Genomic DNA, 50,177 nt, shown 5'->3' on the forward strand with positions numbered 1-50,177 from the left:
AGAAGCTATGGAGGGTATCGAGAGCTTGACTGAGAAGCATAAAAAATCCGAGTTCCTGAATGAGAACTCGGATTCTGACATCATCAAAAGATCGGTCAAACGATCCTTAAATGATCGGCATTACGCCTTCGGGCGGTGGTTTTTTTTGTGAAAAATTCCGCTGCCAATGCGCGCGGATAGCAAATGTTTGGGTGATGAGGGTCACGTCTGCTCAGTGGCGGTGGTGAGTTGGCTGGTTAAAGTGCGGCGGCTTGGGACGTGGATCACCAAATTGGGGCTATTAAATGCGATAGTGAGGATAACTGGGATCTGCATCACTCGGAAAAAAGAAACCCTCTGGTAGAGTGCTTGTCATCGAAACGCTGGTGGATGGAATGGCCAGTCAGGCGCAAGGAGGTGCGTTGCTTATATCGAATTAAAGGTGTATTTCGAGATGAAAAAGACTCTGCTTGCTGCTGCCATTCCCGCTCTGTTGATCGCCAATGCGTCTGCTGTTGAACTTTATGATGATGGCAAAAATAGCTTTGCTATCGGTGGTCACATGACACTGCAAACCGAGATCGGCGGTGGCGATACTGAGGTAACCGGCAACTCCCCACGGATCAACTTCTCCTGGAACAGCGATCTGGGCAATGGCTTTAAGCTGGACTCACGGGTTGAGTGGGGCATGACCGACGTGACCGGAGATGACTCCGACGTATTGTTCAACCGCTTGGGCTACATCGGTGTTGGTCATGACACGTTTGGTCGCTTGTCCATCGGTAAGCAGTGGTCCGCCTATAACAATGCCTCCGGTGCAACAGACACCAGCATTGTGATCAGCTCAGATGCACTGCATACCTATGATGATCACGGCAATCTGGGTTTAGGCCGTGCCAACGAAGCGATCCAATACAGCAACGCCTTCGGGCTTGCTGGCGGTAAACTGGACTTTGTTGCGCAATACCAGGGCACAAACTCCGGTGATCGCGATGACGATGGGAACGTTGTTGAAGGGGGCAAGGACTATGATGATCGTTACTCCTTTGCGACCGGCTACGCGTTTGGCGACACGCGTATCGCATATGCGTTGAGCACCGGTGATGTGGACTATGGTGCAGGCTTTGTGAAAACTCAGGCCCAGGTTGTATCGGCCAAGTGGGGTAACTACGGCGATGGCTTGCACATTGCGGGCGCCTATTCTTGGGCTGAAAATGTCCGGGGTGCAGATATTGATTCTCAAGGCTACGAAGCCGTCGTCGCTTATGGCACCGGCAACCTGACTTATGCCGTTAAGCACCAATACCTGAAGCAGGACGATCAACGTGATGGTCGTACCGGTATGGATGGCACCGCCTTTAATCAAAGCTTTGCGACTGTCGAGTGGAATGTTGCGGCTAACTTTGTTCCGTATGCAGCCTATGTCGTCGAACACGATCTCGATATTTTGGATAGCGATCAGAACCCAATCGACAACGACAACCGCTTTATCTTAGGTGCTCGCATCTACTTCTAAGCGCCAAGTCGTCTGACAAAGCCACCGCTCTTGCGGTGGCTTTGTTGTTTCTGGCGCTTGTGGGGGACTGAACTAGACTCTGCAACAGGTTCATCACCAGCCCAGAGGAAGGTTTAATGCGCACTGCTGCACTTTGTTTATCCATCACTATTGTCGCGTTCCCTGCGCTTTCGCTGGGACTGTATGACGATGAGATCAACGCATTGTCGGTTGGCGGCCATGCTGGGATCTCCTTGGTCAACAGCGACGGCGATACCCGTGTCGCCGACAGCTCCTCTCGAATTCGCTTTACCTTTAATCGCCAGCTGCCCAATGACTGGCAGGCCGAAGCTAGGATGGAGTGGGGATTTAACCTGGTCGATTCCGGCAACAACTTGCAGCTAAGTGGCGATGCGTTGCAATCACAGCGGGAAGGACAATTTCTCTTTAACCGATTGGGCTATCTCGCGTTCAACCATGATAAGTTTGGCAGTCTGTCCATCGGTAAACAGTGGTCGGTGTACTACGATGTCGCGGCCAATACCGATAACTTTATTCTCACCGGGGGATTGGCGTCCGGTGTGTACAACTTCGGTACCGATGGCGGCCTATCGGGCACCGGCCGGGCGGATAGCGCGATCCAGTATCGCAACGAACTCTATGGATTGCAGTACGCACTGCAATATCAGGCCAAGACCGAAGGGACGGTTGGGGTACTCCCTCCGCCGGAATGTAACGTAACGGAGCCGCCGGCTTTCTGTGACGAGCTCAATGATTTCTCGGTTGATTATGACGACAGCTGGGGGGGCTCGGTTCGTTACCGATTTCACGCGTTGACGTTTGGAGTGGGCTACAACCGAGGCAATTTTGAATCGGTAGCTCGGGGACAGGCGAAGGATGAGGCGGTGATCCTTGGGATCACTTACGGTGATCTTTATCAGCCAGGCCTCTATGCTGGCGCCAACTACGCCAAGACGGAAAATCACGAGTTGGATCATCGCAATCGGGTGTTTGACGGCGATGGTTACGAACTGATGGTTAACTATACCTTTGACAATGCCTTGACTCTGGTTTCGGGCGTCAACTGGTTAGAATCCTCAGACAGTACCTATGAAGACGAAAATGGCAAATTCAAGCGTTTACTGTATGTCCTTGGTGCACATTATCAATGGGGGGATATGATCAGGTTGTATGTAGAAGGCAAGATAGATGATAGCGAGTTTGGTTCAGACAATGGCTCGGATGAAAATCTGATTGGTGTGGGCGCGCGCTTCTACTTCTAGCATATTCGACTTACATTCTGCCTCTAGGCCCGGAGCACTCGCTGCTCCGGGCCTTTTTTATCTTGGCAAAGCGCTAACGAACGATGAGTGAAAGGTCGAGAGTACGTACATTTTTGTGTACAACTTGTTAATGCTTTGTGCTCGCAGGGTTGATTGTGTGTTTGCATTCTGATTACATCGGTGTCGACAGATTGGGTTTCAGACTCATGACAACCTCTCGATAGGTGACCCATTAGAGGCTCGCCACGGGGGGAAGGGAACAACAAAACACACATTGATGTGTCCAGGGAGATAACACATGTACAACAACAGCGTTGTAACAAAAGCTGTTCGCTTTGCCTTGCTGGCAGGCGCAACCACCGCTGCCTATACCGCGCCTGTCGCTTTTGCTGCCGAAGGCGATGAAATCGAGCGAATTGAAGTCACAGGATCGGCAATTAAACGGACAGACGTTGAAGGGGCGCTGCCGGTTACTTCTTTAACCGAGGTTGAAATCGAACGTAGCGGTGTAGAAAGTGTTGCTGAGTTGATGCAGCAGTTACCGGCAATGCAAGGCTTTACGACAAGCTCTGCTTCTGTTGGTGGTTCAGGAGGTGGTACCGCAACGGCTTCGATTCATGACCTTGGTTCCTCATATACTTTAGTGCTTCTTAATGGGCGTCGGCTTGCGCCTAGAGGATCGGGAAGTACGATTGACTTGAACTCAATTCCGTTGAGTGCAATTAAGCGCGTTGATGTGTTGACCGACGGGGCGTCTGCGCTCTATGGGTCAGATGCAATCGCAGGTGTCGTTAACTTTATTCTTAAAGACGATGTGCAAGATACGACCATTACAGGTCGATATAGCCAACCACAAGAAGATGGTGGCGAAGGGTGGAATGGAAGCATTACAACAGGCTTTGGTGATCTTGATGCCGACGGCTTCAATGTCATGCTGTCATATAGTCATGATAATAAGGAGCGGTTAAAAGCAACGGATCGCGACTTTGCAAAGACCGGCATGATTGAATTTGAACAGAATGGCCAGCAGTTGTTCTTTTTCAATGGTTCTCCAAATGCGATCCCCGGGAATGGTCGCTTCTACTTTAATGATGGGACAATTTACGACTTTAACCCATACCGAGAGTCAACGGGGGAGTGTGCTGAAAATACTTCAGGCATAGGTGGTTGGTGTTGGTTTGACTATACAACGACAATTGAAATTCAGCCTGAATCTGAACGGGATAGCTTCTTACTGCGCTCTGAGATTTCATTGACAGATGATATTACGGCCTTCGTTGAAGGCACTTACTCTGATTTTTCAATGACAACTCGTATCGCCCCCTATCCGTCGGGAGGGGTGCTGATTTCGACAGAGAGCCCTCTGTTTGACACTTATTTTGTCCCTAACTTACCGGAAGGCTACGACGCTGAAGATGTTAATTTCGGACTCGGTGTGTGGCGTGCGCTTCCTGCAGGAAACCGGACAACCGAATGGAACACTAAGTCTACTCATGTGGTTGCAGGCTTAGAGGGGATCATTGGAGATGATATTGATTTTGATTTTGCGTTTGTTCATTCTAAAAATGATACTGATCAAAATTACCCAACAGGGTGGTTGATTGAAGAGAAATTCGTTGAAGCTGTGGAGTCTGGTGCGATAGACATTTTTGCCCCCGCTGGTACGGTTACTCAAGAAGATGTAGATGCAGCAGGCATTGTGTATAGTGGTGACTGGTCAAATAGTGAAACCGTTATGAATGGGGTTGATTTTAAAATCTCCATGCCGGTCTTTGAGTTTAATGGCAATGACATCTATATGGCCGCTGGCGGTGATTACCGTCAATATGATTACGACTATACCTTGTCTCAAGCTAATCAAGACTCTATCTTGCTATTCTTAAGCGCTGACCAGCCATATTCTTTGTCTCGCGAAGTGTTTGGGGCCTTCACTGAGTTTTACTTCCCAATCATTGATAATCTTGATTTGACAGCCTCGCTTCGCTACGACAATGTTGGTGCCGTAAAGGATAACTTACTAGGCAGCGATGTTAATGATAGCGATGATGCGCTGACATACAAGTTGAGCTCTCGTTGGCAAGCAACAGAGAATCTTCTTTTGAGGGCATCGTATGGTACGGGGTTTAAGGCGCCTTCGATGTTGTCGATTGCACAGCCTCGTGCTGAGGCCGGGGTCACCGGTGGTAATTATAACTGCCCATTTCTCGAAGGAGACCCAAAAGCAGCATGGTGTAAGCCAGGTTCTCAGCAGTACAATGTCTTTACTCAGGGTAACCCTGATCTTGAATCAGAAACCTCTGAACAATACACGTTCGGATTTGTTTATGCGCCCAGCAATGAGTTTAGTTTTGGGTTAGATTATTGGGCTGTTGAGATGGAAGATTTGGTTACTTCTCTGACAGAGGCTCAAATTTTTGGCAATCCGGATAGATATTACGATCTGTTTACTTTCAAGACGAATACCGCGACCGGCATCGATGAGTTAGCTATTTTACAAGCAGATGTCAACGTTGGTAAGTCCAAGAACGCTGGTATTGATTTGCACTTTAACTCAATGGCTGAGGTGGAATATGGCACATTCCACTTGGGCGTCACTGGCACGTACATGATCGATAGTGAATACACTCGTCCGGGTACTGATAATGAGTGGATCACTAGCATGGGGCAGTTTGGTGATAATAATGCGGTGACGTTCCGACTCATCACCCAAATTCAGGCTGGTTTCGAGCATGGTGATTTCTATCATAACTTCACTGTTAACTACCGCTCTGGCTATCGTGATCAAATGCAAACTAAGGAAGCTTGTAGTGTCACCGAGGACGATGCTTTTGGAGATTGCGTAGATGTACAGCTCTATGTACCTTCTTACACCAAGGTTGACTTCCAATCTAAGTATCAGATTAATAATGCCTGGAATGTTGCGTTGGGTATCAATAACCTCTTTGATAAACAACCAGCATTAAGCTTGCGCTCCGGAGGAGCCGGACACCAAGTTGGTTACGATCCTCGTTACACCGACTCTTATGGTCGAACCTTCTATGTTCAGAGCTCTTATACTTTTTAAATAAGTAGAGCAAGACAAGCCGCTTCATTTGAAGCGGCTTTTTTGCACGTCACTTTTGACTATTGTTTTATGTCATTGAGCGAGCGTCAACTGCTTGTGTTGTCGTAAGGCTGCTGGTGTTTTTGAGTGTGCTTGTTAATTGCATGAGTCAGAGGTTGAACTTTTTTGAAGAATCTTTTGGTTTCATCTTTTGTTATTTTATTTGGAGGGGCTTTGTGGGTGTAATATAAATGGATGTTGTGTGGTACTTATTTTAATGAGTTTTGTCTGACGTCAGTGTGGTTGATTGTGATTATTGAAACAGGGCTTTGACGCAGTGTCATGATACTTTTCAAGTGTGGTGTGCGTATTGCTAATAATGTAATTTAATCTATTTGATGAAGTTGGTGTGAGCCATATTGTGTTTGTTAACACCAGTGTCATCTCTTCATGAAGTTAAATATTAAAATGTTCAAGATAAAAACTTGAGCGCCATTTCTTTCTTGATTTCGATAACCGTTTGGTGTTGATAGGTTGTCAACTGAGGGTGGGGTGAATTTTGTGCTTGAGTTGCACTTGTTTCTTGCTCCATTAGATCATTTACAAGGTTGACACAAGTCACACCCATGTGGAAAGATTCACGTGCATGCATCCGGCCGCAAACGGTCGTGCAGCAAAGGAATAACAATAGTACAAGACGGGACTGGCTCCAGTGCAACGCTGGAAAAACACAGTGGAACGTGTTTGGAGCCGTGGACTCACAACAAGACTGGTTGGGAACTATGTCCGTGATGAAAAAGACCAAGCTCGCCTCAGCAGTGATCGGTGCCGTCGCACTGACTGTTAGTGGCATGGCTTCAGCTGCAGATGCGCTGGCCACAATCCAAAACGCTGACAAGCAGATCCAAACGGAAGCTGTGAAGTCTCAGCAAAAGATCAACAAGCTATACGACCAGGCTCAAGACATGCGTTTTGAGTATGGACAAGTCGTCGCCGAAACCGAAACCTTAGAGCACTACAACGACTACGTCGCCACTCTGGTGGCGGATCAAGAAGCCCGCATGGCTTCGTTGCAAGAACAGATCAATGGCATTGAGCGTACCAAGCAAGGCGTAGTGCCGCTGATGTCCCGCATGATTGACTCTCTCGAACAGTTTGTCGCTATGGATGTGCCCTTCCTGCAGGAAGAGCGTGAGAAGCGTGTCGCTCGGTTACACGAGGTGATGGGCGATTCTAACGTCTCGACCTCAGAGAAGTATCGTTTGGTGCTGGATGCGTACCAGATCGAAAACGAGTACGGCAACAAGATGGGCGCTTACGAAGGTAAGTTGACCATCGATGGTACCGAGATCGTGGTCGACTTCTTCCGGCTAGGCCGCGTTGTGTTCCTGGCACAGTCGCTGGACCAGGAGAACGCTTGGTTGTGGGATAACGATGCCCGCCAATGGAATGCGTTGTCGCATGAATCCATGCGTGCTGTGACCAATGCGATCAAGATGGGTCGTAATCAGGCCGCTCCGGATCTGTTGAAATTGCCTGTTAAAACTGCGGAGGGGGCAGAATAATGAAAAAGCTCATCACTACCGCTGTTATTGCTGCGGCAATGACCTTTTCGGTTGCGCCGATGGCTGCTGAGCAGTCGGCTGCACAAACTCTGGATCAACTGCTGAAACAGATCCAATCCGATCGTCAGTCCGAAGGGCGATTGAACAGCCAGCGCGAAGCGGAGTTTGTCGCCGAGCGTGCCGATAAGCAGGCTTTGCTGAAGAACGCGAAAGCGAAGCTTGCCTCAGAGAAACAGCGTGGCGAAGATCTGGCAACCCGCTTCACTGAGAATGATCAATCCATCAACCAGCTGAGTCTTGACCTGGCTACCGCAACCGGTGATCTGGGTGAGATGTTTGGTGTGGTTCGTCAGGTTTCCGGTGATATGTCTGGGCAGTTGCATGCGTCGCTGGTTAGCGCGCAGCTCCCTGGGCGTGCTGAATTTATGGCTGAGTTGGGCGCCGCGAAGGAACTACCAACTATTAAGGAGTTGGAAGAGCTTTGGTTTGCGTTGCAAACTGAGATGACGCAAACCGGCAAGATCGTCAGCTTTAGTGCATCAGTCACTTCGCCGAAGGGCTCTGTTGAAGATAAGACGGTAACCCGTGTTGGTAACTTTACTTTGTTGGCTGACGGCGAATACCTCAACTTCAACCCGGAAACTGGCACTATCCTCTCTTTGCCGAAGCAACCGGAAGGCTACAAGGTCAAGACTGTTGCCGCGTATAACAATGCTGCTTCAGGCCAAGTGACGGAAGTTTTCGTTGATCCATCACGGGGCGCGTTACTCCAAGTCTATACCCAGAAGGCAAGTTTGGAGGAGCAGTTCGAGCAGGGTGGTGTGGTCGGTAAGATCATTGCTGGCTTGTTGGTATTTGGTTTGCTCATCTCACTTTGGAAGATTTTTAGCTTGACCATCGTGTCCGCCAAGATCCGCAGCCAGGTTAAGAGCTTTGATAACCCAGGTAAGAACCCTCTGGGCCGGATCCTGCAGGTGTACCACGACAGTAAAGGGGTGGATGTAGAGACCCTGGAGTTGAAGTTGGACGAAGCGATCCTGCGTGAAACGCCGAAGATTGAAAGCGGTGTCAACATCATCAAGGTATTGGCGGCTATTGCGCCAATGCTGGGTCTTTTGGGCACGGTAACAGGTATGATCGCGACCTTCCAAGACATCACATTGTTTGGTACCAGTGATCCGAAGATCATGGCCGGCGGTATTTCCATGGCGTTGGTGACCACGGTACTGGGTCTGGTCGCGGCTCTGCCGTTATTGTTGATGCATGCACTGGTGGCCGGTCGTGCCAAGTCTGTTGTCGATATTATCGAAGAACAGAGCGCCGGGATCATCGCGCAGCATGCTGAGAAGCGAGGCAACTGATTATGATTTACCTGGTAGAACTCTGGGAGTCTGTCAGGGACTTCATGGCCACCGGGGGCGATGTCCTCTGGTTGGTGGCAGGGGCGTTGTTTCTGATGTGGGTGTTGATGCTTGAGCGGTATTTCTATGTCAGCTTCGTTTTTCCGAAGGTGCGCAAAGATATCATCGCTAAGTGGGATGCCCGCGCGGACACTACGTCCTGGTATGCCCATCGCATTCGTGAAGCATGGATCTCCCAGGCAAAAGAACAATTGAACGCACGTGTGGGGTTGATCAATACCCTTGTTGCTATCTGCCCTATGTTGGGTCTGCTCGGTACGGTAACCGGCATGATCGCAGTATTTGAGGTGATGGCCGTGCAGGGGACAGGTAACCCTCGGCTGATGGCCGGCGGGATCTCTATGGCCACCATTCCGACCATGTCGGGTATGGTTGCGGCCTTGTCCGGGGTGTTTTTCAGTACACGACTGAAAGCCCGGCTGCAGATCTCCGCTGAGCAATTGACCGATAACTTGCCCCATCATTAAAGAGAGTTTTTTATGGCACGTAAGAAGCATTCCAGTGGCGCAGAAGAAGCCCAGGTCGATATGACCCCGATGCTGGACATCGTTTTCATCATGCTGATCTTTTTCATTGTGACGACGTCCTTTGTCAAAGAGTCCGGACTTGATGTGAATCGTCCAAAAGCGCAACAAGCGTCCAAAAAACCGGCGGCAAATATCTTTATTGGTATCAATGAAGCTGGTCTTGTCTATATGGAAAATCGGGAAGTCGATATCCAACGGGTTCGGGCAAACGTTGAGCGCATGTTGGCTGAGGCGCCAGAAGCACAAGTGATGATCCAAGCCGACCAAGCGGCCAAACATGGCATCGTGGTTAAGGTCATGGATCAGGTGAAAGCGGCCGGCATCGACAAGATCTCGGTCTCAGCGGAGAGCGATTGATATGTTGAGAGCACTGTTAGCCCTAATCGTGGGTGCTGCGGTGACCTTCGCTTTGTTCTCTTTCATGGCATTTTTGATCAGTGGTGGCGCGACGCGACACGATGATGGATTCAAGATGCCACCGATTGAGTTGACGATGCAGCGGCAGGATGCGAAAGCACAAAACCGCGAACGTCCCAAACCGAAGCCGCCAAAGCCGCCGCAAGAGCCGCCAAAGCCGGTCGAAATGGAACCCGATACCAGTGATATGTCGGATTCTGTCTCGGTACAGGTACCGAGTGTTGACCTAGGCGGGATGAGTAATGGCCTAGGGGATCCCGCAGGCGCGATGGCGCGTGATGGCGATGCCACGCCAATCGTTCGGATCGAGCCGCGCTACCCGATCAAGGCAGCTCGAGACGGTAAAGAGGGGTATGTGATCCTTAGCTTTACCATCAACGAACTGGGTGGGGTCGAGGATGTCCAGGTTATCGAAGCGGAACCACGTCGCTTGTTTGATCAGGAAGCCCGCCGCGCGCTACGTAAATGGAAGTACAAGCCGAAGATCGTTGATGGCAAGCCGGTAAAACAGCTGTCTCAAACCGTTCGTCTTGATTTCACCTTGGACAATGCTAACGGCTAAGGCAGGAGGGGATTATGAACACCAAGACCACTGTACTGTCTGCGCTGTTGCTATCGGTTTTAGGTGGCACACTCGCGGCGCCTCAGGCGCTGGCCGCAGAGCAATGCGAGATCGACACGCGTAAGACACGGGTTGTGTCAGAGCGCGTCGGTCGCAAGGTGCAAAAGGCCTATGAGTTGTACGCTGAAGATCAGGTGGATGCCGCGTTGGCTGAGCTGATCGAGATCGATCCGAGCGGTGATTTTGATAAAGCCTATGTTGCGCGCATGATTGGTTCGCTGTATGCGGGCAAAGAGGGTCATGCTAAAACGGCTTTGAAGCATCTGAAGATCGCGGTTGATATCGATCAATTGGGCGGTTCAGATCACGCCAATACCTTACGGTTGTTGGGCGATTTGAATATCTCTGAGCGTCATTTCGACGACGCACTGAAATACTATGACCAGTGGATGGCGTTTTCTTGTAAAGAGGACACCAATGTTTATCTGCGAATGGCCAGTGCGAAGTACGAGTTGAAGCAATACGCGGATACATTGACCTATGCGGATAAGGCGATCGCGTCGCAGAAAGAGCCGAATAAGGGGCCGTATAGTCTGAAAATGGCGGCATTTTATGAGAGCAAGAAGTACGACGACGCAGCGAAGATCGCTGAAGAGATCGTGCGTTTGTTCCCACAGGATCGCCGCCATTGGATCCAGTTAGCGCAGATGTATATGTTGGGCGAGGATTACAAAAAGTCCTTGTACACCATGGATATTGCCTACCGACGGGGTTACTTGGAGACGGCCAGCGAGTACAAGATGTTGGCTCAGCTTTACGCTCAGAACGAGATCCCACATCAGTCGGCCAAAATTCAGGAAAAATATCTGAAGGACGGTTTGGTTGAGAAGGATGAGTCGTCTTTGTCTATGCTGGCCAACACTTATCACCAAGCCAAGTCTATCGATAAGGCCATCAGTTACTATGGTGAAGCAGCGACAATGTCCAACAACAGTCGTTACTTTATGCGTCAAGCCAGCTTATTGATGGAGCGCGAACGTTTTAAGGAAGCGAAGGTGGCCGCTCGTAAGGCTTTGGAGGGTGAAGGCCTGAAGAGTGCTGGTGAGGTACAGATGTTGTTGGCGCAAGCCCACTTCTATCTGGGCGAGTACAAATCCGCGCATAGCGCGGTTGTCTCAGCCTCGAAAGATCCTAAGAGTAAGAATGCCGCGAGAGGTTGGCTCTCTTACATTAAGGAAACGGCGGATCGGAAAGGCGTTCAGCTATAGCGTATCGACGTGATTAAGGGCCCCGCATAGCGGGGCTTTTTTGTATAAGGAACCGATAAGATGAAATGGAATTGCGGGGTGGTTGCTGGTTTGTTTGCTGCAATACTTGCTGGCTGCAGTCCGAGTGCGCAAACTGACATCGAGTTCAAAAGTTTTGCTCAGCTGTCTGAGCGGTATTTTGATGATCTGCTTGAGTTGAATCCGGTCCAGGGCACCTTCGTTGGCCGAGCTGAGTTTAATGGGCGTTTCGAGAATAATCTTTCTGATCAGTACCTAAAGGCCCGTCACCAACTGAACCAGGGCTATCTGGACGCGTTGCTTAGGTTGGATCGACAAGGTTTGACCGCTGAGGAGCGTTTAAGCCGGGACACCTTACAGTACGAACTCGAATTGGCTTTAGTGGATGAAACCTATCCACAACGTTTTCTGCCTATGAATCAATTTTATAATCGAGTGATCACCTTTGTGCAGCTTGGCAGTGGCGAAAGCGCACAGCCGTTTAATCGCGTTGAAGACTACGATAATTTCATTCAGCGTATGGGCGAGTTTTCGCTGTGGATCGACAGCGCGATCGTACGGATGGAGGAGGGCAGTCGCTCTGACGTCGTTTTACCTCGGGTTTTGGTGCAACGAATGATCCCTCAGCTTCAGGCGCAGTTGGATCTTGTTGATCAGGACAGCCCCTTCTTTGCGCCGTTACAGCAGCTGCCCGACGCCTTGTCGCAAGAAGAACGGCAGGCGTTGGAGCAACGCTATCGTCAAGCATTGGCTCAGACGGTGTTCCCCGCCTTAACGCAACTAAAAGACTACCTAGCCGATGTCTACCTGGCAAAGTCGAGAGGAAGTGATGGGTGGGGAGGGCTGCCCAATGGCCAGGCGTGGTATCAGCATTTGGCCAATAAGCACACCACAACGCGCCTGTCGGTGGATGAGATCCATCACTTGGGGCTGGAGGAGGTGGCGCGGATCTTAACGGAGATGGATAGGGTCCGTCAGCAAGTCGGTTTTGCTGGTGATCTCTCTGACTTCTTTGCGCATTTGGGCTCGGCCCCTCAGTTCTTTTTTACCGAAAAATCGGCATTGATCTCGGCTTATTCCGATCTGCGAAACCAGATCAATCGGGTCTTACCGGCTTATTTTGATGTGATGCCGATAGCGGATTATGAGGTTCGAGCGGTTGAGGCGTTTCGAGAGCGCTCTGCGGCAGGCGCCAGCTACCAGGCGCCGGCTCCGGACGGATCGCGGCCCGGGTTCTTCTATGTCAATACGTTTAACCTGAAGGCGCAGCCCAAGTGGGGCATGACCACTTTATCTCTTCATGAGGCGGCACCGGGCCACCATTTTCAGATCGCGATCAAGCAGGAACTTGAAGGGGTGCCGAGTTTTCAGCGATTTGGTGGTTATACCGCGTTCGAAGAGGGCTGGGCGTTGTATGCCGAGCATCTTGGTATCGAGATGGGGCTATTTCACGACCCTTATCAGTATTTCGGTAAGTTGTCGGATGAGATGCTCAGGGCGATGCGGCTGGTCGTCGATACCGGTTTGCATGCCAAGGGATGGTCACGGCAGCAGGCGATCCAATATATGCTGGATAACAGCCCGTTAGCTGAGTCGGATGTCACCGCGGAGGTCGAGCGCTATATGGCCATTCCCGGCCAGGCTCTGTCTTATAAGATCGGCCAGCTTACTATTATGCGTTTACGCCAAGAGGCAGAAACGGCACTGGGAGACCGGTTTGAGCTGAAAGCGTTCCACAATCAAGTGTTGATGTCGGGCTCACTGCCGATGGCGGTGTTGGAAGATAAGATCCGTCTTTGGGTTGCTCAATACTGAGTCTGATGCGTTATCGGTGATAGTGACAAACGGGGTCCTGACAGGACCCCGTTTTTGGCTGGGATCGCCATCCCCTAGCCGCTCTTCTTTGAGCTTTCATTTTAAGTCACGGCTTGGATCGTTATGCGCCACCCCACTGTTAGCCGGAATGTATCCTTGCGAGAGCATGGGGATGAACGCCGGGGTTCCTTCTTTCGCAGCGCATCGCTGCTCTCCTGTTTATGATCCCTCTGGATCTTGCTTCGGCGCGGGTTGGTGAGAAGCAAGAAATGGCGTGAGGCCATCAATTGGCGCTTTGTCGAACACTCAGCCGTTGCTCGGACCGGCTGCTTATGTTGGCGTCGGAGCGGCGACAATCATGCGGCGGAGATGCGGACTTGATGATAGTACTGCAAGGCGCAACGAGGGGGCTGTGTTGGGGTAAAGGTGAGCGGTGCTTTAGGGCCGTATCGGTGATCAGTGAATGTGCTGATCTGCGGCTGTCTCAAATTGATAAATAGCTGCAACTCGTTCAAAATTAACGCCTTTATGTGGAGTGCTCGCCTATTAACATGATGTTTATGTTGCGATGCTCGAACAACAACAAGAATGCGAGAATTGTGTGAGCGGTGTGGTGAATAGGGTTTATGGGTTCGCAGTGGCGATCAGCGTGACGTTTTTATCCGGTGTGGATAGTGAGCTTCAGGCGAGCGATGATCTGGAGCGGATCATCGTTACGGGTTCGCGACTCGGGCAAGAGCAGCACGACAGGCTCAGCCCGGTTGCAGTGATCTGCGCTGAGCAGATCCGTCTCGGTAACTATCAGTCTTTGGAGCAACTCCTGCAGCAGACGGTCTATTCGGCCGGTGCTGCAAGTGGTCAAAGCACGACAAACGCCAGCCGCGGGGCGGCGCGGATCGATCTGCGCGGTATGGGCGCGGCCCGTACGCTGGTTTTGGTTAATGGTCGGCGGATGGTGCTGTCGGGCTCTGGGGCCGATCAGGCGGTGGATCTGAATACCATCCCAATGGCGTTTGTCGAGCGGGTTGAGATCTATAACAGCGGCGCATCGGCTATTTACGGCTCAGACGCGGTGGCCGGTGTGGTTAACGTTATTACCCGCTCACCCGAAGAGGGCCTGCAGGTGGATCTGCATTCGGGCATCACGTCCGAGGGCGATGGTACAACGCTGGCGCTCAGCGGTTTGTGGGGACGGACGTTTGACCGTGGTCAGATCACGCTCGGGATGAGCTATCTGGATCGAGGAGGGAGCCGTCAGACGGATCGAACCTGGGCGCATTGTGATCCTTTGGGCAATTGCGGCGACTTTAGCAGTACCGATACCGGAGGTGCAGGGTACTGGGATGGCCAGTGGTGGTCTCCAGGCGAAGACGGTGATTGGCAAGCGCAGACTGGTGGTTACGATGTCTCGCCTCATAGCTACCTGTCAACGCCCCAGGAGCGGGTTTCGTTGTTCAGTGAGTTGCGATGGGATATCAGTGAGCAGACAGAGGTGTTTGCTGAGCTGCTGTATTCCCATCGTCACTCTCAACAGCAGATGGCGCCTGCGCCGGTCTCCGGTGTCGTATTAGATACGGCGCAATTAGGTGAAGGCCCTTGGGGGACGGCATCGAGTATTGAATATCGTCGCCGTATGACGGAGGCGGGAACGCGAGATTATCAACAGAAGGTCGATACGGTTCGTACTGTCGTAGGGTTGGAAGGGCGTTTGCCTAACTTTCGCGGGGCTCAGTGGGATATCGCTTATACCTTTGGCCATAATCGGGCGCAGAACTGGGTGGACAACCTGGCGCTGCGTGAGCGACTGATCGACGCTATCTACCAACAGCCGGATCTCTGGTTTTCGGGCCAGCCATTGCCGGCTCATATCCTCGATGAGGTGATGTACGATGATTTCTCGACCGGCGGCAATGAAATGCACCTGCTATCCGCCAATATCCGGGCCGATCTCTGGAGTCTGCCTGCCGGTGAGTTAGCCGTTGCGGCAGGCGCTGAATATCGTCGTGAGTCGGGTTGGAGTACCCCGGATCCTCATACCGTCGCGGGAAGCTCCTCGCAGCAGCAGCAAGATCCGACCCAAGGCCACTACAATACGAGCTCCCTATATACCGAGCTTTCGCTTCCTTTACTGAAGGATCGGCCATTGATGCAGGCTCTGACCGCCAATGCGGCGCTGCGCTGGTTTGACTACAGCTCTTTTGGATCCGACATCACCTGGCAGCTGGGGTTGGACTGGCGTGTCAACCCGGGGCTGCTTGTACGAGGCAACACGGCCACGGCCTATCGCGCACCGAACGTGAGTGAACTGTTTGCTGGCAATATGGGGTCATATGACCGGCTCAGTGATCCATGTTGGGGGGTTGAAGCGGATCCGGAACGGGCTCATTTCCTCGCCGCCTGTCGGGCCGATGAGCGGGTTGATCCCAATTATGGGCTGGGCTCTGATGGCGCGATCTTGCCAGAGGACCCTCAGACATTGGTTACCCGGACGCCCGGTGACGATCTGCAGCCAGAGAATGCCAGAACCTGGGATATGGGCTTTGTCTTTACCCCAGAACGTCTGTCAGGTCTAAACCTCTCGCTCGATTATTGGCGTTTTGATATTGAGAATGCGATTTCCCGGATCAACAGTCAGTCTTATCTGGATGACTGCTATCGGGGAGAAAGCGCCCAATGTGAGCGGCTCGGCATAGAGCGCAGCGACGTTACCGGGCGGATAAGCCATCTGGAGGCCCCGCTGGTCAACGCGGGTGAGTTGAGTGCGAAAGGTCTGGATGGCTTGGTGACCTACCAGTGGCAATATGGTGGGCATGATTGGTCGCTGGATTGGAAGATCTCACACCTGATAAGCCATGAGCTTAATGGTGTTGAGTACGCAGGAACCCTGGGCCGCAGTCGGGGCGGATACGCAAAGTGGCGAGAAGAGTTACTGCTACGCGTCGTCGCCGATCACTGGCGAGGACAATATCAACTTCGGACCGTCGGAGCGATGAGCGATTGGAGTCAACCGGACTTTGAGGTTGCCCCTGCGGTCTACCATAACGTCAGCTTTGCCAGCGATGTGACGAAGCAATTGACGTTAACTTTTGGCATAAACAACCTGTTTAACGAGGAGCCGAAGTATCATCCGAATCATGGTGATTTTGGCACCAATGCCGAAGTGTACGATGTATTAGGGCGCTATCTGTATAGCAAGCTTCGCTATCATTTCTAATTGACGGTTTCTTTTGGCGCCTTTGTTTAGTGCGCGGGTGTGTCGCTATCGCGCTGCATTTAGGGTTAAGGGCTCAGCCTAGGCTCGCAGATACCCCCAGTTTCAGAGTTCTGGGCCACGCCGTCCGTAGCCATAATTGAACTCCTCAGTTTCCTGAAAAGGCACCGTTTTCGGTGCCTTTTTTGTATCGATTGGCAGAGGGTTATAACGAATACACTACCTCAGTATTCCCGTTTTATGGGAGCGGCGATAACTGTTAGTTATGGTTATCAAGGCATCAATGATGAACAAATTGTTATCACAGCGACGGGCGCGAATGCTGCGTCATGAATTTCTGTGAGCCACGTCTCAATTTGTCTTATTGGGCGGCGTTTTATGTTAAAGAAAGGCTGTGGAGGGTTCTGCTGCCATGGGTGGGGCATTGCAGAGATAAATCTGCTTTTTAGTGACCCAAAAGTGCCTATTTGCGCTGCGATCAGTGGTGCTAATCCACTCCCTTCCGGTTGGTTGCACCAATATGCAACAAAGCTATAAAGATATAGCGATTGACCATAATGCGGTGTTAACCCAGTATCAATCAGGCATCGCCACTACAACAAGACAGAAGCAATCTGCATTCAAAAAGGCGAATAAAATAAAAATAACTTTAGGGAGTTAGGATGAAGTACCCATCAAGGATCGCCCAAGCGGTAAAAATAGGATTGGCAGCAAGCTCGGTTGCGGCCATCGGGATCAGTGCCCCTGCGATGGCTCAAACTGCCGTTGCAGAGAATGTTGAACGGATCAGCGTGACCGGTTCACGGATCTCCCGCCAAGATATGGAGAACGCTTCTCCAGTGACCATCATTGATAGCGCTGCCATCAAAGCAGAAGGTTTTGTCAGTGTTGATCAGATCCTGCAGTCTCAGCCATCAATGGGCGGGATGGCATCAGGCTCGACCACCAATAATGGCTCTGATGGCGCCGCACGCGTTGATCTGCGTGGTATGGGCGCAAGCCGTACTCTGGTATTGGTTGATGGCCGCCGTATGATCAACTCAGGCTCTGGCGGTGACAGCACCGTTGACCTTAATTCCATCCCAGTGGCTATGATCCAACGTGTTGAGATCTTGAAGGATGGAGCGTCTGCGGTATACGGCTCTGATGCGATCGCAGGTGTGGTGAACATCATCACCAAAAAATACGTTGAAGGCTTCCAGTTCGATATTAATGGTGGGATCAGCGATAAAGGGGATGGGGAAAACTATGACCTGTCGGCCTTATACGGGATCCAAACCGGCTTAGGCAGCATCAACGTCGGCTTGGCGTACTCTGAGCGTAAAGGCGTGATCCAAAGCGATCGAGATTGGGTGCCTGCAGGCGAGAGCTCCTTGGTTCCGGGTGGCTCGTTAAGTGGCTACAAGCGTGATGCGGATGGTGAGTACATCCTTAATGAGAAAGGCGATCGCATCGCAACCAGCTATGTGCCGGGTGAGAATGGTTGGGCAGAGCGGGACTTCGGTTATGACTTTACCAAAGACAGCTACTTCCAAACGCCGAGCAAGCGTTACAGCTTGTTTGCCAATACCAGTTTGGAGCTGACCGATAACATCCAGTTTAACGGCGATGTGATCTATACCAATCGAGATTCAAAACAGCAGATGGCGTCACAGCCTGCCAACGAAGATCTCAAAGTGTGCCCGGCGGGCACCACGGGTTTAGACTGCGTGTCGTTGACCAATGACATGCTGGCAGCCGGTATTGAAGCGAATGAAGACGGTATCGTTAATTATCGTCGCCGTATGGTCGAAGTGGGACCGCGGATCTACGAGCAGGACGTTGAGACGCTCCGTGCCTCTGCCGGTTTCAGCGGTTATCTGGAGTTCGGTAATGGGCTCGACTGGGACGTTTCTTATACCTACGGCCGCAACCGCGCAGACACTTGGGTACACAACTCCGTCAACGCGACCAACTTGACCAACAATATCTACGCCAACCAAGATGCGTGGTTCTCCGGCAAGTTTGACGATATCAGTGCCGAGATGATCGATGACATCTCTTACCTGCAGACACAAACTGGCGGGAACGATCTGCACGTGCTGTCTGGAGTTGTGAGCGGGGATCTGTTTGAGCTTCCGGCCGGTGCCGTCGCATTCGCTTTGGGTGCTGATTATCGTCGTGAAAGTGGCTTCTACAACCCGGATCCGGTGATCGTCGCTGGTGATGGGACTGCGGCCCAGCAAGACCCAACGGATGGCAGCTACAATGTCACGTCGGCCTTCACCGAGTTTGCGATCCCAGTGGCCGATGGCCTGTTAGCCGAAGCGGCGCTGCGCTATGACTATTACAGCACGTTTGGCAGTTCGACCACTTGGAAATTGGGTGTTACCTACGAAGTGAGTGATGAACTGATGTTACGCGGTGTTGCCGCAACCGGGTTCCGTGCGCCCAACATCACCGAACTGTTTGGTGGTAACTCAGGCTCCTTTGACTATTTGACTGACCCGTGGGGCCGAGAGCAAGATTCTCAGATCTTGGTGAACTACAGCCCAGATCCGAACTTGGAAGCGGAAGAGTCAGAGTCGTTAACCTTGGGTGCAGTATTGACACTGGATTCCATTGAAGGTCTGTCATTTGCTATTGATTACTGGGCGTTTGATGTTACCAACGCGATTTCGCGACTCAATGTTCAGGAGCGCATGAATGCGTGTTATGAGGGCGATCTCACCGCCTGTAATGACATCAGCATCACTGTTGATGGTGATCTGAGTGACATGACGAATCCACTGACCAACGTGGGGACCCAAACCACTCGTGGGATCGACTTCAATACGCAATACAGCTTCAGCGGCTTAGGGTTAGATTGGACCTTGATCAATGATCTGACCTACCTGTTGGAGTTCAAAGAAGACGGAGTTGATTACCGCGGGACGATTGACGGCATGAATGGCGCTTACGCTGAGGTGAAGAACAACTTCAGTCTTGCCGGTCGTCACGATAAGTATTCGTTTATGTACTCAGCCCGTTATATTGGCGAAATGGAATCTCCGCACGCTGATGTCACTGTTAGCGCGCGTACCTATCACAACATTTCCGGTACGTATGACGTCTCGCAAAACGTTACAGCAACCCTGGGGATCCGTAACCTTGCCGACAAGTTACCACCATCGGTACCCAATGGTAATGAAGTGGGCACGGTGCCAGAAGTGTACGACGTGATCGGGCGTACTTACTTCGGTGGCGTCACCATTCGCTTCTAACTGGCCTGTTTAGACAGAACCTCAAGCACCGCGCAAGCGGTGCTTTTTTTTGTCTGAATGTCATTGAGCCATAACTGATTTTGAGTCTGCTATAAACAAAGGCGTTCCCTCCGACTGTAAGAAAGTGAAGTTCGTGATGATGGGTTGGGGTTTGTTGTATTTTTGTTGCGGCGCAATGGCGCGCCCCTGCCTCGCCCGTAAGTACGATTGTAGCGACGTTTGAGTCATGGGCCCTGTCTGCTATCAGAGGCGGGGGGGGTTGAGATCAAGAAGCTGCAGTAACATGTCATTAACAAAATTAACACAGCAAAAACAATAACTTAGTTGACACTGAGTATGTTCGGTAGGAGTATAAAGTTGTGAATGGCTTGTGCCGTGTCGCAACACAGAATGAATAAAAACATCACAGCAGCGCTGCACTTGAAACATATGTAAGGTGTTGCTCAAAGGGAGTAGTGATAATGGCTATGGAATCCTCAGTATCCAAAGCAGTGCGCCAAGGCTTGCTCGCCACCACCGTCGGTGCCGTGGCATTGGCCGGAACCAGTGTAGTTGCCGTGGCCCAGGCGAACGACGACGTAGAACGTATTGAAGTGACCGGCTCACGGATCTCGCGAACTGATATGGAAACGGCTTCTCCGGTTGAAGTATTAGATCGTGACTTTATTGAAAAGTCAGGCGTGTCTAATATCGCGGAACTGTTACGGCAGGTGCCCGCGAACCAGTCAACCCAAGATGTGCGTCAAACCAATGGTTTTGCGGGAGCGGCGACCGGCGTAGATCTAAACGGGTTGGGTGTAGGTAGTACTTTAACATTGTTAAATGGCCGCAGGATGGCCCTGCATGGCCGTCCTGATGGGTCGACCCAGATGTTTGTCAACATTGATTCCATTCCATTGGCAGCAGTTGAACGGGTTGAGGTTCTGCGAGATGGCGCTTCTGCTATTTATGGTTCAGATGCGATTGCTGGGGTTGTGAATATCATTCTGCGCAAGGACTATGAAGGCGTTGAATTAAGCTCTCGCTACGGCCACACGACCGACGGCTCTGATATGGGAGAGTGGGAAAACAGCTTGTTTATCGGGACGGCAAACGATAAGACATCCATGAACATGATGGTGTCCCATTATAAAAGGCAAGAGGTATGGGGCTCTGATCTTGGACTTAATGCTGATAATGGATTTATCGACTTTTCGAGCTCCGCGCCACCGAGCGGCGTTGCTTGGGTACCGGGTGATGGAGGTTTCTCGGCGACCGGTGATTCCTGTGAAGTCGATTATGGCAATGGTAAGTGCTATTACGATTATGTCCCAACATCGACGAAATTACCTGAGATATCACGCTGGGGGTTAATGGCCAATATGACGCATGAGTTGACAGCTGACCATTCGTTAAAGCTGGAAACGATGTTGTCTAATACAACGACCTCTTATAATATGGCTGCAGCGCCTTGGTTTGCAGACAATGATGCTATCTATATTACCAATCGAGACAATCCTATCTACGCACAAATAGCGGACGGGAATGGTTTCTTTGATAATGGGTATGCTTATGATGGCAGTGATCTGACCTTCCGAAAGCGCTTTACCGAGGTTGGCGAGCGGGAGGCGAATGAAGAGGCCACTACCTATCGTGTTCTTGTTGGCTTAGATGGTGTACTTGCTGATGAGTGGTATTACTCAACCGGGGTCATGTTCAATAAGTCCTATACCGTTAATCGCGGTGACAATTATGTTTCTACTAGTCGAGCTTTGGAAGCGTTGAACAGCGGTGTTGACCTGAATGGTGATGGCGTTATTTCCGATGATGAATGGTTAAACCCAATTGCACCGGTTTCTGATGCTTTGGCTGATTATTTGAGGGCGACCACCTTTCAGGAGTCTAGTTTCCGAACTGTGACTGCGGATTTCACACTGTCAAACAGCGAACTAGTCGAAATTTGGGCAGGTTCCGTTGGTATGGCCGTTGGTCTAGAGTGGCGTCAGGAGACATTGGAAGATATCTCCAGTGATAACTTGAAGAATGGCGACTTGGTCGGCAGTGGTGGTAGTGATGCGATAGGCGAGAGAGAGCTATTTTCCTCTTATATCGAGTTTGCTATTCCACTGATGGATAATGACTTTGGCTATATTGAAACCCAACTAGCCGCTCGTTATGAGGATTACAGCGACTTTGGTAATAAGACAACCCCGAAAGCTGCACTGAGTTATCGGCCAATCGAAGGCCTGATGCTGCGAGCTTCTTATGCTGAAGGTTTCCGCGCTCCGAACCTGTATGAATTGGATGGGCAACGTGTTGCCTATACACGGGTAACAGATCCGCTGCGATGCGACCCAGGTAATCCCGACGCGCCCAATACTGGCAAAGATTGTGGCCAGGTGCAAATTCGCTTAATTTCAGGTGGCAACTCAGACTTGAAACCTGAGACCTCGACCTCAATTAATGCTGGGGTGGTTGTGGATTTTGGCCAGCTAGGCTTGATTGACAATCTAAGCATGACCGTCGATTATTTCAAACTTGAGCATGAAGATCGTATCCAAACGTTGAGCACGACCGAGATCTTGAGGCTCGAGTCCGAAGGTACCTTACCTGAAGGTACTGCCGTGATCCGGGGGCCTGCGGAAGGTGATTATCCAGGCGAGATCCTCGATATTATTACATATAGCGCAAACTTAAGTAGCCGAGAGGTCAAAGGCTACAATATGGGTATTAATTATCTCCTTGGTTTAGGCTCAATAGGCGAATTTGATTTTACTAACAGCACCTATTACCTCGAGAGCTATAACGTCATGGGTAGCGAGTGGGCCGGTACCTATCTTCAGCCGCGCCTTAAAAACACCACCCAGTTAGGTTGGAAACTTGGGGATTGGAGCAGTTCACTTACCGCCGTATATCGTGGGCGATTTGATGATTATTACGGAGAGTATTATTATCCGGGCGTGAAAGATCATGTTGCTTCAATGACCACATTGAATCTGGGTGTGAATTATCATGGGTTTGAAAATACTACTTTGACAGTGGGTATTGATAACCTGACAAATAAAAGCCGGCCGGTCGACGCCACGAACGATTCTGGTGGTATCTCTGATGTTGATAACCTTTATGGACAATTTGTCTATGCACAGGTGAAGTTTAACTTCTAACTTTACTGAAAAGTTAGAATAAGTTGAAAGGGGCCAGATTTGGCCCCTTTTTATGCTTTTGGTTTTGGACGTTTTGAACAAAAGCAGATCGCAACAAAGAGGAGCTGCGCAGTTGTATGCTGCGCAATGCGGATCAACTGGCGGCGGCGATGTCTGTTGAGCAGGTTGAGGCGTTAACGGCGCGCCTAGCTGAGCAGGTTGAGTCCATTGGAGCCGAGGTTGTTGTGCTCAAAAGTGGCGATTGCTTTGCTTGGAAAGTGGCGGGTGTGGCTTAGTTTGTTCAAATTACCTTGTGAAAATACCTTGTAAAAATAGTCGGTTAATCACAACTCTTTGATAGCTTGGTTTTCATTCTGGGTTGAGATGCTAACTTATGCCCTTACGCATATTATGGTTGAGATCCGTATGAGACTGATGATCAGCGCCGCGATGGCGGCGAGCATGTTAACCGGCTGTGTGTTGACCGGGGAAGGGGAGCCAGAGGGGCCATCGCCTTTTGATGGTCAGTGGACGATCGGAGAGATCAACGGCGAGGCACTCTTGCCCTTGCCTCGGCAAGCGGCGCCGAGCTTGACGGTGCAGGGCGAGCAATTGAACGCGAACCTTGGCTGCAATCGACTCAACGGCAATTGGCCACAGCAGGGCAAGCCATTTGGGCCTTTGATATCGACGCGAATGGGGTGCCCTGCGCCGATCGATCAGTGGGAGGCGTCGTTGTCTCAGGCGTTGACTGAGGCGGACGGTTACCGGATCGCCCATAGCCGTTTGCAGATCTTCGCCGGTGAAGCGGTGGTATTGGAGGGCTACCGGCCTGGGGATGTACACCAGTGGCTGAGCTGGGACGGTGAGTGGTCATTAACGGTCTTAGCGGGAGCCAGTGAGATCCACGGTTTGTTCGGCGGCCGTGCGCCCTACCTGGTGCTGGATCTGGACCGGGTTCAGGCCCACGGAAACAGCGGTTGCAATCAGTTCTTCGCCACCCCGACGGCCGCGGGTGAGGCACTACAACTGGCCCAAGCGGGGGCAACCATGGTGATGTGTCCGGAACATCTGATGCAGCAAGAGCAGTTGATGATGCAGCATTTTGCCAATGCCAACCGGACGGTGGAAGTGGACGGCAAGCTGCAGTGGTGGCAGGACGAGACTTTGTTGCTGGAGTTTGTGCGCAGCCAATAAGCGGCCATGGAGTGGATATCAAAAAGGCGATCGAATGATCGCCTTTTGTGTTTCTTACCGAACGTTCATGGTTCAGTCCGCGTGCGCGGCATACAGTGCGGTGATCTCTGCGCTGGTTTTGAGTGTGCGCAGGGCCTCGAACTGGTCGATCGCTTCGGGGTAACGTTTCTTTAGGTAACCAAACCACTGCTTGATTCGGTTGGGCAGGTAGATCTCCTTGTCGCCTTTGACCTCCATCTGGGTATAGCGATAAAGGATGGGCTGCATTTCGTCCCAGGTCAGTGGCGCGGCGTCATTCTTGACGACGTCGGCCAGGTTTGGGATCTGCAGCGAGCCGCGTCCCAGCATCAGATCCTGACAGCCGGAGGCGTGCTGACAGCGCTGGCCATCTTCGAAGCTGAAGATCTCGCCATTGGCGATCACCGGAATGCTGATCTTATCGACCACGGGCTTAATCGCGGACCACTTGATCGCATCGGCTTTATAGCCGTCACGCTTGGTGCGCGCGTGGATGGTCAATTCATCGGCACCGCCTTGAACCACGGCATCGGCGATCTCCATCACGTGGCTGGGATCATCCCAGCCCAAACGGATCTTGGCTGAGAGGATCTGCTCATCGGGGATCGCTTCGCGCATCTGTTTGATGATCTGATAGATAAGCTCAGGCTCTTGCAGCAACACCGCGCCGCCTTTGGAGCGGTTAACGGTTTTGGCGGGGCAACCAAAGTTCATATCGACACCGGGCGATCCCAACTCGATGGCGCGCGCCGCATTGGCCGCCAGTACCGGGGGATTCTGTCCGAGTAACTGCACGCGTACCGGGGTGCCACTGAGGGTTTTGCCGTCATTTTTCAGTTCAGGACAGAGACGATAGAACACTTTTTCGGGCAGCAGCAGATCCACCACGCGAACGAACTCGGTCACGCAGAGATCGTAAGGGTTCAGCTCAGTGAGCAGTTGCCGCATCAGGGGATCCATCACCCCTTCCATCGGCGCTAGGACTACGCGCATCGTGTTGCCGTTCTCTACAGAAATTGGGGGCGCAAGTGTACCAGTTGGGACAGATTTGACCAGTTTTGCTGTTTGGATCTTGTTCGAAAAACTGGCGAGGTTAAAAAAAGTTGATAAATTGTGAAAGGGAAGTCCATTCCCTGAGGTCTTCTTGTTTGTGCCAGCGCCAACGGCTGCTGGAAAGAACATAGGTTTTAACCACTGAAGGATTATGACAATGAATACAGCTAAGAAAACCTCTGTTGCGGCCGCTTTGGGTGCGCTGGTTGTGGGCGGGACGATGGTGACCGCGCAAGCCAACCCATTTGCCATGAGTGAGATGGCAGTGGGTTATCAGGTGTCGACCTTCATGGGCGATAAAGCCAGTGAAGGCAAGTGTGGCGAAGGCAAATGCGGCGGCGAAGCCAAAGGGAAAGAGGGTAAGTGCGGCGAAGGCAAATGCGGCGGCGAAGCCAAAGGGAAAGAGGGTAAGTGCGGCGAAGGCAAATGCGGCGGTAAAGCCAAAGGGAAAGAGGGCAAATGCGGTGAAGGCAAATGCGGCGGCGAAGCCAAAGGCATGAAGGAAGGCAAGTGCGGTGAAGGCAAATGCGGCGGCGAAGCCAAAGGCCGGGAAGGCAAGTGCGGCGAGGGCAAATGCGGCGGCGAAGCCAAAGGCCGGGAAGGCAAATGCGGCGAGGGCAAATGCGGTGGCGCAGCCTAACGGCTCAAGGTAAGTTTATCCATAAGCTACGCGGGGCCAGCTTGATGCTGGCCCCGCTTGTAGAGAGGGAGTGGCTGTGATGGTACAAGGGGCGGGCGTCGGATTACGCCGTGAAATGGTGGCGGAGCTGGCTGAGGGGAGCATTCCTGAGTCGATCGGCTTTATGGAGGTGGCGCCGGAAAACTGGCTTAGGGTCAATCCTAAGCTGCGGCGCCAGTTTGCCGCGATCAATGAACGTTGTCCGGTGATCTGCCATGGCTTGTCCCTGTCGATCGGCGCCCCTGCGCCCCTTGATGAAGCCTTCGTTCTGCAGGTAAAAGACTTTTTGGATACCTATCGTATTCCCATTTACTCTGAGCATTTGTCCTATTGCTCCGGCAATGCCCATCTGTACGATCTAATGCCGATCCCCTTTACGGAGGCGGCGGTGGCGCACGTGGTGGCGCGGGTGAAGCGGGTACAGGAGATCCTAGAGCGGCCTTTGGTGCTTGAGAACGTCTCCTATTACGCCGCGCCGGGCGCAAAGATGAGCGAGCTTGATTTCCTCAATGCCGTTTTGTCGGAGGCGGACTGCGAGTTGCTGCTGGATGTGAATAACATCTACGTCAACAGCGTTAACCACGGATACGATCCGCTGCGCTTTTTAGCGGGACTGCCCACCGCGCGGATCCGTTATCTGCACATCGCCGGCCATTACAACGAGGCGGAGGATCTGATCGTCGATACCCATGGGGCGGATGTGATCGATCCGGTTTGGCAGTTGCTGCGGGAGGCGTATCAGCTCCATGGCGTGCACCCGACTTTGCTGGAGCGCGATTTTAACCTGCCGCCGCTGGCGCAGTTGCTGACAGAGGTGGAACAGATCAGTCAGATCCAGCAGGCGTCGATCGCTGCGGGTGAGGCGAGGAGGGCGTAGCCATGACGACCGATCTTAGCCAAATGCAGCAGGAGTTTATGGCCTACATTCGCGCCCCTGAGGTGGGTGAGCCGCCTAGTGGTGTGGAGGCTCGACGGATGGCGGTGTATCGGGAGCTGATGTTCAATAACGTCAGTGGTTTCGTGAACAGCGGCTTTCCTGTGTTGCGGGCACTGACGGCGACGCCGCTGTGGCAGCAGCGTTTACGTCACTTTTTCGCCCAGCACGATTGCCATTCTCCGCTGTTTGTCGATATCGCCAAGGAGTTCTTGGCCTATTTGCGTGATTGCGAAGGGCTGCGATCTTGGGAAGCGGCTTTGGCTGATTATGAATATTTAGAGCTGCAGATCGATACCTTGCCCGAGGTGCTTGATCAGCCGCTGCTGCTTGAGCCCGAGGCGGTATTAACTCAGCCGCTGTGCTGTTACCGCGCGGCGAAGCTGGCGCAGTACGACTACCCGGTCCAGCGATTGGGCGAGGCGTGTCCCGAGGTTGACGCGAGTCCGACCTTCCTGTTGGTGTATCGGGATCGGGATGATGAGATCGCCTTTATCGAGCTTAACGCCTTGACGGCGCGCTTGCTTGAGGCATTAATCAGCGAGCCTGGGCAGACGGCGCAGGGGCTGATCCTGACCATGGCCGAGGCGCTGCCGGATCTTGCACCGGAGATCGTGGCGCAGGGCGCAGGGCAGATCCTGTTGCAGATGGCGCAGCTTGGCGTCGTGCGGGCAGCGACAGCAGCCTAATAACACGGTGGCCGCTGTGCTTGGGTTGGAGTGGCGGCATTGCGAACCGTATCAATCCGTTATGCAGCGATAGCCAAATCACTATAAACCTTACTGTTTGCAGGTTTTTGCGTGATGTCGATCACGTTATGCTGTGCGCTCAATTCATGGGAGTGTGCAGTCATGGCCGACAATCAATTCAAAGAGCCTTATAATCTTTTCCATTTTCTGGGTTTATTAGCGGTGCTGTTGATCCCAACGTTACCCGCCTCTCTGACCTGGTTCAAACTTTTGCTGGGCTGAGTTTTTGTTAAGTCCAGTCGATAGTGAGTCCGAGTTTGCATCTGATGTTATAGGTGCTTAAGCTTAGCCAGCAATACGGTTGATCGGCCCAGTTGTGCGCATTGCAGACTGGGCTTTTTGTTGTGGCCTACACACCTGGACTTAAGACGAACCATGAATCAAGCTTCCCTGACGCTGATCAAAGACAGCATCAAGACCATTCCGAATTACCCAAAAGAGGGGATCATGTTCCGTGACGTGACCTCGCTGATGGAAAATGGCGAAGCCTTTCGCTTGAGCATTGAGCTGCTGGTTGAGCAGTTTAAAGATGGCGGTTTTACCAAGATCGTCGGAACCGAAGCCCGTGGTTTCTTATTTGGCGCGCCGCTGGCGGTGGCCTTGGGTCTGGGCTTTGTCCCTGTGCGTAAGCCGGGCAAACTGCCACGACCAACTAATGCTCAGTCCTACGAGCTGGAATACGGCATGGATACCCTGGAGATCCATCAAGACGCGATTGTGGCGGGTGATAAGGTGTTGGTGGTGGATGATCTGCTGGCGACCGGTGGCACCATCGATGCGACCGTTAAGCTGATCCGCGATCTTGGCGGTGAAGTGACCGACGCCGCATTTGTGATCAACCTGCCGGATCTGGGCGGCGAGCAGCGCCTGAAGGATCTTGGCCTGAATGTGTTGTCTCTGTGTGAATTTGAAGGCGATTGAGTTCGGCGTAAACGCGCAAAACTTCTTCGACTGACAAGCCGAGCCTGTGCTCGGCTTTTTGCTGTCTGTAGCCCTGTGATATTCTTGCAGACAGATCAACGGCGACCGCCGTTCAATGCGTTTCAGGAGTCCCATGTCCTATCAGGTTTTGGCCCGCAAATGGCGGCCGGCCACATTCGATCAGGTAGTTGGCCAAGAGCATGTGCTCAAAGCGTTGACTCATGCCCTTGAGCACAACCGCTTGCATCACGCCTATCTGTTTACCGGTACCCGCGGCGTGGGTAAGACCTCCATCGCCCGCTTGCTGGCCAAGGGGCTAAATTGCGAGCAGGGTGTAACGGCGACCCCTTGCGGCCAGTGCGATAACTGCCAGGAGATCAATCAGGGACGTTTTGTCGATCTGCTTGAGATCGATGCGGCGTCGCGTACCAAGGTGGACGATACCCGCGAGATCCTCGATAACGTGCAATATCAGCCGGTGCGTGGGCGCTTTAAGGTCTATTTGATCGATGAAGTGCACATGTTGTCCCGGCACAGTTTTAACGCGCTGTTGAAAACCCTCGAGGAGCCGCCGGAGCACGTCAAGTTTCTGCTGGCGACGACGGATCCGCAAAAGCTGCCGGTGACGGTTCTGTCCCGTTGCCTCCAGTTTAACCTTAAGAGCGTGACCCCCAAGCGCATTGCCGGTCATCTGGCCAAGGTACTGGATGCCGAGCAGATCGCCTACGATCTGCCAGCGCTGGATCTGCTGGCCCAGGGCGCGGACGGCAGTGTGCGTGATGGCATGAGTCTGACCGATCAGGCCATTGCGCATGGTGCGGGCGAGCTGCGACTGGCGCAGGTACAGGCGATGTTGGGGACGCTGGATAGCGCCTATGCCCTCAAGCTGTTGGATACCTTGTGTCAGGGCGAGCCGGCTCAAATGTTGAGGATCCTAGATGAGGTCGAGAGCTTCGCGCCGGATCACGACGATCTGTTGCGGCAGATGGCTGCGGTATTGCATCAGGTGGCCTTGGCTCAGTTTAGTCTCAAGACCCATTCGGATCTGGCCAGCATCGAGCAACTGGATCAGCTGGCCAGCCGACTGGATCGGGAGCAGATCCAGCTGTGGTATCAGATCCTAACCCAAGGACGGAAAGATCTGGCGCTGGCCCCTGATCCCCGCAGTGGCTTGGAGATGACCTTATTGCGGGCCTTGGCCTTTGCACCGGTTGAGCCTTTGCCACCGCTGCAGGCGCGGCAAGTCGCTCCGCCGGTAACGGTCAGCGCCGCGCCGGGTGACGTCGTGACGGCATCGACCGCCGTGGCAGCCCCGTCGTTGGAAGCGACCAAGCCGTCTCAGAGTGCGCCTGCGGACCTAGAGGCGCCAGCGGTAACCGTCAATTCAACGAGCGAGGCGTTGCCATCGGATGCGGCGCCGTCAGCGCCTCAAGCCGTTCCCGTGGCGCAGGCGTCGGCTGCAGTTGAGCCTGTGGCTGGTGCGGTGCGCTCTGCGACGGCGCCGGCTGCGCCCGAGGCGGATGAGGCGTCACTGCTGGCAGAGCAGCAGGTTATTCGCCAACAGGCCGAGGTGATGCAAAGCCCAGCTTCCTCCGAGCCGGTGAGCACGCCAGCAGTGGCGCCCCCGTCCGATCTTAATCCGCCCCCCTTTGAGCAGGATGAAGCGGCGATGGCGGCGGAGCAGGCGATGTTGATGGCGCAAGCGGAGGAGATGATCCCCTATGACGCCCATTTCCACGAGGCTGCGCCAAGCGAGCCGGAGCCGATGGTGCCACCTGTGGAGCAGGAGGCAGCTGCTGCGGCAGAGCCAGCCTTGCCCGCCGCTGGGCTGCCGGATCTGATCAGTCAGGTGCTGGCCAATCAGCAAAGTTTGAGTCAGCGAGCGGCAGAGTCGAGCGACAGCGAGGCAGCGGCAGCAACGCCGGAGCCGACACTGAGCAAACCGTCGGCGGCGCGCCCAAAGCCTGAAGCCGTTGCCCGCGGGGCGGCGGCAGCCGAGTCAAACTCGGCGAGCCTCACTGAGGCTGAGGATCCGATGGATCGTCCGCCGTGGGTGGCCGCTGAGGATACCCCGACAGCCCAAGTGCGGGCTGAGACAGACGCGAGTGCGGATAAACCGGCGCTGCGCTTGGTTGAGACTCAGCCCAGCCCAGAGCCCCGCGCAGAGCCGCAAGTGGCTAAGACCCAGGTGCCGGCCGAGAGCGCGTCAGAGGCCATGGCGCCACCGGCGAGTGACGATGAGCGCGAGCTTGATTGGCAGTGGTACAGCGCGATGGCCAAACTGGGGATCGGCGCGCGTCCACGGCAGCTGGCGGTCAATTCGGTGCTCAGTCGGCAGGACGATCGGATCTGCCTGTCGCTGCGCAGCGATCAACGTCACTTGAATAACGAGTCGGTGATCGCACCGCTCAAACACAGCCTTGAACAGTTGTGGCAAACCGAGATCACGCTGACCATTGAGATCGCGGATAAACCGGGTCGGGAAACGCCGCTGGAGATCCGCCGTCGACGCCACAAAGAGCGCTTGGTGCAGGCGCGTGAAGAGCTGCTGGCCGATCCCGCCATCGCTTGGTTCCAGGCGGAAATGGACGCGAAATTAATCGAAGAGTCGGTGAGTTATCAAACTCCTGAGACTCACTGAGCAATACCCCTTGTCCGGGAGCACGGTTTCGGTAACATGTGCTCCCATTAATGAACAGCCGAGTAAATAAGAGAGCAAATTATGTTTGGTAAAGGCGGAATGGGTAACCTGATGAAGCAAGCGCAGCAGATGCAAGAGCGCATGCAGAAAGCCCAGGAAGAGATCGCCCAGATGGAATCTGTGGGTGAGTCCGGTGCTGGCATGGTGAAGATCACCATGAACGGCGCCCATAATGTACGTCGCGTTGAGATCGATGAGAGCTTGATGGAAGACGACAAAGAGATGCTGGAAGATCTGATCGCCGCGGCCATCAACGATGCTGCTCGCCGTGTTGAAGAGAACCAGAAAACCAAGATGGCTGAGATCACTGGCGGTATGAACCTGCCAGCCGGTATGAAACTGCCGTTCTAATGAAATTCAGTCCACTGGTTGATGATCTGATCAAGGCCCTGCAATGCCTACCGGGCGTTGGGCCCCGCTCGGCCCAACGGATGGCTTTTCAGTTGCTGGAGCGCGATCGTCAAGGCGGTGCGCGGCTGGGCGATGCATTGGCGACCGCCATGCGTGAGGTGGGACACTGTCGGCAGTGTCGTACCTACACGGAGCAGGATCTGTGTCAGATCTGCGCCAACCCTAAGCGGGGCGAGACCGGGCAGCTGTGCGTGGTTGAGTCACCGGCCGATCTGCTGGCGATCGAATCCGCTGGCCAGTACGCCGGTCGCTATTTTGTGTTGATGGGGCACCTGTCGCCGTTGGATGGGATCGGCCCGGATGATATCGGGCTGGACAGTCTCGATGCCATGCTGGCGGCAGAGTCGTGGCGTGAGGTGATCCTCGCGACCAACCCGACGGTGGAAGGCGACGCGACCGCGCAGTACATCGCCGACATGGCGCGCGAGCATGGGGCGGAGATCAGCCGCATTGCGCATGGCGTGCCGGTCGGCGGGGAGCTGGAATACGTGGATGGTACCACCTTGGCGCTGTCCTTCAGTGGACGCAAAAAACTGTAGCAAATGTGCTCTGCGTGCCTCGGCCTGTATGGGGTGAACTGTCACGCTTGCTGCAACAAAAACGGCCTTTTACGGCCGTTTTTTGCGTTCTGTGCTCTACCCACTACTGGGTCACTGGTCGAGATTACGTTCACTTTCGGCCCGAGAAGATGGCGATAGACGCAATGGATTCAGTCGTTGTTTAACGTGTCATCGCTCTCGACAGTATTGTCAGTGGGGGTATTGGAGGTCAGCGCATAGGTGCGACGTTTTAAGCTGGCTTGATACTTCATCCACACTTTCTCGTGGGGCGTCTGAGCGATCTGCTCGCCATGGGCGACGTCAACAAAGCGAGCTTCTTCCTCATTGGCTGGTATGCGATCACCGCTGGACAGGGCTTGGTAGGCGACGCCGTGCTGCTCCAAGCGCTGCGCTTCACTGATGGTAAAACTGCCGCTGCGGGCCAGGCCCCTTGGGTAGCGTTGATCGACAAACAGCCTGTTGCAGTCGAAGCTCTGTGTCTGTATTGGGCTGGAATCGGTTGCCGTTGCGTTTGTCACTGTGACGCTCCTGTCTCTCAGACATTGGTTATTTGGCCGAAATATAGGTCAGGCCGGATGGCGGTAGCCGCGAAAAATTTCGCGATTGAGCACAAAAATTTTTCACGTCAACTGTGCGCATCCATGGGCCGATCTGTGTGCGTTAACGTGCACGAAAGCAAAGGCGTCTACACTTGGCAAACGGGTTCGTACGCGCCGGTGAAGTGATGGCCGTCGCTGCGGGTGGGAGCGAAAAAGGAGCCACTATGCGTGCGTTATGGCCGTGGTTGATCGTGATCTTGCTCGGGTGTTCACCCGCGCCGGTGCCGCAGGAAGACGAGGTTGAGTCGGAGCAAGCGGACGAACTGACGTTGGAGGTCGAAGACATCATTCCTGATCCGCTTTGGGATCGAAACTATGCGCTGCAGGACGTATGGCCCGTCTTGTCTCAGCCGTGGGGCGGCGATCTCAATGACATGCTTGAGCGGGGAGAGATCCGGGTACTGACCAGCTTCACCTTGGGTTGGTATTACATCGATCAGGGTCAGCCCACCGGATTGACCTACGAGTCGACCAAGTTGTTCGAAGCCTATGTGCATCAGCAACTCGGCGAGGCGGCGAAACGGCTGAAGATCACCGTGATCCCGGTGCGGCGTGATCAACTGATCCCGTATCTCAAGCGCGGTTATGGCGATCTGATCTTCGCCAACATGACCATCACAGAGCAGCGAGCCGAGCAGGTGGCGTTCTCCGAGCCGTATAGTCAGGAGGTGCGCGAGGTGCTCGTGACCGGAGAAAACTCGGAAGCTGCGGCTGATTGGGCCAGCGCGCTGGATTGGACCATCACGGTGCGGCGGGAGTCCAGCTACTACCAGAGCTTGAAGGCACTGAATGCTCAGCGTAAAGCTCAGGGGTTGAAGCCGCTGACGATCCGTTTGGCGGATCCGCGATTGGAAGATGAAGATCTGTTAGAAATGGTGGCCGCGGGTTATTTACAGGCGACCGTGGTGGATGAGCATAAGCTCGAGGTGTGGAGGGAGGTGCTGCCGCAGTTGGTGGTGCACTCGGCGCTGCCGTTACGCCAAGGCGGCGAGCTGGGGATCGCGATGCGTAAAGACAGTCCCCAGCTGCAGGCATTGGTGAATGATTACGTCAAAGCCAATCCGGTGGGCAGCAAGACGGTGAACGTGCTGATCAATCGTTATCTGCGCTCTCCGGTGTGGGCCGGACGGGCGTTGGAGCGGGATCCCTTTCACAAAGCCGCAGAGTACATCCCGCTGTTTAAGAAATACGGCGAGCAATACGATTTTGACTGGGTGCTGTTGATGGCCTTTGCGTTTCAGGAGTCTCGCTTCGATCCCAACGCCCGCAGCCCGGTCGGTGCTGTGGGGATCATGCAGTTGATGCCAGCCACGGCTCGGGATAAACGGGTCAACATTAACAACATCGAGCAGGTCGAGAACAACATCCACGCCGGCACCAAGTATCTGGATGTGTTGCGCAGCCTGTACTTTGCCGACGATGCGCTGACGGAATTTAATCGGATGATCTTTGCCATGGCGGCTTACAACGCGGGACCCAATCGGATCAACCGACTTCGGCGCGAGGCGGCACAGCGCGGCCTGGATCCCAATGTGTGGTTTAACAATGTCGAAGATCTGGTGGCGGCGCAGGTGGGCACCGAGCCGGTCAACTATGTGGCCAACATCTATCGCTATTTTGTCACTTACAAGCGGGTGCTTAAGGAGCGGGAGGAGCGGGAAACGATCCGCGGGCACTGGCAGGGATCGTCGAGTGAAGGCGGTTGATATAGCGGCGCAGGCGCTTGATGGCACGTTGCATCGCCAACATCTGCTGACGTTTATCGCACTGAGGATCATAGCGCAGGCTGAGAAAGTGGTGGCAGATCGGCGCAAACCGCGCGGCCAGCTGTGGCTGCGTCACTTGCAGCCGACGCAGGTGGCCCAGTGGCGCTTCGCCGGGCTTGGGTCCTGCGCCGATCGCCTCTAGCTTGCGCAGGATCTTGCGGTAACGGCGCACCGCAAGCGGCGCCGTTTTGGGCAGCTTGAGTAAGCCGCTGCTCAGAGCTTGTAGCAACGCCAGCACAAAGATCGCCCCCCCCAGCAGCGCTCCGGCTTTGAGTAGGTCAAAGCCCCCCATCCATCGGTCCCACAGGCGCGCTTGACGTTGTTCGTCAAAGCCCATCACCCAACGACTCCACTGGTAATCCACTTGCGCCATCCAGCCGCGCAGTTGCCACAGCCAGGGGCTGTTGCGAAACTGCAGCCAGGGCAGTCGGGCGTCCGCCATAAACCCCTCTTGCTGCGCCAACGCCGCTTGCGCGCCTTGCTCGACGCGCTCTGGCGCTACGGCGGCGGTGGGATCGATCCGCACCCAACCTTGGCCCTCGAGCCAAACCTCGCTCCAGGCATGGGCGTTGTATTGATAGATGGAGAGAAAGTCGCCTCGCGGCCCCAGCTCGCCACCTTGATAGCCGGTCACCAGTCGGGCGGGGATCCCGGCTTGGCGCGCGACAAACACCAGCGCGGAGGCGTAGTGACTGCAAAAGCCCGCTTGGGTATCGAACAGGAAGCTGTCGATCTGATCGGGGCCCAGCTTGGGCGGCTGCAGGGTATAGCGAAACGGCGCCTGGCGAAACCGCTGTAGGATAGCTGCGATCCGAGCGGTGGGATCATCATACTGTTGCCTCAGCTGTGTGGCCCAGCGTCGACTGGCGGGATCGCCTTGAGCGGGCAGTTGCAGCGCCTGCTGGCGCACGGTTTCGCTGAGAGGTCGAGGCGTTGGCGCCGCTTGCGCCTGCAGCAGGGCAACCGAGGTGCGGGTGGCCGGTGGCGTGCGCCAGCCAAGGCGCCCGCCAGGTAAGGGCTGGAGGGCCGGATCTTGACTGTCGCTGTGCTTGAGGGTGGGAAGCCAGCGCTGGTGGCTGGGCTCGAGGATCAATTGATAGGGGCGGTAGGGCGGAGATAGGGGCTCAGGCTCCGCTTCGGCCAAGCGACTGGCGCGCCAGCGCTGGCCATCAAAGTCATTCAGGATTAATGCACGCCAGTATCGTTGCTCGGGGGCGGGGATCGCGCCGTCGAAACTGGCCCGCATCACCAATTCATCACTGCGGGTGAGCTGGGCTATCTGACCCAGAGCCAGGGAATCCGAGAGGCCGGTGCGGGCGATCTGCGGATTTTGCAGTTGCCAGATCGGCGCCATCCTCGGCACCAGCAAAAACAGCAGCAGTGTCAACGGCAGGCTAAACACCATCAATTTGGCCGTTTCCAGCGCCAACGCCTTGGGGGCTTCGGGCCGATAGCTGATCAACAACGGGGTGGTATTGAGGGCGACCAACAACACCATTTGCACCGCCATCAACGGGGTAAAGCTGTCCAGCAAGTGTAGGCCGATGAGAAAATAGCCGGTGAGGATCACCACGGTGAGATCACCGGTGTTGCGCGTTTCGATGGTTTTCAGGCCGTAGGCCAAGATCAGCAGGTTGGTCAGCGCTTGCATCATGTCCATCTGGGTGGCGATGGAAAATAGGGTGAGGGTGGCGGCGATCCCCAGGCTGTTCACCAGCAGTTTGGGCGGCCGAGTCACCCGGCCGTAGAAGATCCCAACACGCCATAACAAGCAGAGCAGTAGGATCGCCAGAGTCCACGGCGTGGCGGTTGGGCTGAGGGGCAGAATGATGGCGATCTGACTGAGCAGCAGACAGCCTTGGGCGGCGCGGGAGACCAACATCAGTCGCTGCTCCGATAACGGGCCAGACCATCTAAGCAACGCTTCAGATGGGCGCTGCCGTGCTCGGGGGCAAAGCGCTGTGCGCCTAACGCCAAGGCAAAGGGGACGCCTTGATGGTGCAGTCGGGTGAGCTCGGCCGCCACCGCGCTGAGTGCGAGCTCGATCGGGCTACCCGGGTGTAGGGTCACATGGGTTGGGGCACCTTGTGGGGCAACAAACTGCTTGACCTGCAGCTGGCCGCTTTGTGCCCATTGCTTCCAAGCGATCCGGGCCCGGCTCTGACCCGGCTGCCAGCGGGCCAGCCCTTGAAAGTCGTCCAAGCCTTCCCGGCTGCGGGCAGGCTCAGAGCCGACGTGTTGCTCGCTGTGCTGGCTGAGCACGGGGCCGGGCTCGGCGGCGGGCCAGACCAAGGCACTTTGGGCCAGATCCAGATGGGACCAGACCCGACACAATCCCAGTGGGTAGCGGCTCTCGATGCGGATCCGACCTGGCTTGAGCACGCCGCGTCGCTCACTGGGGTGGAGTAACTGCACCTGGGTCTCTTGGGCTAGCACTCGGTTGATCCGACGCAGTGGCCCATCTTCGTATTTGAGGTGCAGCTGAAACAGCGGACGGGCACTGCTGACGCTCAAGTCAAACGGGATCGGCTCGCCGGCATGGCGGTGGTGGGCTTGACCTGAGGCCAGGGTCAATCCGGCCAGATTGCGAAACGCCATCAGGATCGAGGTATTGAACAGGCTGAACAGCAAAAAGGCGAGGGCCAGCACCAGATTGTTCTGGTAGTTGGTGCCCAGCAGGAACAAGACCGCGGTCATGCCCAGAAACAGCGCACCACTTTTACTGGGGAGGATAAAGATATTGCGATGACTGAGGACTTGCCGCGGCGCGGCAGGCAATCGGCGTCGCAGCCAACGCAGGTAGAGCGAGCGGACGAGGCGCGGCACCCTCATTGGATCGGGTTGATCTGCGATAGGATATGGGTGGCGTGGAGGCTGCCATCACTGGGCTGGCCGGCACGCAGGCGGTGCTCGGTGACGGCGGCAAACACCGCCTGGATGTCATCGGGCACCACAAACTGGCGACCGTCGATCATCGCCCAGGCTTTGGCGGCGGCCAACAGAGCCCGACTGGCTCGGGGCGACAGGGGCGCACTGCGCCGCTCCTGGCGGCGCGAGTAGTGGATAAGTGCCAACAGGTAATCCAGTACCGGATCGGACACCTTGATCGCCTGTACCTGTTGCTGCAGCTGCGTCAATTGGGTTGGGCTCAGGCAGGCGGGCAATTGATCCACCTCGTCGGCGCGATGATCGCCCTTGAGCAGGCGTTTTTCCGCCGCTTCGCCGGGGTAGCCCAGACTGAGCCGCATCATAAACCGATCCAGTTGGGATTCGGGCAGCGGGAAGGTACCGGATTGCTCGGTCGGGTTTTGGGTGGCGATCACGAAAAAAGGCTGAGGTAACGCGTGGGTTCGGCCATCGACACTGACCTGTTGCTCTGCCATGGCTTCGAGCAAGGCGCTTTGGGTCTTGGGGCTGGCGCGGTTGATCTCGTCGGCCAGCAGCAACTGATTGAAGATGGGACCGGGGTGGAAATCAAAGCGCTGCTGGGCGGGATCGAAGATACTGACGCCGATCAGATCCGACGGCAGCATGTCGGCGGTGAATTGCACTCTTTGATGGCTGAGTCCCAAGGTTTGTGCCAGCGCGGCGGACAGGGTGGTTTTGCCCATGCCGGGCAGATCTTCCAGCAGCAGATGTCCGCCGGCCAATAAGCAGGAGAGGGCCAGTTTGAGCGGCTGGGGCTTGTCCAGTAACACCTGCTCCAGCTGCGTCAGTACCTGGCTAACTGATTGCTCTGATCCCTGTCCCATGTCTGCCCTTATCGTGGTCTAATCGCGCGGTTGCTGCCCTTAACTATTGGCAAGCTTTGGCGCTATCGCCAACTTATTCTGTTGATTTTGGTGTCTCTTTGGGCTCAGGCGTCAGGCTGGGGCGCAGTTGGTCGATCAGATCCATTGGTACGGGGAAGATCAGGGTGTTGGTGCGATCGGTCGCCACCTCGGTCAGTGTCTGCAGGTAGCGAAGTTGCAGTGCGTTGGGTTGCTGGGCCAGGACTTCGGCGGCGTCGGCCAGCTTTTGCGAGGCTTCCATCTCACCGGTGGCGTGGATCACCTTGGCGCGCCGCATCCGTTCGGCCTCGGCCTGGCGGGCCATGGCCCGAACCATGGATTCGGAGATATCTACGTGCTTTATTTCGACATTGGCGATCTTGATGCCCCAGTTGTCGGTGTGTTGATCCAAGATGGCTTGCAGATCGCGGTTGAGGGTATCGCGAGCGGATAGCAACTCGTCCAACTCATGCTGGCCCAGCACCGAGCGCAGGGTGGTTTGGGCCAGCTGACTGGTGGCCTCGAGGTAGTTTTCAACGTTGTTGATCGCCATTTCTGGGTCCAGAACCCGGAAGTAGACCACGGCGTTGACCCGGACGGAGACGTTGTCGCGGGTGATCAGATCCTGAGTCGGCACGTCCAGTACGATGGTGCGCAGATCGACCCGCACCATCTGCTGGATCACCGGGATGATGATGATCAGACCCGGGCCTTTGACCCGTTGAAAGCGACCGAGCAGGAACACCACCGCTCGTTCATATTCGCGCAGGATCCGAAACATGCTGAAAAGCACCAGCACGATCAGGATGAGCAGAGTCAGTATGGTGTATTGGGGGATCATAACGCCTCCTTAAGCGGCCCGACGGTTAAGAGCATGCCGTCGCGCGCGAGGATCCGAACCTTTTGGTTCGGCTGTAAAGGGTGATCGCTGACCGCCTGCCACAGCTCGCCGGAAAAGCGGACCCGACCGGGCCCAGGAAAGCCGTCGAGCACCACCACCTCACATTGGTCAAACTGGGTGTCGCCGGTGGTGGCCGGACGCCGGCGGATCTTGAGCAGCATGGTCAGCACCACACTAAAGAGCAGCAGTGAGCTCAGTGATAAGGCGAGGATGAGCGGCAGGGCGATCTGATAACCGGGCAGATCGGAGTCCATCAGTAAGGTGGAGCCCAGTGCGAAAGCGATGACGCCGCTGATCCCAAACAGACCGAAGCTGGGGCTGAGGGCCTCGGCGATCATCAGGATGATCCCAAGCAGCATCAAGGCCAAGCCGGCGTAGTTGACTGGCATCATCTGCAGCGCATACATCGCCAGCAAAAGGCAGATCCCGCCTAAAACGCCAGGCAGGCCGACGCCAGGATTGTAGAACTCGAGGATCAAGCCATACAGTCCGATCAGCATCAGGATATAGGCGACATTGGGGTTGGTGATCACCGCCAGCAGTTTATGGCGCCAGTTCGGTTGGCGCTGCAGCTGCGCGCCGCTGCCATCCAGGGTGTGTAATTCACCCAGAACCGTGACGGTCCGGCCCTGCAATTGGGCCAGCAGGGCATTCAGATCCGGTGCGATCAGATCGATCACGTTCAGCTCCAGCGCCTCTGAGGCGGGGAGGCTGGCGGCTTCGCTGACCGCGGTTTCGGCCCAATCGGCGTTGCGGCCATGCAACTCAGCCAGCGCCCGGATGTAGGCGATCGCATCATTGAGCACCTTCTTCTCCAGGGTCGTCTTGGCCACGACCTTGCTGTCGTCCCGTGCGGTTTTAGGCGCTTGTGATTGGGGCTGCTCCTGCGATTGGGACTGTTCCGGTGTTTGCTCTGGCTCAGGGGCATCGGGCGCTGGTGTGGAGCCGGGCAGCCCGCCGGGCGCGATCGACACCGGCGACGCTGCGCCCAGATTAGTGCCCGGGGCCATGGCGGCCACGTGGCTGGCCAGCAACAGATAGGTGCCGGCGCTAGCGGCGCGGGCGCCAGATGGGGAGACGTAGGTGACAACCGGGACCGACGACTGGGTCACGGCCTGGATCAGATCGCGCATGGCGGTGTCCAAGCCGCCGGGGGTATCCAGTTGGATCACCACCATGGCGGCATCTTGCTCGGCGGCAAGCTGCAGCTCGGAGATCACAAAGTCGGCGCTGGCCGGGCCGATCACGCCCTTGAGTGGGATCAGCCACACCTGCGCCTGCGCAGCGGGCAGCAAGATGAAGCATAAGAGGAACAAGCGCAGCACGGGGAGCATTGGGATCTCCAGTCAGCCCTGTCTGCGTTAAGTCTAGTTGAACCGGCCTTTAGTAGGCGCGCGTTTGCTCCTGCTCCGTCATCAGTGCCAGGCTGCGGCCGTTAAGTTTGGCGTAGATCAGCTGATAGCTGAGGATCGCTTCGACGTACTCGCGGGTTTCTCGAAAGGGGATGGTCGCGACGAAGCGGGCCGCGTCCAATTGACCATCGCTGCGATTGAGCCAACGGGACACGCGATGCGGCCCGGCATTATAGGCGGCACTGGCCAGCAGGCGGTTGCCGTCGTAGCGTTGGTACAGCTCCTGATAGTAGGCGGAGCCCAGCTGGATATTGCGCTTGGGCTGGTAGAGATCGCGGCTGCCGTGATAGGGCGCGCCGATCTTCTTGGCGGTGCTTTTGGCGGTGCTGGGCAACAGTTGCATCAGGCCATAGGCATCGGCATGGGAGCGCGCCTTAGGATACAGCGCGCTTTCGCGTCGGGCCACGGCTTGCAGCAGGGCGATATCGAGCTGACGCAGATTGGCGAACTGCTCGAAGTGGTTGCTGTAGGCTGTGGGGAAGCGCCACTCCAGTGCATCCCACATCTTGGCTTGGATGGTGCCTTCAACGGTTAAAAAGTGCCATTGGTTGCTGTGGGCCATCGCCATCAGCGCGGCCTGTTGCTCGGCGCTCAAACGTGGGATCTGCCAGCGGATCTCATTGCGTGCATCCTGCCACTTCTCCAGTGCCATCAACTCCTGCAGGCGCTGCGGGCCAGCCAGCGCCATGGTTTGTTGATAGTCTTCCGGGCTGAAGTAGGGCTGCTGACTTTGCATGGCGTAGGGCAGGGCGAGGTGCTGGGCGGCCAGAAAACCGTAAAAGTTGCGGCGTTTGGCCAGGGCGGCCCAGCGCTGCTGAGCGAAATTGGGCTGGCCCATTTGTGCGGCACTGTAGGCGTGCCAGTATTGCCATTCGGCCTTGTTCTGGGTGGTCTCGCTGAGGCTGGCATAATAGGTCTGCACGCCATCCCAATCCGCCTCGAAGATCGCCCGACGGGTCCGCAGGATTAACAGGTTATCTTTGGGCAACGCTAACAGCAGCGCTTCGTGATCGTCACTCCAGTTGTTTTCCAGCAGGCTGTAATACAGCAGGGTGTGCGCCGCTTCGGTGCGGAAGTCGCCAAGCATGGCTTCAACGCTGCGCCATTGACGCCATGCCTTGCTGGGCGAACTGCGGGCCTGACGCTGGAGGGCCAATGAGGCGATCTGCGCGCCCGTTTGATCGGCGCGCTTGAGGACGTTTTGCTGTTGCTTCAATTGAGCGGGATCGCGATACAGCTTGAGGAGCAGATCGCCCTGGCGCCGATACGGTTGGCTCAGTAGGCTGTTGAGATAGCGCACCAGCGAATATTGGCTCGCATCAAAGGCCAGCAACATACGTTGCCAGATCAGCTCGTTGCTGCGCTTCCCGGCTTTTTTCCACGCGGTGAACAGCGGGTCACAGGCCTTATCGCGGCTGCGGCCGGACAACCAGAGCTGTTCGGCTCCTTGCCAGGCGATGGCGTGATCGCCCGTCGCCAGTCGTGCCCGGTAGTAATAACAGCGCAGGACTTCACTGTTGGGCGGCTCGGGACTGAGGATCAGATAGGCCTGCCAATCCTGACGTCGGCCCCGATCGGTCAAGAAATGGTGTTTAAACTGATTGTACAGCGGGGTGGGCGCGAGCTCTTGCAGGATCTCGACCGCTTGCTGGGCCGATAGCTGAGGGATCTGCGCCCGCCGGTACTGGTAATCCAGGTAGGGGGTGAGCGGGTAGCCTTCGAGTTGCTTCCGCAATGGGTAATAGCGATTGGTGTGGCCACTTTTTAGGGCCTGACGCGCCTGTTGATATAAGGCGCGTTGCTGCTCCAGTGTCGTCGCGTGCAGCGGCAAACTCAGCAGTGTCATTAACAATGCGGTTGCGATCTTTCCCCAAGCCAAAATGGTTACTCCTTTAAATCCACGACACACTGCGTCGGCGGTCAGATTATTTTCCGGTGTCTTTGCACCATGACCTGCGCTATGACGAAACAGTGTTTAGCTTAGTTGGTTGCCGGATGGTTGCGCATCAAATCTGCTGGGTTCGGCCTGGGCAGCAGGCCGGTCCAGCACGGTTAATTATCCTGCTCTAGCGCGGCTTTCAATAGTGCAGGATCGGGCTGCTTGCTGCTCTCAACGCCCAACTGTCTGAGCTGTTCGCCTTGGCGCAGCAGATTGCCCCGACCGTTGGAGAACTTGTTCATCGCTTGCTGATAGCTGCCATTGGCGGTTTCGAGTGCTCTGCCGAGTTTTTGCAGATCATCGGCGAAGCCAACCATCTTGTCATAGAGCTTACCGGCCTGTTGCGCGATATGGCGGGCGTTCTGGTTTTGGTGCTCGAAGCGCCACAGATTTTGAATGGTGCGCAGCGCCACCAGCAAGTTGGTGGGACTGACCAGCAAGATGTTGTGCTCCAGCGCATCGTTGATCAGGGCCGGATCGGCCTCGACGGCGGTGAGGAAGGCGGGCTCGACCGGAATAAACATCAGTACATAGTCGAGGCTCTGCAGTCCTTCGAGTTTATGGTAGTCCTTGCTGCCCAGCTCCTTGATGTGATTGCGTACCGAGCCGACGTGTTCGGCCAATGCCTGACTGCGCTCGGCGGGATCTTCACTGTTGTGGAAGCGTTCAAAGGCGCGCAGTGACATCTTGGCGTCGATGATCACGTCCTTGCCATCGGGCAGGCGGATCAACACATCCGGTTGATAGCGCTTGCCGTCGGCCTGCTGGAAGCTGGCTTGGGTTTCGTATTCGCGGCCCTGTTTGAGGCCGCTTTGCTCCAGTAGCCGCGCCAGGATCACCTCGCCCCAGTTGCCTTGGGCCTTGTTGTCGCCCTTTAGCGCTTTAGTCAGGTTGACCGCGTCCTCGCTCATCTGCTGGTTGAGCGCCTTGAGATCCAGCAGTTGCTGAGCCAGTGCATGACGTTGCTTGGCCTCTTCGGTGTAGCTGGTCTGAACCTGCTGTCGAAATTGCTCCATCTGCATTTTGATGGGCGAGAGGACGGCATCGAGATCTTTGTGGCTTTGGCTCAGGAAGCTTTGCTGTTTCTGCTCGAAGATCCGATTGGCCAGATTCTCAAATTGTTCGGTGAGCCGCGCTTCGCTGTCTTGCTGTTGTGTCAGTTGGGCGCGCAGGTGTTGCTCTTGGGTGCGCAGTTGGGCAAGACCGGCGTGCAAGCGGTTTTGCTCCTGCTCCTTGGCGCTCAGCTTGCTGTTGAGTTGCTCCAGTTGCTCGGACTGTTGGGTATGCTGACGCTCGGCGAACGTCAGTGCATGGCGCAGATGGCTGAGATGGCTGATAAGGTAGAGGCACAGCAAACCGAGAATGGCCGCAATGGCGCTGGTGATCCAAAAAGCGTCGGTCATAGTAAAAATGGGAATTAGCTTTAGCGATAGGCAGTTAGCTTTGAGCTTGTCACTGTGCGGCGCCCGCTGCAAGAGGCATGGCGGCAAAATCGATCCAACAGCACACCGCGTAGGCGCTGAAAGTTATCCGGCACTACGCCGTTCTTGTAGGAAGGATCAAATAGATGAGGCTGGGTATGGGAAAGCAGGCGAAATGGCAATTAGCAGCGCAGCAGGTGACGCCGGAGTCGGTGTTTCGCCAGCGCCGCCGCATCGTGCAGGCGTTGGGGCTGTCGGCGATCGGCGCGAGCGTGCCGATGGGGGTGCAGGCGGGATTATTGGATTGGTTTGGCGAGCCACAGCGCGCTGCCGAGACCACGCCTTTGCCTTATTCGGGCAGCCACAGGTTTGGCATCGAGGATCCGCTGACGCCAGAGCAGAAGGTGATCAGCCACAACAACTTCTATGAGTTTGGCACGGCCAAGACCGATCCGCAGCAGCATGCACAAGAGCTGAGCACCGAGCCCTGGCACATCGAGATCAGCGGTGAAGTGGCGCGGCCGGGGCGTTACAGTGTGGCGCAGCTGCTGGCGCAATTTCCGCTGGAGGAGCGGATCTACCGGATGCGCTGCGTCGAAGCCTGGTCGATGGTGATCCCCTGGTTGGGCTTTCCGCTGTCGCAGCTGCTGGAGACGGCGCAGCCGAGCAGCCGGGCCAGCCATGTGGCCTTTGAAACCCTGTACGATCCGAAACAGATGCGTGGACAACGCGCGCGGGGGATCGGCGGGGGTATCGACTTTCCCTACGTCGAGGGGCTGACCCTGGCCGAGGCGATGCACCCCCTCACGCTGCTCAGTTTGGGCCTGTATGGCAAGACGCTGCCGCCGCAAAACGGCGCGCCTATCCGTCTGGTGGTGCCGTGGAAATACGGCTTTAAGAGCATTAAGTCGATCGTCCGGATCCGGGTCACGGCTGAGCAGCCACCGACCACCTGGAATCAGCTGGCGGCGCATGAATATGGGTTCTACGCCAACGTTAATCCGGCGGTGGATCACCCGCGTTGGTCTCAGGCTAGCGAGCGCCGGATCGGCGAAGGCGGCTTGCTTTCCGCCAAGCGGATCGCCACGGAGCCGTTCAACGGCTATGGCGAGTTTGTCGAGGATCTCTATCGGGATCTCGATCTCGCCCGTCACTTTTGAGGGGGGGCTAATGACGCTTAAGTTCGATCGGATCTTTTGGCTTAAAGCGGGGATGCATCTGGCCTGCGCGCTGCCGCTGCTGTATCTGTACCTTAGGGTGCAAAGCGGCGCGGCGGGCGGCGATCCGGTCCAGTACCTCATCCATTTCCTTGGCATGGGGATCTTGCACACCCTCGCCGTGACCCTAAGCTTGTCGCCCTTGGCGCGCCGTCTGCGGATGGGCTGGTTGATCCGGACTCGGCGCTTGATGGGGTTATGGACATTCACTTACGCGGCGCTGCATCTCGCTGCCTTTGTCGTGTTTGATCTGCTCGGCGATTGGCGCTTGCTGCTCAGTGAAGTGATCGAGCGGCCCTACATTACCGTCGGCATGCTGGCGTTTGTGATCTTGCTGCTGCTGGCGATCACCTCACCGATGTGGGCGCAGCGCAAGTTGGGCAGGCGTTGGCAGGCATTGCATCGGGGTGTCTATCTGGTTGCGCTGTTGGGGCCGATCCATTTCTGGTGGTCGGTGAAATCCGGTGATCTCGAGCCGGCGCTGTACTTGAGCGGTTTTGTCGCGCTGTTGCTGTGTCGACCCTGGCTGCGTCGTGGCCTTGTTAAGGGGTGGCGCCGGTTGCGCCTGCGGGCGACGGCGACGCCCTGGGTGGATCAAGGCGATCCTAAGTGAGCGCGGCGGTGGTTCAGCGAATGGGGATCATGAGGCGGCTCAAGGTTTTACCTTTGTTAATAACTAACTGATCTTCAATGGCTTGTTCTCCAAAGGAGCTCTGGGCTAACGTGCAGGCTGGCGAAACCAACAATAACGAGTTGCCCAATGAAAAGCTGTTTTGTCTCGCTGGCGATCAGTACGGCGCTGGCGGTCCCAATGTTTGCCCATGCGGCACAGAGCCAACCCGCGCGCAGTGACGACGCCCGCCCCAACATTATCGTGATCCTCGCGGACGATCTGGGCTATGCCGGGCTGTCCAGTTTTGGTGGTGAGGGGATCCACACCCCCCACTTAGATAACTTGGCCGAAAACGGCATAAAGCTGACCAACTTCTACGCCACCAGCACCGTGTGTACCCCGACTCGGGTGGGGTTGATGACCGGGCTCTATCCGCAGCGCACCGGACTGGACCACCTTTATCATTATTGTGCGCCGGACGAAGGGCTCAGCCCAACCGAATACCCCTCACTCAGCCAGCATCTCAAGGCGCAGGGCTACCGCACCGGCGTGTTTGGTAAGTGGCACCTGGGCGCGGCGCCGGAAAATCGGCCGGCGGCGCAGGGCTTTGACGACTTCGTCGGCTTCCTCGATGGCAATATCGACTTTAACTCCAAGCACAACACGGAAAGCGAAGTGGACTGGTGGGTTCATCATGAGCGCAAAGCGCAGTCCGGCTATGTCACCACCTTGTTGAATCAGGCGGTGGTGGATTTTATTGATAGAGAGCACGAAAGCCCCTTCTTCATCTATCTGTCGGAGGCGGCGCCTCACGTGCCGATGCAGGGGCCGAATGATCCTCCCCTGCGCACCGACGACTTCTATGCCTACACGGTGCAGCGCCACTTCCCTCAGCAGGAGTACATGCGGCGCTATTCCGAGATGGTGGCGTCGATGGACGATGGCGTCGGCATGATCATGGATAAGCTGCGCGAACACGGTTTAGAGGAAAACACCTTGGTGATCTTCACCTCTGACAACGGTGGTGAAGCGATCGGCGTGCGTCATGGGCAGGTCAATGGCGCGCACCGGGGCCATAAAAACAGCTTCTATGAGGGCGGGATCAAGGTGCCTTCGCTGGCGTATTGGAAGGGCACCATTGCACCGGGCGGGATCAATCACGATCTGATGGTGACCATGGATCTGTTTCCGACCTTCAATGCACTGACGGGCGCACGGATCGACACTGAGTTGGATGGCATGGATCTGACTCCGGCCTTGCTGCGCAATGAGCCGTTGGCTGAGCGTGACATGTACTGGCAGCATACCCACAAGTTGGCGATGCGCCGTGGCGATATGAAGCTGATCTACCACAAAGAAAAGCCTGAGCTGTACGATCTGGCGCGTGATCCCTTAGAGCGCACCGATCTGGCGGATGATCCGGACTATCGAGCGATCTACCAGGCGATGATCCAGGCCAGCGCCGAGTGGCGAAGCCAAACCGCGATAGGTTTGCCAGCCGAGCGGCAATTGGGGGTTGCCAAGGCGTACGCCTCGCCGTGCAAACGGGATCTGACCAAGTTTAACCAGGGCAAGACGTATCGCTGGACCGAGCAGGGTGGGGTGATCGCGTCACCGGGCTCGTAGCCGTGGTGTCTCCTGCGGTTCATGGCAGCGGTTAGTCTATGCCATAGATAGCGATGATAGGCGGGATGGCCGTGAAGCAACACGGCCATCCCGCCTTTGCGTGATGGCATCGCGCTGGCGGGCGAGGTGGGGGAGTACGTGGTGTTTGCCCGGTAGGAGCGCGGCGATCAGAGTGACGGTCAGGACTGGTATCTGGGGGCGCTCACCGATGACGGCCCCCGGGAGTTGAGCATTGCATTGGATCACTTGGCGCCGAAGACACGTTATGAGACGCCGCTCTACCGCGATGGCGCCGAGGCGAACTGGCGTGATGATCCTTATGACGATGTGATCGAGCGTCGTGTGGGTAGTGCCGCGCAGACGTTAACGCTGACACTGGCCAGCTGCGGTGGCACCGCCTTCGGTTTAAGGCGTAGTCGGGCCCACCAGTGGGTTCGGTGGCGTTTGCCCGGCTTCGGCCGGGCTACTTGTGGTCAAAAGTGCCGCTGTGATCATCGGGCGGCGCGCCTTATCATCCGGCGACTGTTATAATCACCCTCATATCGGCTGGCGTCGCGCTATGGGCGACGTCGAGCATCGAACCTGCCATTGTTTGAGATCTCCCCCATGTCTTTCTCCAAGCTAGGATTGAGCGATCCTATCGTGCAAGCGGTTGCGGCCGCGGGCTATACCGCTCCGACCTCCATTCAGCAACAGGCCATCCCGGCGGCGTTAACCGGGGCCGATCTGCTGGCCGCGGCGCAAACCGGCACCGGCAAGACCGCCAGTTTTGTGTTACCCATTCTGCAGCGCTTGAGCCAGGGCCAAACCCAGCGTAAGAAGCGGGTGCGGGCGTTGATCTTGACGCCGACCCGTGAGCTGGCGTTGCAGATCGAGCAAAGCATCCAGCGCTATGGCGCGGCGTTGCCTTTGACGGCCATGGCGATGGTGGGTGGGGTGGATCTGCAGCCCCAGCGCCAGAAGCTGGTGGACGGGATCGATATCCTAGTGGCCACGCCGGGTCGCTTGCTGGACATGTATCACCGCCGGGCTGTTCACTTCGATGAGTTGGAGGTGCTGGTCTTGGATGAAGCTGATCGCATGTTGGATATGGGCTTTATCGACGACATCAATGAGATCGTCGATCGCTTGCCCGAGAGCCGTCAGTCCTTGCTGTTTTCGGCGACGCTGTCGAACAAGGTACGGGCGCTGGCGCGCTCGGCCATGGTGGAGCCGGTGGAGATCAGCATCGCGGCACGCGAGGCCAGCAAGTCCAATATCCGCCAGTGGTTGACCACGGTGGATAAAGATCAGAAGTCGGCGCTGCTGAGCCATCTGTTGACGACTATGGCGTGGCCTCAGGCGCTGATCTTTATCGAGACTAAGCATGGCGCCGCCAAGCTGGTGAGCCAGTTGGCCAAACGCGGGATCGAGGCTGAGTGCATTCACAGCGGCCGAACGCAGCCGGTGCGAGAGCAGATCTTGGCGGACTTTAAAGCGGGTAAGATCGCCTATTTGATCGCGACCGGGATCGCGGCACGGGGGATCGACATCGACGGCTTACCGCTGGTGATCAACTACGATCTGCCGTTTCCGGCCGATGAGTATGTCCACCGGATCGGTCGTACCGGCCGTGCGGGCGCGGACGGTGAAGCGGTGTCTTTGGTGTCGAAAGACGACTTCAAGAATCTGTGCATGATCGAGAGCCGGTTGGACCACCTGATCGAGCGGCGCGAGATCGACGGGTTTGCGCCGCGCAAGGTGGTGCCGATCTCCATCCTCAACTACGTACCGAAGAACAAACGCAAGTCCAGCGATGGCGCCTGAATCCTGAGCGCGCGTCCCGTGGCATTGAGAGGCTGATCTTTCCGAGGATAAATGATTAAATTGCCTTAACATTTTATCTACTCAGGATGAGTCGGATGGTAAGGCTAGGGAGCGGAACAAGGTCGGCCGCGGCGGGGCTATGGATGCTGGGCGTGACCATAGGAGTAGGCGGCTGTCAGACCGCCGAGCCGGTGGTGACTGAGCCTGTGTGCGATCAGTCCTGTCGTACGGCACAGTTTGAGCACAGTGCCGCGCAGATGCTGGAGGCGCTGTTAGCCCTGCTGCCGGAGTGGGCGCTGTATCAAGGGGACTACCGTTATGCGGCTCGCCTGACGGTGCCGAATGAGCGTGCGCGCCAGCAGCAGTTGGATTTTTGTGCGCATTGGCGCGAGCAGTTGCAAGGCTTTGCGGATCAGGAACTCACCACGGCGGGCCAGATCGACAAGGGGCTGCTGCTCAATCGGCTCGATCGGATCGAGTGGGGCTTGCGGGACTATCGGGATTGGCAATGGAATGCGGCACGCTATAACGTGGCCGGTCCGTTTGCTCGCCTGCTTGCCGGTGACTGGGCCGAGGAGTCGGTTAAGTTACGTACCGTGCTGATCCGGCTCGCCGAGGTGCCCGCCTATTATCAGGCGGCCCGCGCAGCATTGACCGATCCCACCCGAGCGCATCTGGCACTGGCGATCCAGCAGAATAACGGCGGCTTGACGGTGTTGGGACCGGCGTTGCTGGCGCGAGTGGCAGATTCGACCCTGAGCGCGTCTGAGCAAGCGCTGTTTGAGCGGCGTTATACCAATTGCACTAAAAGTTTGATCTAATAGTGCTTTGATTAGTGACCCGAGCATCGACGATGCATACTTCCAGCGATTTCAAGCAACTTGCCAAGAAAGTCAGCGATTCGAGGATGAGAACG

At 55.5% G+C, this 50,177-nt stretch carries 37 protein-coding genes and 1 pseudogene; 29 read left to right on the plus strand and 9 right to left on the minus strand.

The window, feature by feature from the left end; genetic code table 11:
* Positions 1 to 433: 433 nt before the first annotated feature.
* The 15 genes from ABEA08_RS13580 to ABEA08_RS13650 all read left to right on the plus strand — a co-directional run bounded on the left by ABEA08_RS13580 (position 434) and on the right by ABEA08_RS13650 (position 24,165).
* A complete protein-coding gene (locus ABEA08_RS13580; RefSeq protein WP_345335871.1) occupies positions 434 to 1,495 on the plus strand; it encodes a porin in 1,062 nt (353 codons plus the stop codon).
* A 116-nt stretch (positions 1,496 to 1,611) separates the two neighbouring features.
* The gene (locus tag ABEA08_RS13585; protein ID WP_345335872.1) at positions 1,612 to 2,757 is read left to right on the plus strand and encodes a porin; all 1,146 of its coding nucleotides are present in this window, start codon (positions 1,612 to 1,614) and stop codon (positions 2,755 to 2,757) included.
* A 298-nt stretch (positions 2,758 to 3,055) separates the two neighbouring features.
* Positions 3,056 to 5,821, plus strand: coding sequence for a TonB-dependent receptor (locus tag ABEA08_RS13590; protein WP_345335873.1), 2,766 nt, complete (start codon positions 3,056 to 3,058; stop codon positions 5,819 to 5,821).
* 770 nt (positions 5,822 to 6,591) lie between these two features.
* On the plus strand, positions 6,592 to 7,365 hold the full coding sequence (locus tag ABEA08_RS13595) for a DUF3450 domain-containing protein (protein ID WP_345335874.1): 774 nt from the start codon (positions 6,592 to 6,594) through the stop codon (positions 7,363 to 7,365).
* Positions 7,365 to 8,726, plus strand: a complete 1,362-nt coding sequence (locus ABEA08_RS13600) for a MotA/TolQ/ExbB proton channel family protein (protein WP_345335875.1) — start codon at positions 7,365 to 7,367, stop codon at positions 8,724 to 8,726. Before ABEA08_RS13595 ends, ABEA08_RS13600 begins: the two co-directional genes overlap by 1 nt.
* A gap of 2 nt (positions 8,727 to 8,728) precedes the next feature.
* The gene (locus ABEA08_RS13605) at positions 8,729 to 9,253 is read left to right on the plus strand and encodes a MotA/TolQ/ExbB proton channel family protein (RefSeq protein WP_345335876.1); all 525 of its coding nucleotides are present in this window, start codon (positions 8,729 to 8,731) and stop codon (positions 9,251 to 9,253) included.
* Between the two features lie 12 nt (positions 9,254 to 9,265).
* The gene (locus ABEA08_RS13610; protein WP_345335877.1) at positions 9,266 to 9,670 is read left to right on the plus strand and encodes an ExbD/TolR family protein; all 405 of its coding nucleotides are present in this window, start codon (positions 9,266 to 9,268) and stop codon (positions 9,668 to 9,670) included.
* A gap of 1 nt (position 9,671) precedes the next feature.
* Complete coding sequence (locus tag ABEA08_RS13615) at positions 9,672 to 10,292, plus strand: energy transducer TonB (protein WP_345335878.1); 621 nt, start codon at positions 9,672 to 9,674, stop codon at positions 10,290 to 10,292.
* 14 nt (positions 10,293 to 10,306) lie between these two features.
* Entirely contained in the window at positions 10,307 to 11,560 is a 1,254-nt protein-coding gene (locus ABEA08_RS13620; RefSeq protein WP_345335879.1) for a tetratricopeptide repeat protein, read from the plus strand.
* Positions 11,561 to 11,620: 60 nt separating this feature from the next.
* Positions 11,621 to 13,393 (plus strand): DUF885 domain-containing protein, encoded by a 1,773-nt coding sequence (locus ABEA08_RS13625; RefSeq protein WP_345335880.1) that lies wholly within the window; start codon positions 11,621 to 11,623, stop codon positions 13,391 to 13,393.
* 613 nt (positions 13,394 to 14,006) lie between these two features.
* Positions 14,007 to 16,607: a TonB-dependent receptor plug domain-containing protein gene (locus ABEA08_RS13630; protein WP_345335881.1), complete on the plus strand. Its 2,601-nt coding sequence runs from the start codon at positions 14,007 to 14,009 to the stop codon at positions 16,605 to 16,607.
* Positions 16,608 to 17,266: 659 nt separating this feature from the next.
* On the plus strand, positions 17,267 to 19,846 hold the full coding sequence (locus ABEA08_RS13635) for a TonB-dependent receptor plug domain-containing protein (protein WP_345335882.1): 2,580 nt from the start codon (positions 17,267 to 17,269) through the stop codon (positions 19,844 to 19,846).
* A gap of 461 nt (positions 19,847 to 20,307) precedes the next feature.
* Positions 20,308 to 22,989 (plus strand): TonB-dependent receptor plug domain-containing protein, encoded by a 2,682-nt coding sequence (locus ABEA08_RS13640; protein WP_345335883.1) that lies wholly within the window; start codon positions 20,308 to 20,310, stop codon positions 22,987 to 22,989.
* A gap of 116 nt (positions 22,990 to 23,105) precedes the next feature.
* Positions 23,106 to 23,264 (plus strand): hypothetical protein, encoded by a 159-nt coding sequence (locus ABEA08_RS13645; RefSeq protein ID WP_345335884.1) that lies wholly within the window; start codon positions 23,106 to 23,108, stop codon positions 23,262 to 23,264.
* 130 nt (positions 23,265 to 23,394) lie between these two features.
* Positions 23,395 to 24,165, plus strand: a complete 771-nt coding sequence (locus ABEA08_RS13650; RefSeq protein WP_345335885.1) for an META domain-containing protein — start codon at positions 23,395 to 23,397, stop codon at positions 24,163 to 24,165.
* Between the two features lie 72 nt (positions 24,166 to 24,237).
* On the opposite strand, the gene dusC is transcribed toward ABEA08_RS13650, so the two are convergent.
* Complete coding sequence (gene dusC / locus ABEA08_RS13655) at positions 24,238 to 25,176, minus strand: tRNA dihydrouridine(16) synthase DusC (RefSeq protein ID WP_345335886.1); 939 nt, start codon at positions 25,174 to 25,176, stop codon at positions 24,238 to 24,240.
* Between the two features lie 217 nt (positions 25,177 to 25,393).
* On the opposite strand from dusC, the gene ABEA08_RS13660 reads away from it, so the two are divergent.
* The 7 genes from ABEA08_RS13660 to recR all read left to right on the plus strand — a co-directional run bounded on the left by ABEA08_RS13660 (position 25,394) and on the right by recR (position 32,170).
* Positions 25,394 to 25,876 carry an HvfA family oxazolone/thioamide-modified RiPP metallophore gene (locus ABEA08_RS13660; protein ID WP_345335887.1) on the plus strand — a complete coding sequence of 161 codons (483 nt, stop codon included), beginning with the start codon at positions 25,394 to 25,396 and terminating at the stop codon, positions 25,874 to 25,876.
* A 79-nt stretch (positions 25,877 to 25,955) separates the two neighbouring features.
* Positions 25,956 to 26,792 (plus strand): HvfB family MNIO-type RiPP peptide maturase, encoded by an 837-nt coding sequence (locus tag ABEA08_RS13665; protein WP_345335908.1) that lies wholly within the window; start codon positions 25,956 to 25,958, stop codon positions 26,790 to 26,792.
* A gap of 2 nt (positions 26,793 to 26,794) precedes the next feature.
* Positions 26,795 to 27,538 (plus strand): HvfC family RiPP maturation protein, encoded by a 744-nt coding sequence (locus ABEA08_RS13670; RefSeq protein WP_345335888.1) that lies wholly within the window; start codon positions 26,795 to 26,797, stop codon positions 27,536 to 27,538.
* A 435-nt stretch (positions 27,539 to 27,973) separates the two neighbouring features.
* Positions 27,974 to 28,519, plus strand: a complete 546-nt coding sequence (apt, locus tag ABEA08_RS13675) for an adenine phosphoribosyltransferase (protein ID WP_345335889.1) — start codon at positions 27,974 to 27,976, stop codon at positions 28,517 to 28,519.
* Positions 28,520 to 28,652: 133 nt separating this feature from the next.
* Positions 28,653 to 31,160: a DNA polymerase III subunit gamma/tau gene (gene dnaX / locus ABEA08_RS13680; protein ID WP_345335890.1), complete on the plus strand. Its 2,508-nt coding sequence runs from the start codon at positions 28,653 to 28,655 to the stop codon at positions 31,158 to 31,160.
* An 81-nt stretch (positions 31,161 to 31,241) separates the two neighbouring features.
* Positions 31,242 to 31,571: a YbaB/EbfC family nucleoid-associated protein gene (locus tag ABEA08_RS13685; RefSeq protein WP_345335892.1), complete on the plus strand. Its 330-nt coding sequence runs from the start codon at positions 31,242 to 31,244 to the stop codon at positions 31,569 to 31,571.
* Complete coding sequence (gene recR, locus ABEA08_RS13690) at positions 31,571 to 32,170, plus strand: recombination mediator RecR (protein WP_345335893.1); 600 nt, start codon at positions 31,571 to 31,573, stop codon at positions 32,168 to 32,170. Before ABEA08_RS13685 ends, recR begins: the two co-directional genes overlap by 1 nt.
* A gap of 170 nt (positions 32,171 to 32,340) precedes the next feature.
* Here recR and ABEA08_RS13695 read toward each other — a convergent pair whose 3' ends face one another.
* On the minus strand, positions 32,341 to 32,709 hold the full coding sequence (locus ABEA08_RS13695; RefSeq protein WP_345335894.1) for a MaoP family protein: 369 nt from the start codon (positions 32,707 to 32,709) through the stop codon (positions 32,341 to 32,343).
* A gap of 245 nt (positions 32,710 to 32,954) precedes the next feature.
* Here ABEA08_RS13695 and ABEA08_RS13700 point away from each other — a divergent pair, with 245 nt between their 5' ends.
* Entirely contained in the window at positions 32,955 to 34,496 is a 1,542-nt protein-coding gene (locus tag ABEA08_RS13700) for an MltF family protein (protein ID WP_345335895.1), read from the plus strand.
* On the opposite strand, the gene ABEA08_RS13705 is transcribed toward ABEA08_RS13700, so the two are convergent.
* The 7 genes from ABEA08_RS13705 to rmuC form a co-directional block, all read right to left on the minus strand.
* On the minus strand, positions 34,429 to 36,438 hold the full coding sequence (locus ABEA08_RS13705) for a transglutaminase TgpA family protein (protein WP_345335896.1): 2,010 nt from the start codon (positions 36,436 to 36,438) through the stop codon (positions 34,429 to 34,431). The genes ABEA08_RS13700 and ABEA08_RS13705 overlap by 68 nt on opposite strands.
* Positions 36,438 to 37,382: a DUF58 domain-containing protein gene (locus tag ABEA08_RS13710; protein WP_345335897.1), complete on the minus strand. Its 945-nt coding sequence runs from the start codon at positions 37,380 to 37,382 to the stop codon at positions 36,438 to 36,440. The genes ABEA08_RS13705 and ABEA08_RS13710 overlap by 1 nt, the downstream gene beginning before the upstream one ends.
* Before the next feature lie 2 nt (positions 37,383 to 37,384).
* The gene (locus ABEA08_RS13715; RefSeq protein WP_345335898.1) at positions 37,385 to 38,308 is read right to left on the minus strand and encodes an AAA family ATPase; all 924 of its coding nucleotides are present in this window, start codon (positions 38,306 to 38,308) and stop codon (positions 37,385 to 37,387) included.
* A gap of 73 nt (positions 38,309 to 38,381) precedes the next feature.
* Entirely contained in the window at positions 38,382 to 39,167 is a 786-nt protein-coding gene (locus tag ABEA08_RS13720) for a slipin family protein (protein ID WP_345335899.1), read from the minus strand.
* Positions 39,164 to 40,561 carry an NfeD family protein gene (locus tag ABEA08_RS13725; protein ID WP_345335900.1) on the minus strand — a complete coding sequence of 466 codons (1,398 nt, stop codon included), beginning with the start codon at positions 40,559 to 40,561 and terminating at the stop codon, positions 39,164 to 39,166. The genes ABEA08_RS13720 and ABEA08_RS13725 overlap by 4 nt, the downstream gene beginning before the upstream one ends.
* A 49-nt stretch (positions 40,562 to 40,610) precedes the next feature.
* On the minus strand, positions 40,611 to 42,518 hold the full coding sequence (locus tag ABEA08_RS13730; protein ID WP_345335901.1) for a transglycosylase SLT domain-containing protein: 1,908 nt from the start codon (positions 42,516 to 42,518) through the stop codon (positions 40,611 to 40,613).
* Positions 42,519 to 42,691: 173 nt separating this feature from the next.
* Positions 42,692 to 43,981, minus strand: coding sequence for a DNA recombination protein RmuC (gene rmuC / locus ABEA08_RS13735; protein WP_345335902.1), 1,290 nt, complete (start codon positions 43,979 to 43,981; stop codon positions 42,692 to 42,694).
* Between the two features lie 164 nt (positions 43,982 to 44,145).
* Between rmuC and msrP the strand changes: the two genes are divergently transcribed.
* The 6 genes and pseudogenes from msrP (at position 44,146) to ABEA08_RS13765 (ending at position 50,082) form a co-directional block, all read left to right on the plus strand.
* Positions 44,146 to 45,159: a protein-methionine-sulfoxide reductase catalytic subunit MsrP gene (gene msrP / locus ABEA08_RS13740; RefSeq protein ID WP_345335903.1), complete on the plus strand. Its 1,014-nt coding sequence runs from the start codon at positions 44,146 to 44,148 to the stop codon at positions 45,157 to 45,159.
* Between the two features lie 10 nt (positions 45,160 to 45,169).
* Positions 45,170 to 45,829 carry a protein-methionine-sulfoxide reductase heme-binding subunit MsrQ gene (gene msrQ / locus ABEA08_RS13745; protein WP_345335904.1) on the plus strand — a complete coding sequence of 220 codons (660 nt, stop codon included), beginning with the start codon at positions 45,170 to 45,172 and terminating at the stop codon, positions 45,827 to 45,829.
* 147 nt (positions 45,830 to 45,976) lie between these two features.
* Positions 45,977 to 47,455: a sulfatase-like hydrolase/transferase gene (locus ABEA08_RS13750; RefSeq protein ID WP_345335905.1), complete on the plus strand. Its 1,479-nt coding sequence runs from the start codon at positions 45,977 to 45,979 to the stop codon at positions 47,453 to 47,455.
* 186 nt (positions 47,456 to 47,641) lie between these two features.
* Positions 47,642 to 47,986 (plus strand): annotated as a pseudogene (locus tag ABEA08_RS13755) (glycoside hydrolase family 97 C-terminal domain-containing protein); the annotation flags it as partial.
* 75 nt (positions 47,987 to 48,061) lie between these two features.
* Entirely contained in the window at positions 48,062 to 49,261 is a 1,200-nt protein-coding gene (locus ABEA08_RS13760; RefSeq protein WP_345335906.1) for a DEAD/DEAH box helicase, read from the plus strand.
* A 152-nt stretch (positions 49,262 to 49,413) separates the two neighbouring features.
* Complete coding sequence (locus tag ABEA08_RS13765) at positions 49,414 to 50,082, plus strand: DUF885 family protein (RefSeq protein ID WP_345335907.1); 669 nt, start codon at positions 49,414 to 49,416, stop codon at positions 50,080 to 50,082.
* Positions 50,083 to 50,177: the final 95 nt, after the last annotated feature.

Source organism: Ferrimonas pelagia (genome assembly GCF_039543565.1).
GTDB lineage: Bacteria > Pseudomonadota > Gammaproteobacteria > Enterobacterales > Shewanellaceae > Ferrimonas > Ferrimonas pelagia.

Excerpts from the sequence above, each read along its gene's own strand:
- apt (WP_345335889.1), top strand. The coding sequence starts at position 27,974 with ATGAATCAAGCTTCCCTGACGCTGATCAAAGACAGCATCAAGACCATT.
- ABEA08_RS13615 (WP_345335878.1), top strand. The coding sequence starts at position 9,672 with ATGTTGAGAGCACTGTTAGCCCTAATCGTGGGTGCTGCGGTGACCTTC.
- ABEA08_RS13590 (WP_345335873.1), top strand. The coding sequence starts at position 3,056 with ATGTACAACAACAGCGTTGTAACAAAAGCTGTTCGCTTTGCCTTGCTG.
- ABEA08_RS13620 (WP_345335879.1), top strand. The coding sequence starts at position 10,307 with ATGAACACCAAGACCACTGTACTGTCTGCGCTGTTGCTATCGGTTTTA.
- msrP (WP_345335903.1), top strand. The coding sequence starts at position 44,146 with ATGAGGCTGGGTATGGGAAAGCAGGCGAAATGGCAATTAGCAGCGCAG.
- ABEA08_RS13750 (WP_345335905.1), top strand. The coding sequence starts at position 45,977 with ATGAAAAGCTGTTTTGTCTCGCTGGCGATCAGTACGGCGCTGGCGGTC.
- ABEA08_RS13670 (WP_345335888.1), top strand. The coding sequence starts at position 26,795 with ATGACGACCGATCTTAGCCAAATGCAGCAGGAGTTTATGGCCTACATT.
- msrQ (WP_345335904.1), top strand. The coding sequence starts at position 45,170 with ATGACGCTTAAGTTCGATCGGATCTTTTGGCTTAAAGCGGGGATGCAT.
- ABEA08_RS13660 (WP_345335887.1), top strand. The coding sequence starts at position 25,394 with ATGAATACAGCTAAGAAAACCTCTGTTGCGGCCGCTTTGGGTGCGCTG.
- ABEA08_RS13635 (WP_345335882.1), top strand. The coding sequence starts at position 17,267 with ATGAAGTACCCATCAAGGATCGCCCAAGCGGTAAAAATAGGATTGGCA.
- ABEA08_RS13585 (WP_345335872.1), top strand. The coding sequence starts at position 1,612 with ATGCGCACTGCTGCACTTTGTTTATCCATCACTATTGTCGCGTTCCCT.
- dnaX (WP_345335890.1), top strand. The coding sequence starts at position 28,653 with ATGTCCTATCAGGTTTTGGCCCGCAAATGGCGGCCGGCCACATTCGAT.
- ABEA08_RS13720 (WP_345335899.1), bottom strand. The coding sequence starts at position 39,167 with ATGATCCCCCAATACACCATACTGACTCTGCTCATCCTGATCGTGCTG.
- ABEA08_RS13595 (WP_345335874.1), top strand. The coding sequence starts at position 6,592 with ATGAAAAAGACCAAGCTCGCCTCAGCAGTGATCGGTGCCGTCGCACTG.
- ABEA08_RS13605 (WP_345335876.1), top strand. The coding sequence starts at position 8,729 with ATGATTTACCTGGTAGAACTCTGGGAGTCTGTCAGGGACTTCATGGCC.
- ABEA08_RS13625 (WP_345335880.1), top strand. The coding sequence starts at position 11,621 with ATGAAATGGAATTGCGGGGTGGTTGCTGGTTTGTTTGCTGCAATACTT.
- ABEA08_RS13665 (WP_345335908.1), top strand. The coding sequence starts at position 25,956 with ATGGTACAAGGGGCGGGCGTCGGATTACGCCGTGAAATGGTGGCGGAG.
- ABEA08_RS13715 (WP_345335898.1), bottom strand. The coding sequence starts at position 38,308 with ATGGGACAGGGATCAGAGCAATCAGTTAGCCAGGTACTGACGCAGCTG.
- ABEA08_RS13725 (WP_345335900.1), bottom strand. The coding sequence starts at position 40,561 with ATGCTCCCCGTGCTGCGCTTGTTCCTCTTATGCTTCATCTTGCTGCCC.
- dusC (WP_345335886.1), bottom strand. The coding sequence starts at position 25,176 with ATGCGCGTAGTCCTAGCGCCGATGGAAGGGGTGATGGATCCCCTGATG.
- ABEA08_RS13580 (WP_345335871.1), top strand. The coding sequence starts at position 434 with ATGAAAAAGACTCTGCTTGCTGCTGCCATTCCCGCTCTGTTGATCGCC.
- ABEA08_RS13600 (WP_345335875.1), top strand. The coding sequence starts at position 7,365 with ATGAAAAAGCTCATCACTACCGCTGTTATTGCTGCGGCAATGACCTTT.
- ABEA08_RS13645 (WP_345335884.1), top strand. The coding sequence starts at position 23,106 with ATGCTGCGCAATGCGGATCAACTGGCGGCGGCGATGTCTGTTGAGCAG.
- ABEA08_RS13700 (WP_345335895.1), top strand. The coding sequence starts at position 32,955 with ATGCGTGCGTTATGGCCGTGGTTGATCGTGATCTTGCTCGGGTGTTCA.
- recR (WP_345335893.1), top strand. The coding sequence starts at position 31,571 with ATGAAATTCAGTCCACTGGTTGATGATCTGATCAAGGCCCTGCAATGC.
- ABEA08_RS13650 (WP_345335885.1), top strand. The coding sequence starts at position 23,395 with ATGAGACTGATGATCAGCGCCGCGATGGCGGCGAGCATGTTAACCGGC.
- rmuC (WP_345335902.1), bottom strand. The coding sequence starts at position 43,981 with ATGACCGACGCTTTTTGGATCACCAGCGCCATTGCGGCCATTCTCGGT.
- ABEA08_RS13705 (WP_345335896.1), bottom strand. The coding sequence starts at position 36,438 with ATGTTGGTCTCCCGCGCCGCCCAAGGCTGTCTGCTGCTCAGTCAGATC.
- ABEA08_RS13640 (WP_345335883.1), top strand. The coding sequence starts at position 20,308 with ATGGCTATGGAATCCTCAGTATCCAAAGCAGTGCGCCAAGGCTTGCTC.
- ABEA08_RS13610 (WP_345335877.1), top strand. The coding sequence starts at position 9,266 with ATGGCACGTAAGAAGCATTCCAGTGGCGCAGAAGAAGCCCAGGTCGAT.
- ABEA08_RS13760 (WP_345335906.1), top strand. The coding sequence starts at position 48,062 with ATGTCTTTCTCCAAGCTAGGATTGAGCGATCCTATCGTGCAAGCGGTT.
- ABEA08_RS13685 (WP_345335892.1), top strand. The coding sequence starts at position 31,242 with ATGTTTGGTAAAGGCGGAATGGGTAACCTGATGAAGCAAGCGCAGCAG.